The organism is Mycoplasma sp. HU2014 (assembly GCF_001199495.1).
Taxonomy (GTDB): domain Bacteria; phylum Bacillota_I; class Bacilli_A; order Mycoplasmatales; family Mycoplasmataceae; genus Mycoplasma.
The window spans coordinates 1-40,956 of sequence record NZ_LFYS01000064.1 but is presented as its reverse complement, the minus strand read 5'-3'; the positions used below and the strand labels follow the sequence as shown (position 1 = coordinate 40,956).

At 27.1% G+C, this 40,956-nt stretch carries 36 protein-coding genes and 1 other annotated feature; of the genes, 33 read left to right on the top strand and 3 right to left on the bottom strand.

What is annotated here, in order from left to right:
• Positions 1 to 483: hypothetical protein (locus AB668_RS03975; protein ID WP_152908059.1), on the bottom strand; the 483-nt coding region annotated here is incomplete at its 3' end.
• Positions 484 to 650: 167 nt separating this feature from the next.
• Between AB668_RS03975 and AB668_RS03970 the strand changes: the two genes are divergently transcribed.
• From AB668_RS03970 to purB, 18 genes are all read left to right on the top strand, one after another.
• A complete protein-coding gene (locus AB668_RS03970; protein WP_050517719.1) occupies positions 651 to 1,970 on the top strand; it encodes a hypothetical protein in 1,320 nt (439 codons plus the stop codon).
• A 120-nt stretch (positions 1,971 to 2,090) separates the two neighbouring features.
• Positions 2,091 to 3,041, top strand: a complete 951-nt coding sequence (locus tag AB668_RS03965; RefSeq protein ID WP_082160333.1) for an ECF transporter S component — start codon at positions 2,091 to 2,093, stop codon at positions 3,039 to 3,041.
• Positions 3,042 to 3,064: 23 nt separating this feature from the next.
• Entirely contained in the window at positions 3,065 to 4,387 is a 1,323-nt protein-coding gene (gene cysS / locus AB668_RS03960) for a cysteine--tRNA ligase (RefSeq protein WP_050517718.1), read from the top strand.
• 3 nt (positions 4,388 to 4,390) lie between these two features.
• Entirely contained in the window at positions 4,391 to 5,128 is a 738-nt protein-coding gene (rlmB, locus tag AB668_RS03955) for a 23S rRNA (guanosine(2251)-2'-O)-methyltransferase RlmB (RefSeq protein WP_050517717.1), read from the top strand.
• 61 nt (positions 5,129 to 5,189) lie between these two features.
• Entirely contained in the window at positions 5,190 to 5,351 is a 162-nt protein-coding gene (gene rpmG / locus AB668_RS03950) for a 50S ribosomal protein L33 (RefSeq protein WP_004428362.1), read from the top strand.
• Positions 5,351 to 5,686 (top strand): preprotein translocase subunit SecE, encoded by a 336-nt coding sequence (gene secE / locus AB668_RS03945; protein ID WP_050517716.1) that lies wholly within the window; start codon positions 5,351 to 5,353, stop codon positions 5,684 to 5,686. Before rpmG ends, secE begins: the two co-directional genes overlap by 1 nt.
• 21 nt (positions 5,687 to 5,707) lie before the next feature.
• A complete protein-coding gene (gene nusG / locus AB668_RS03940; RefSeq protein WP_050517715.1) occupies positions 5,708 to 6,334 on the top strand; it encodes a transcription termination/antitermination protein NusG in 627 nt (208 codons plus the stop codon).
• A gap of 645 nt (positions 6,335 to 6,979) precedes the next feature.
• Positions 6,980 to 7,408, top strand: coding sequence for a 50S ribosomal protein L11 (gene rplK, locus AB668_RS03935; RefSeq protein WP_050517714.1), 429 nt, complete (start codon positions 6,980 to 6,982; stop codon positions 7,406 to 7,408).
• Positions 7,408 to 8,088: a 50S ribosomal protein L1 gene (rplA, locus tag AB668_RS03930; RefSeq protein WP_050517713.1), complete on the top strand. Its 681-nt coding sequence runs from the start codon at positions 7,408 to 7,410 to the stop codon at positions 8,086 to 8,088. The genes rplK and rplA overlap by 1 nt, the downstream gene beginning before the upstream one ends.
• A gap of 103 nt (positions 8,089 to 8,191) precedes the next feature.
• Complete coding sequence (locus AB668_RS03925; RefSeq protein WP_235443346.1) at positions 8,192 to 8,989, top strand: folate family ECF transporter S component; 798 nt, start codon at positions 8,192 to 8,194, stop codon at positions 8,987 to 8,989.
• 27 nt (positions 8,990 to 9,016) lie between these two features.
• The gene (locus tag AB668_RS03920) at positions 9,017 to 9,799 is read left to right on the top strand and encodes a hypothetical protein (protein WP_050517712.1); all 783 of its coding nucleotides are present in this window, start codon (positions 9,017 to 9,019) and stop codon (positions 9,797 to 9,799) included.
• Positions 9,800 to 9,878: 79 nt separating this feature from the next.
• Positions 9,879 to 10,017, top strand: a sequence feature (ribosomal protein L10 leader region).
• Positions 10,018 to 10,042: 25 nt separating this feature from the next.
• On the top strand, positions 10,043 to 10,543 hold the full coding sequence (rplJ, locus tag AB668_RS03915) for a 50S ribosomal protein L10 (RefSeq protein ID WP_004428127.1): 501 nt from the start codon (positions 10,043 to 10,045) through the stop codon (positions 10,541 to 10,543).
• Between the two features lie 67 nt (positions 10,544 to 10,610).
• On the top strand, positions 10,611 to 10,979 hold the full coding sequence (gene rplL, locus AB668_RS03910; protein WP_050517711.1) for a 50S ribosomal protein L7/L12: 369 nt from the start codon (positions 10,611 to 10,613) through the stop codon (positions 10,977 to 10,979).
• A 210-nt stretch (positions 10,980 to 11,189) separates the two neighbouring features.
• Positions 11,190 to 12,344 carry a hypothetical protein gene (locus AB668_RS03905; protein ID WP_050517710.1) on the top strand — a complete coding sequence of 385 codons (1,155 nt, stop codon included), beginning with the start codon at positions 11,190 to 11,192 and terminating at the stop codon, positions 12,342 to 12,344.
• A gap of 21 nt (positions 12,345 to 12,365) precedes the next feature.
• Positions 12,366 to 16,229: a DNA-directed RNA polymerase subunit beta gene (gene rpoB, locus AB668_RS03900; protein WP_050517709.1), complete on the top strand. Its 3,864-nt coding sequence runs from the start codon at positions 12,366 to 12,368 to the stop codon at positions 16,227 to 16,229.
• An 11-nt stretch (positions 16,230 to 16,240) separates the two neighbouring features.
• Positions 16,241 to 20,008: a DNA-directed RNA polymerase subunit beta' gene (rpoC, locus tag AB668_RS03895; RefSeq protein WP_050517708.1), complete on the top strand. Its 3,768-nt coding sequence runs from the start codon at positions 16,241 to 16,243 to the stop codon at positions 20,006 to 20,008.
• 103 nt (positions 20,009 to 20,111) lie between these two features.
• Complete coding sequence (locus AB668_RS03890; RefSeq protein ID WP_050517707.1) at positions 20,112 to 21,410, top strand: adenylosuccinate synthase; 1,299 nt, start codon at positions 20,112 to 20,114, stop codon at positions 21,408 to 21,410.
• Positions 21,403 to 22,698, top strand: coding sequence for an adenylosuccinate lyase (gene purB, locus AB668_RS03885; protein ID WP_050517706.1), 1,296 nt, complete (start codon positions 21,403 to 21,405; stop codon positions 22,696 to 22,698). The genes AB668_RS03890 and purB overlap by 8 nt, the downstream gene beginning before the upstream one ends.
• Positions 22,699 to 22,733: 35 nt before the next feature.
• Here purB and AB668_RS03880 read toward each other — a convergent pair whose 3' ends face one another.
• The gene (locus AB668_RS03880; protein ID WP_050517720.1) at positions 22,734 to 23,030 is read right to left on the bottom strand and encodes a rhodanese-like domain-containing protein; all 297 of its coding nucleotides are present in this window, start codon (positions 23,028 to 23,030) and stop codon (positions 22,734 to 22,736) included.
• A 109-nt stretch (positions 23,031 to 23,139) separates the two neighbouring features.
• Here AB668_RS03880 and rpiB point away from each other — a divergent pair, with 109 nt between their 5' ends.
• The 13 genes from rpiB (at position 23,140) to pepF (ending at position 39,025) form a co-directional block, all read left to right on the top strand.
• Positions 23,140 to 23,580, top strand: a complete 441-nt coding sequence (gene rpiB, locus AB668_RS03875; RefSeq protein WP_050517705.1) for a ribose 5-phosphate isomerase B — start codon at positions 23,140 to 23,142, stop codon at positions 23,578 to 23,580.
• Entirely contained in the window at positions 23,564 to 24,805 is a 1,242-nt protein-coding gene (glyA, locus tag AB668_RS03870) for a serine hydroxymethyltransferase (protein ID WP_050517704.1), read from the top strand. The genes rpiB and glyA overlap by 17 nt, the downstream gene beginning before the upstream one ends.
• 254 nt (positions 24,806 to 25,059) lie before the next feature.
• A complete protein-coding gene (locus AB668_RS03865; protein WP_050517703.1) occupies positions 25,060 to 26,967 on the top strand; it encodes a sulfatase-like hydrolase/transferase in 1,908 nt (635 codons plus the stop codon).
• 102 nt (positions 26,968 to 27,069) lie between these two features.
• Entirely contained in the window at positions 27,070 to 27,693 is a 624-nt protein-coding gene (gene upp / locus AB668_RS03860) for a uracil phosphoribosyltransferase (RefSeq protein ID WP_050517702.1), read from the top strand.
• 282 nt (positions 27,694 to 27,975) lie between these two features.
• Positions 27,976 to 29,505: a methionine--tRNA ligase gene (gene metG / locus AB668_RS03855; protein WP_050517701.1), complete on the top strand. Its 1,530-nt coding sequence runs from the start codon at positions 27,976 to 27,978 to the stop codon at positions 29,503 to 29,505.
• Positions 29,506 to 29,667: 162 nt separating this feature from the next.
• Entirely contained in the window at positions 29,668 to 30,714 is a 1,047-nt protein-coding gene (locus AB668_RS03850; protein ID WP_050517700.1) for an ATP-binding protein, read from the top strand.
• Complete coding sequence (locus tag AB668_RS03845) at positions 30,707 to 32,953, top strand: S8 family peptidase (protein ID WP_050517699.1); 2,247 nt, start codon at positions 30,707 to 30,709, stop codon at positions 32,951 to 32,953. Before AB668_RS03850 ends, AB668_RS03845 begins: the two co-directional genes overlap by 8 nt.
• Before the next feature lie 50 nt (positions 32,954 to 33,003).
• Positions 33,004 to 33,441, top strand: a complete 438-nt coding sequence (locus AB668_RS03840) for a peroxiredoxin (protein ID WP_050517698.1) — start codon at positions 33,004 to 33,006, stop codon at positions 33,439 to 33,441.
• Positions 33,442 to 33,597: 156 nt separating this feature from the next.
• Complete coding sequence (locus AB668_RS03835) at positions 33,598 to 33,855, top strand: DUF1904 family protein (RefSeq protein ID WP_050517697.1); 258 nt, start codon at positions 33,598 to 33,600, stop codon at positions 33,853 to 33,855.
• Positions 33,856 to 33,915: 60 nt separating this feature from the next.
• Positions 33,916 to 34,890, top strand: a complete 975-nt coding sequence (dusB, locus tag AB668_RS03830) for a tRNA dihydrouridine synthase DusB (protein ID WP_050517696.1) — start codon at positions 33,916 to 33,918, stop codon at positions 34,888 to 34,890.
• 2 nt (positions 34,891 to 34,892) lie between these two features.
• The gene (gene lysS / locus AB668_RS03825) at positions 34,893 to 36,395 is read left to right on the top strand and encodes a lysine--tRNA ligase (protein WP_050517695.1); all 1,503 of its coding nucleotides are present in this window, start codon (positions 34,893 to 34,895) and stop codon (positions 36,393 to 36,395) included.
• Between the two features lie 141 nt (positions 36,396 to 36,536).
• A complete protein-coding gene (locus tag AB668_RS03820; RefSeq protein ID WP_050517694.1) occupies positions 36,537 to 37,232 on the top strand; it encodes a hypothetical protein in 696 nt (231 codons plus the stop codon).
• Positions 37,232 to 39,025 carry an oligoendopeptidase F gene (gene pepF / locus AB668_RS03815; protein WP_050517693.1) on the top strand — a complete coding sequence of 598 codons (1,794 nt, stop codon included), beginning with the start codon at positions 37,232 to 37,234 and terminating at the stop codon, positions 39,023 to 39,025. Before AB668_RS03820 ends, pepF begins: the two co-directional genes overlap by 1 nt.
• A 30-nt stretch (positions 39,026 to 39,055) precedes the next feature.
• On the opposite strand, the gene AB668_RS03810 is transcribed toward pepF, so the two are convergent.
• A complete protein-coding gene (locus AB668_RS03810; protein WP_235443345.1) occupies positions 39,056 to 40,111 on the bottom strand; it encodes an ATP-binding protein in 1,056 nt (351 codons plus the stop codon).
• Here AB668_RS03810 and AB668_RS05945 point away from each other — a divergent pair.
• Positions 40,068 to 40,514, top strand: coding sequence for a hypothetical protein (locus AB668_RS05945; protein ID WP_235443344.1), 447 nt, complete (start codon positions 40,068 to 40,070; stop codon positions 40,512 to 40,514). The two genes, AB668_RS03810 and AB668_RS05945, sit on opposite strands and share 44 nt — an antisense overlap.
• A gap of 1 nt (position 40,515) precedes the next feature.
• Positions 40,516 to 40,956, top strand: a 441-nt coding sequence (locus AB668_RS03805; RefSeq protein WP_152908057.1) for a hypothetical protein, incomplete at its 3' end; no start/stop codon positions are given.

Here is a 40,956-nt window from a genome sequence, read left to right as displayed (position 1 = left end):
TTGCTTTCTTCATTTTGTTTTCTTATTTTTTTTTATTTCTTTTCTAGTTTTTCTCTTACAGTATGCACTAGCAAAACCCTGTTTTATTAATCTTTTATCTAAATTAGAATATGAAATCTTATAACCAAATTTTTCTTTTAAACAACTATGATAATTTTTCAACGTCAAAAATGAACAACTACTGTTATTGTTCTCTCCTCCTGTTATTTTCATTTCTCCTTGATAAACTTCACCCAAGTTGTATATTGTTTCATCACTATATTTTTGCGCATTCTTGTTATTTACATTTTTATGAGAAAGTATTATCTCCTTTCCGGTATTTATAAAATCAAGATATTCTTTCTTATATCTTTTTATAGTAGAAACAGATTTATTAAATTGCTTTGCTATTGATAAACATGATCTTTTAGGATCCTTTGCAAAGATATCTAATATACATTTTTTAATTTCTGCATATGACTTATTGTCTAAAATAGTAAACATTCTAACCTCCTTTACCAATTATATGTTTTGGATCCAAAACATATAATTGGTAAGGTATCATTTTGTTTGATATTCCAGACGTGGGTTTTTAAACAAAATGATTTGAATAATACTTTGATAATTTGTTATAATTAGATAGTATTTATACGTTTGGGAGATGAAGAAAAGTGAAAAAAATATTAACACTTATGATGTCAACAACATTAGCAATAATACCTGGTCTAACTGTTGTTTCGTGTGGTAAAAATGAAGTAGAAGTTAAAAGAACATATAATGAAGACATAACTATTAATAAAATGATTTGAAATAAAGATCAAAAGAAATATGTTCCAAAAGAAGTTAAATTTTCAGATAACAAAGAAGAATGACAAAAAGATCTTCAACTTTCTTTAGATGCTACTGGTTATGCAAATTTAGTTACAAGAGTTTTAAACTTACTAAACGCTAATATTATTCAAAAAAGAGATGCAGATGATGCATACAAAATTTTTAGAGGTAAAGATGAAAAGACTAATATTTTAGGTCAATGATCAAATGCAAATAATGAAACTAAAACTCAAGAAGAATTCTATAAACTAATGGATGAAACTAAAACTCATATTTCTTCAATTAAGGGTTTATTAGAACTTAAAAAATTTGGACAAGCAAATCAAGATAAAGTTAAAAATTGATCTGAATCAATTAAAAAAGACTGAGAAAAAGTTGAAAAATGAGATGAAGAATTTGTTTCAAACTTAAATCAAATTGTTAATTCTTCAAATGATAATATGTATTCATCTATTAAATTAGTTTCAGACATAAAATCATCAAGTTCAAATTTTTCAACATTTGAAATTGATAAAAGTAAACAACCAACTGAACAGGGTGAAGAAGTAAAATTAACAGAAGTGAAAGATAAAATTTTAGGAGATCTTACATATAACTCAGAAAACAAAAATGAAGTAAATGAATTTGTTTTTGGAACTAACCGTTCAAAAGATCCATATGGTTCATCTATTATTGGAAATAAAGGTATGGTTACTGAAAGTTTAACTCCAAAATTAGAATATTCATCAAAAGATTTAACTCCAAAAAAAGCTAAAGAAAAAATTAATCTTGCTGTAGAAAATCAAAAAGATAAATTTAAATATAACTGAAACTTATCTGAAGATAAAAAATCTTTAAAACATACTTCAGAATATGATTTTTACTATTTAAATAGCGAAGAATCAGATAGTTTAAAACTTCAATTAACATACAACTATTTAGATAGTAAAAACGAGAAAAAAGATTTTGTATTTAATGTAGATTTCAAAAACTTATACAAAATGTTTATTCCAACTTTTAATAATGCTAATGCAGCAGATAATAAATCAACTATTGATACAAATAGTTTTGGATGAAGTTTTGTTGGTTATAGATTTTCAGATGCTAAAGATTATTCTGAAAATTTTGCATCATTTAAAGATATTGAACTAGAAATTTCAAAGTCAGAATCAAAAAAATAGTACAACATTATTTTATTTAATATAATAAAGGTATGAATTAAACGTTAAAGTGTGGTAATTTATATATTCCACACTTTTAAGATATAAATATAATAGATATATAGTAAGGTGGTGATGAGAATGGAAGCATTAAATGGTTTTAGAGAACTTTTGCTTAAATCACATAATTTAGCATATTTTTCACTAATTGTTACAGTGTCTGCTATTTTCATCTACTTTATTTTTCAATTTTCCAAAAGATTTATAAGAAACTATAAAAATGGTTTTGTATACAATGAAAAGATAAAATTTAATACTAAAAAAATAACATATATATCTATGATGGTTGCTGTTTCAGTTTCTATAACAACTGTTATTTCATTAACGATCCCTATTACAGTTCTTCCTCCAATAAGGATTGCTTTTGAAGGGGTTATGATCAAAATCACGGGTATGATATTTGGTCCGATTATTGGATTAATAGTAGGTATAGTTACCGAAGCTTTAACAGTAATGTTTGTACCTTCATATATACATATCGGTTATTTAATTGTAGCTTTCTCGTTTGGTTTCTGAGCAGGAATGACAGCATATTCATTTAGATTAAAAAATAAATGATTTACTTTAAGTTTAATTACTATGTTTATAGTTTTATCAGCTGGATTTATGTTTTGAATCATGAAGGGAATGCAAAATTTAAATCCAGATAATACTAGAATTTTTGGTATTAAAGTAAATCCTGCTGTATTTCCAAACTTATTCTTAGGTATGATGGGTGGAACATTAACTCTAATCTATTTAGTAACATTTATCTTAGAAATTAAAAAGAAAAATCGATGATTAAATATTATTTTACCTATTATACTTCTATGTATAATCACTGAGATTCTAGTAACTGTTTTATCTGCTGCTTGAGCAGATTATCAAATATTAACTCCTGGTCAAATACATGATGGAAGTAATGGAGCTGAAAATACTTATATCACAATGGTTGTTCTGAGAATGATTCAAGCACCTGTAAAATTATTATTTAACACAACTATTTTAACTACTGTATATGTAGTTTTAAGACCGTTAATTAAAGTAAGATAGAAATAATAGAGAGTAGGTATTTTATGAAAATTTATGATTCATTATCAAAACAAGTAAAAGAATTAGATAAAAAAGAAATTACTCTTTATTGTTGTGGACCTACAGTTTACAATTTAATTCATATAGGAAACGCAAGACCATCTATATTAATGGATATTTTTGTGCGTTTTTTAAAGAGTTTAAATTATAAAGTTAACTTTTTACAAAATGTAACTGATGTAGATGACAAAATAATTGCTAAAGCTTTAGAAGAGAGCACAACAGAAAAAGAATTATCAGAAAGATACACTAAAGCATATTTAGATGATTTAACTTCTTTAAATGTTAATCATCCAGATACTTTAATTCCTATTAGTTTAAAAATGAATGGAATGATTGATTTTATTAAACAATTAGTTGACAACAGTTCAGCTTATGTTGTTGATGGTGATGTTTATTTTGATATTAGTAAATATGAACAACAATACTCTAAACTTTCAGGATTCAAACTTAATGAATTGATCGCTGGTGAGAGAGTAGAAATTGATTCTAAAAAGAAAAACCCATTAGATTTTACTTTATGAAAAAAAACTGATGTTGGTGTTAGATGAGAATCACCATTTGGATTAGGTCGTCCTGGTTGACATACTGAGTGTGTTTTATTAATTGATGAGTTTTTTGATAATCAAACAATTGATATACACGCTGGTGGAATTGATTTAAAATTCCCTCATCATGAAAATGAAAGAATACAATTTATAGCATCAAGAAATAAAGAACTTGCAAATATTTGAATGCATAACGGACATTTACAAATTGAAGATGAAAAAATGTCTAAATCATTACGAAATGTTATTCTAGTTAAAGACTTTGTAAAAGAACATAACCCTAATACTTTAAGATGAATCTTTTTATCTTCACACTATCGTTTACCGTTAAATATAAATAAAGATATAATTCATCAAGCTAATAAATTCTTAGATAAATTAAAAAATCTTTCTAAAAAAATTATTGATTGATCAGTTGTTATGGATAAAGAAGTTGATGTTGTAAATCAATCAGAGTATGTTGATAAATTTAACCAATATATGCAAGACGATTTAAATACAGCTATGGTATTATCTTTAATTGAATCAATCATAAAAGATATAAATAAAAATATTAGTTCAAATCAAGAAATTGAAATTTTAGTTGGTTCACTAATTCATATTTTAAATACCCTAGGATTTACAAAAGATATATTTAATTATCAAATTAGTGATGACGATAAACAATTATATGTAAAATGAAAAGAAAAAGTTAAACAAAAAGATTTCACTAGTGCAGATCAATTAAGAGAACAGCTAGTTAAAAAAGGAACCCTTTAATCAATGGAAAAGAAAAATTTAATATACGGTAGACATGTAGTTTTAGAGTTTTTAAAAAAACACGAAAGCATGGTTAAAACTATTTGAACAAAAGATTTAGCTTATTTAAAGTCTTTTGATTTAAATAAAAGTAAAATTCAAATAATTAAATCAACTGATCAAAAATTAGAAAAAATGTTTAATGAGCATGTTAATCATCAAGGTATTGTAGCAGAAATTAAAGAGTTTAATTATACTCCTTTTTCTGAGTTATTAGATTTTGTAAATCAACAAGAAAAATCATTTATTTTAATGTTAGATCAAATTCATGATTCATATAACTTTGGTGCAATTATTAGAAGTGCGGTTTTACTTGGAGTTGACGGAATTGTTATTTTAGATAGAAAACAAGTTCAAGTTAATCCAACAGTTGTAAAAACAAGTAGCGGAACAGCTTATGATATTAAAATTTCTAAAGTTAACAATTTAAGTAATGCTATTAGTCAATTAAAAGATAATAATTTCTGAGTCTATTCAACAAACTTAAATAGTGATTCAGTTGATATGAGAAAAGTAAATTTTGCTAATAAAACAGTTTTAGTAATTGGTAATGAACAAAAAGGTGTAAGTAATTTAGTTACTAAGAATAGTGATGTAAATATTTATATACCTTCTAATAAAACAATTGATTCATTTAACGCTAGTGTTGCTAGTTCTATTATCTGTTATGAGATAGCAAATAAGCTAGAAAAATTATCTTAAGTTGTTTAATTAACATTATTATATATAATATATATGAATGAAAAAGTAGGGAGAAGTAATTATGTCTAAACAAGTTAAAAGAAAAATAACATTAGTTTGTGAAGAATGTTTAAATAGAAATTATCAAGTTAATAAGTCTACATTAACTCAAAAAGAAAGATTACAACTTAAAAAATATTGTGCAAATTGCACTAGACATACACTACATAAGGAAACAAGATAATGGAAAAAGATTTAAATAAAACCGATCTTCAGACTAACGTAGTTGAAACTGATAAACCAACTTCTACTATTTCAAATTCTAAAATTAAAATTTCAAAAAAAACTAAAAAGAAATTAAAAGTTAAAAAAGAAAAAGAACCTAGAAACATTAAATTAATGTTTAAAGAGTTTCCAATAAAAATGGTTAAAGAAATTTCTAAAATTAGATGATCAGGATCTGATAGTTTAAGTAAAAAGTTTATAATTGTTATTTTATTTATGCTTATTTTTGCGGTTATATTTTATAACTTAGATTTAGGTATTCAACAATTATTTCAATTGATTAAAGTATTTTAATAAGGGTAAGGATAATAGATTATGACAAATGAAGAAATAAGAAAATTAGAAGATGAAATATTAACTGCTAAAGGCCAATGATTTGTAATTAGTTGTCAAACAGGTCATGAAGAAAAAGTTTCAGCTGATTTGTTACAAAAAATTAAATCTGCAAATATTGAAGATGAAATATTTCACATTAAAATCTCAAAAAGATTAGTAACAACAAAATCTGGAAAAGAAACTGAAAAAAATAAATTCCCTGGTTATATTTTTATAAATATGATTATGAGCGAAAGAGCTTGATTCTTAATTAGAAATACTCCAGGAGTAACTGGATTTATCGGTTCAAGTGGACGTGGAGCTAAACCTTCTCCTTTAACAACTGAAGAAACTTTAAAAATGTTATTACCAGATACAGTTGTTGAAAAAGAAGAAGCAACTAATGTAGTAAAAAATGAAGCAGTTGCTAAAAAACCTTTATTTACAGCTGACTTTAAAATTGGAGATGTTGTTAGAATTAAAACCGGTCTTCATGAAGGTGAAGAAGGAAAAGTCAAAGATATGGACTATTCAAAAGGTGTTGCATTTGTTACTATCGAAATGTTTGGTAGATGAACAGTTTTAGAAATTTCATTTAAAAATGTTGAACCAATTAAAGAATATTAATAATTTTAAAAGCATTTAAAAATGCTTTTTATTTTCTATATTTCCCACTTAAGCATAAAAATAACTAAGTGTCACCTAAACCTTTCCCACTTAAGCATAAAAACAAAAATGCTTTTTATTTTTAATATATAGATAACTAAATTTGCAATAGAGTAAAATAACTTCTTTTATTTATAAAAATTTGTTATATAACCCGAGTTTTACAGTTGTTGTGCTAAATTAAAAAGTGCAACAACTTTTTAATTGTTATTTAAATCTTATAGAGTTCAAAATTTTATCAAATTCAACATCTATCATTAGTGATTTTATTGTGTTTGTTCTTTCGTTTTGATCTCGTTAGTCTTCTAGATAGCTAAAACTTTTAACAATTTCCTGTTTAACTTGTCAATTTTTGTCTTAATACCCTCTAACGACTCTAAAAATGTCTTAACAGTTGAATCTTTACAATTTATCTTATCTCCTTTATCGTAATGTATTCTATAAATATTCCAGAATAGAGTAAAATAACTTCTTTTATTTATAAAAATTTGTTATATAATAATGTGTAGGCGATTTTTATTGTGGGAGAGTTTGCTTATTTTAAAATAACTCATACGGACCACAGCGAGTAAAAAACGACCTTAAATATATAAGGAGGAAAAACCCGTGGCTAAAAAAATCACACGTATAGCTAAATTAGAATTCATGGCTATGCAAGCAAAACCAGGAGCAGAATTAGCTTCATTAGGTATCAACATGCCTGAATTTACAAGACAATTTAACGATGCTACTAAAGATAGAGCAGGAGATGTTGTTCCTGTTGTTATTACAGCTTATGATGATAAATCATTTAACTTTGTTTTAAAAACTACACCAGCTGCAGCTATGTTAAAAAAAGCGGCTAAAATCGATAAAGGCGCAAGCAACGCAAGAACTCAAACAGTTGCAACAATTTCAGCAGAAGATGTTAGAAAAATTGCTGAATACAAAATGCCTGATTTAAATGCAAACACTATTGAAGCAGCTATGAAACAAATCGCAGGAACAGCTAAAAACATGGGAATCAAAGTTACAGGCATGGAGGATATTAAATAATGGCTAAAATAAGTAAAAGATTCAAAGAAGCTTTAGCTAAAGTTGAAAAACACAAATTATATCCTGTACAAGACGCTTTACAATTAGCTAAAGATACTTCAACAACTAAATTTGATTCAACTGTTGAAGTTTCATTTAACTTAAACATTGACCCAAGAAAAGCTGATCAACAAATTCGTGGTGCCATAGTTTTACCTGCAGGAACAGGAAAAAGCCAAAGAATTTTAGTTTTAACAAATACTAAAGTTAAAGAAGCAGAACAAGCTGGAGCAGATATCGTTGGTGGAGAAGACTTAATTAACAAAATTAAAAACGAAAACTGATTTGATTTTGATGTTATTGTTGCTACTCCAGAAATGATGGCAAAATTAGGAGTAATCGGAAAAATTTTAGGTCCAAAAGGATTAATGCCAAACCCAAAAACTGGAACAGTTACTATGGATGTTGCAAAAGCAATTGATGAAATTAAAAAAGGTAAAGTTGAATACCGTGCTGACAAAGAAGGAAATGTTCATTTAATTATCGGAAAATCATCATTCAATGTTAATAAATTAGAAGAAAACTTCAAAACTGTTGTTGATGAAATCAGAAGAGTTAAACCTCAAACTGTTAAAGGTGATTACATTATTAACGTAAGTGTTTCAACAACAATGGGGCCAGGAATTAAAATTCAATTATAATTGCAAATATTAGATCTCTTTTAAAGAGATCTTTTTTTATTAAAAAATATCATTATAATAATTTTTGAGTGATTTATTCTCAAAAAAATTATAGAAGGGTAGATTGATTAATTTCATTTCATTAGCATTATTAGCAGGACAAGATCCTAAAATAGCAGACAAACTTACGTTCTTTTCTGCAAACGCAGTAGCGATTTTATTTATTATTTCATTTTTTGTTATTGGATATCTTTTAGATCGTCATTTTTGACGTAAAATAACAATTCAAGTTATATCTTTACTAGGAGTATTAATTGCGCTTTGTATTATTGCAACTAACGTGATTGGATACTCAAAAGTATTTGGTTTTAAAATCCAATTAGGTAATTTCTTATTATTTTTATGTGGAATGCTTTTAGGACCATTAGCTGGACCTTTGGCAGGTTTATTAAGTGATCTTACTGGATTATTAACTTCAGGAGGAGTTCCACACTTTGGATTTACATTAATTAAGGTTACGTATGGATTTTTAGGTGCATTAGTATTTTTACCAAAACAACATAAAAAACTATACTTTATTTTAAGTATTGCTGCATTTATGTTAACTTCAGTTGCATTACATTTGCTAGTTATTACCCCATTATCATTTGCTTCATATGGAGGAGCAACAGGAACTAAACAAGGTTTAATTGTTGCTAAGATGATTCAAAGAGCTATACTTGTTCCTATTGAATGAGTATCTTATTCAGCATTAGTAATAACTTGTTTTGAAATATCTTGAATTGTTTTAAGAGACAATCCAAAAATAGAGCACCAATTATGATGCACAAGAAAAGGAGCACCAAAATTCTTATCAGATAAATGAGAAAAAAATAAAGTTGAAAATGTAGTAAAAGTTGAAAATAGACAAAAAGCATCATAACAATTATTCAGAAAGTAAAAATTAATTATGAAGAAATTTTTAAGTATTTTAACTATTTCAACTTTACTATTATCAACAACTTTAACTCCTAGTTTATTAAACAAAAACAAACAAATAAAGACACACACAAATCATATTGTTTTAAAATCAGAAAATAAAATAGAAAAAAAAGATTTAAATAATTTAGTTGCAGAAAAAAATATAGGTGACATTCTTAAATGTTCTGATCAAGATGTAGTTACAGCAATTAATAGAAAAAATAATCAAAATTTAGATATTAAACAATTAGTTGTAAAAAAAATAAACGAAACAAAAGCTGAAATTAAAGCAAAACAAGACAGCAAAGAATACACTGGATCAATTGAAGTTACTTTCAAAGTTAATCCAAAAGCTAAATTCAAATTAGATGAACTTATTAAGATAATACAAAAGGTTAGGTATGAAACATTAAAACTACCACCTACAATTACTAAAAATGATGTTTTGAACGCAATAAATATTGCAAACAATAAAACTACTACTAATTTAATTGCAGATCAAATCATAATGGATAAGTATACTGTTCAAAATAACGAAAAAGGTATAGCCAAAACACTTGTTGCAACAATAAAAGCAAAAGAAAAAGTGGACAATTATAAAGGAGAGGTTACAGTTCAATTTAATATAATAAAAGTAGAACCAAAACCAATTGAAGATAAAGGTACTGATCCAATATTCATAGTTATAATATCCCTTGCTTCAGCTTGAATATTAGGTAGTCTTACTTTACCACTTATTAGAAAATATAAACATAAAAAACAAAATAATTAGTTTTAAAGTAAAAATACTTGGTTTTTAATTTACACAAATTTTAAGTTTATATTGTAGTTTTGCATACTATGTGATACTATTAATAAGGCTATTAATACCGAAGACAGTAACGGGTATAACCTTAATAATGTTACCGAGGAATTCTTTTTAAAAAACATTTTTTTGTTTTGTCCTCGGTTTAGTTTATTAGTTACTAACCGAGGTTTTTATTAAAGTTAATTATAGAACAAAGGAGGAATTTAGATGTCAAACTCAAGACCTAATCATGCTAAAAAAGCTGAAATAGTTTCTGAAATTGTTTCAAAAATTCAAAACGCACAAGGTGTTGCTGTTGCTGAATATAAATACTTAACAGTTGCTGACATGACAGAATTAAGATTAGAAGCTTTAAAACAAAATATTGATGTTAAAGTTTATAAAGATTCTCTTGTTAGAAGAGCTGTTGAAGAATTAGGATTAACTGACTTAAGTCCATTTTTAACTCAACAAAACGTATTTATATTTTCAAACGAAGATAGCATCAGTGCTGCTAAATTAGTAGCAAAATTTGCTAAGAAAAATGAAAATCTTAAATTAAAAGCTGGTATCTACGAAGGAAAAGTTGTTGATACAGCCGGAATCAATGAAGTTGCTTCTTTACCTTCAAAAGAAGAACTATACTCAATGTTTGCTTCAAGTTTACTATACCCATTACGAAAAGTTATGGCAGCAATCAACGCAGTTGCTGAAACTAAAAGCAATTAATAGAATTTAAAAAAATTTGTGTATTGATAGCAATCAATTAAATTAGTTTATAAAGGAGAGAAAAATCATGGCTATTACTAAAGAAGATATTATTAAAGCATTAGAAGAAATGAAATTAAACGAATTAAACGATTTAGTTAAATCAATCGAAGACCACTTCGGTGTTGTTGCATCAGTAGGTGTTGCTGCAGCAGCTGCTCCTGAAGCAGGAAATGCAGCTCCAAGTGAAGTTTCAGTTCTTTTAACATCTGCAGGACAACAAAAAGTTGCAGTTATTAAAGTTGTTAAAGAATTAACTGGAGTTGGATTAATGGACGCCAAAAAAATGGTTGATGGAACAATGCCAGTTGTAATTAAAGAAAACATTAAACCAGAAGAAGCTGAAGAAATGAAAGCTAAATTAGTTGAAGCTGGAGCTTCAGTAGACATTAAATAATTTCTATTGTAATAATTAACATTTAAAAGAGTTACTTTTGTAACTCTTTTTTAAATTTCTTAAGGGTTAATTTTATTCAATCTAAATAGTAAACTCTATTGACTTTTTGATAAAAAACATTTAGAATTATTTAAATCGAGTATAGTTTAGTCGTTAAGAGCTTCTGCTATTCTCTATCTTATTATTTGGCGATTATAAGAGGATGTATAAATGCGTTTTGATTACTTTTTAAAAACAAAGTCATTAAACAACATACTAAAAAGATTAAAAAATAGCACAGTCAAAACAACAATACCAATATCAACAAGAAATAAATTATCATATGATCTAGTCAACCAAGTTGATCGAGATCGATTTTTGTATGATTACACAAAAGCGTTTTATGATGAATTTGTTGAACCGGTAGTCGAAGAAAAGTTGTTTGATTTTGAGTTTTGTCTACTTTTATTTTTAGAAAAAAAAATAAATTATTCTTTCTTTGAAGTTCTTTATACTTTTAAAAATATTAAAAAAGGAAAAAGACCTGAAACAGAAATTGAAAATCTTATTTACAACACCATTTATGCATACGAATTTATAAAAATGCCCAAAATAGTATTAGATGAAAATAACTTTGAGATGTTTGTTCACATCTTATTGCAAAATTTAGACTTCGATCTAGATATTAAAGCTAATTACTATCGTTCGCCAACTGATAAGACAATTGTAGAAAACTCATTATCTGCAAATGATATTGATAGTGAGTTTAATGCATTATTTGATTATTTAAAAGATATGGATAGCAAGATGTTATCTGGTTATACACAAGCATATATTTTATTTATTATGCTAATGCTTATATCACCTTTTAAAAGTTATAATTTAACATTTTCAACTTTATTTACACAATGATTTTCATTCCAAAGAAATGAAAGTAAAAAAATAGTTATTCCTCTATATCAAATCGCCAAAAATTGAAATAACTTTAATGATAATATAAATAATTTAATTAATGAAGAATTAAATGTTAATCAAACTTTAAATACGATTAAGCATTGCTATATTGAGAATATAAATTTTTATTATCATGCTTCACACATTTATAAATGGATATTAAAAGATAGAAAAAAGAGAATGTGAATTTTTGAAGATGATCAGACATTTATCTTACTTGTGTTAATGCTTCAAAAAACAGAAAATCTATCATTAAGTAGTATTAAAAATTTATTGACAGTAAACAAAATTAAATTGCTTAGTGATCAAGAACTAAAAAAAATATTAGACAAACTGATTAATAAAAATGTTATTCAAAAAATAGGTAATCAAACTATTAAATATAGTTTTTATGACAAAGATCTAGAAAAGGCTAGATTCTTAGTCAAATAGCAAATGAGAAAGGACTATACAATGGCTTACAAAATTCAACAAATCAACCGTGGAGTTAAAAGACGTAACTATTCTAAAGTTTCTGGTAATTTATCTCTACCAAACTTAATTGAAGTGCAAACTGAAACATTTAACTGATTTAAACAACAAGGTATTCAAGAAGTTTTAGATGAGTTTTTCCCTATTTTATCAATGGATGGAACTAGTGTTTTAACATTAGAAAATTGAGGGTTCAAAGAACCAAGAATTAGTGTAAGAAAAGCTAAAGAAGAATCAAAAATTTATGATGCACCAATTTATGCAAACTTAAAATTATCTGTTAACAGAACTGAAGAAATTGAAAAAGATTTTGAAGGTTTTGATGAAAAAGATATCAAAAAATCATTAACTATATGATTAAAAAACAGAACAGATAGCAGTCAAGTAGCATTCAAACAAAGTGCTGGAGATTCATACTTTTTCGAAGTAACTATTAAAAAAGCTGAAAAACCAGATCTAACCCAAATTGATATCATTGAAAACAAACCATCATCATTAATTGCAAACGTTTCAATCTATAAATCAGGAGAAGTATTCTTAGGTGATTTCCCATTAATGACTGAAGCAGGTACATTTATTATTAATGGTTCACAAAAAGTTATCGTTTCTCAATTAGTTAGATCTCCAGGTGCTTACTTTAACAAAGAATTAAACAGAAAAACTGGAGAAATGATTTATTCTGGAGATATTATTCCAAGCCGTGGTACTTGATTAGAATTTGAAACAGATTCTAAAAAAACTGGAGTAGATGCAATCAACCCTTTATATGTAAAAATTGATAAATCAAGAAAAACTACTGCAACTTCTCTTTTAACAGCATTAGGAATTAATTCAAAACAAATATTAGAAATTTTTGATAATGATGCTGTTATAAATGAAACTTTACATCAAGATACAAGTTTTGGAGATCAACAAGTTGATTGAGCACACCAAGTACAAGAAATTTATAAAAAAATTAGACAAGGTGAAACAGCAACTAGTGAAGGTGCTTCTAAATTTATTAATGGTATTTTATTCGATAAACGTAAATATGATTTAACAAAAGCTGGAAGATTTAAATTACAACAAAAATTAGCTATTAAAAATAGAATTTTTGGAAAAATTATAGCTGAAGATATTCTTGATGCTAACAACAACATTTTAGTTAAAAAAGATACTGAAGTTAACAAATCAAACATTAAAGAAATTTCAGATATTTTAGATGCTGATGTAATGTCATTTAATGTTAATTATTTAGATGAAATTAATGGAAGTAGAAAAGTTCAAAAACTTAAAGTTTATAAAGATAATGATCTAAAAAATGAAGTAACTACTTTAGTTGGAATAACTAAAAATAGTGTTGAAGAATTTGTTACAGTTCCAGATATTATTTCAACAATTTCATACTTATTAAACTTAAAACACAACATTGGTGAAATTGATGATATCGATAACTTAGGAAACAGACGTGTTAGAACAGTTGGAGAATTATTACAAAACCAATTTAGAATGGGATTAAACCGTATTGATAAAAACGTTAAAGAAAAATTAGCTACAAGTGATTTGTACAAAGTTAAAACTTCAACAATCATTAATGCTAAACCTTTAACATCGATCATTGGAGAGTTCTTTAACTTATCACAATTATCACAATTCATGGATCAAATTAACCCATTATCAGAATTAACTAACAAACGTAGATTAACAGCTTTAGGACCTGGTGGGTTATCAAGAGATAGAGCTGGATTAGAAGTTCGTGACGTTCACCCATCTCACTATGGAAGAATTTGTCCTATTGAAACTCCAGAAGGACCAAACATTGGATTGATTAACAACTTATCAACTTATGCAAGAGTTGACGGATACGGATTTATTACAACTCCATATAGAAAAGTTATTAACGGTGTTATTCAAAATGATCAAGTTGAATACTTAACAGCTGACAAAGAAAGAAAATTCATTATTGCTCAATCAAATGTTAAACAAGATGAAAATGGAAAAATTTTAGACGAAATTGTAGTTTCACGTTTTAATGGTGATGACTACATGGCTAGAGTTGATGAAATTGATTATATCGATGTCTCACCAAAACAAATCGTTTCTGTTGCAACTTCAGCAATTCCTTTCTTAGAAAACGACGATGCCAACCGTGCATTGATGGGAGCAAACATGCAACGTCAAGCTGTTCCGTTAATTAGACCAGAATCTCCATTTGTTGGAACTGGTATTGAATTTGAAGCAGCACGTGACTCAGGAGAAGCAGTTGTTGCTAAAGAAGACGGAATCGTTAAATACGTTGACTCAAAAATGATCTCAATCCAAGGACAATCAGGAATTAAAACTTATACATTATCTGATTTTGAAAGATCAAATAATGGTACTTCATTAACTCAAGCTCCGATTGTTAAAAAAGGAGATGTAGTTAAAAAAGGTGAAATTATTGCTGATGGTCCATCAATGGATCAAGGTGAATTAGCTATCGGTCAAAACGTTGTGGTTGCCTTTTCAACTTATAATGGATACAACTTCGAAGATGCGATCGTTATGAGTGAAAGAGTTGTAATGGATGATAGATTCACTTCAATTCATATTGATGAGTACACAATCGAAGTAAGAAATACAAAACAAGGACTAGAAGAAGTTACTCGTGAAGTTCCAAACGTAAGCGAACAAGCTAAAAAACACTTAGATAGCGAAGGAATTGTAGCTATCGGAACTGAAGTTAAAGTTGGAGATATTTTAGTTGGTAAAGTTACTCCAAAAGGTCAAGTTCAATTATCACCAGAAGATAAATTATTACATGCAATCTTTGGTGAAAAATCAAGAAACGTAAAAGACAACTCATTAAGAGTTCCAAACGGTGGAGAAGGTATTGTTCAATCAATTAAACGTTTTAAAGCTAAATCATCATCAAACCCAGATGGAATTGATTTACCAGCAGATATTGTAGAAGTAATTAAAGTTTACATCGTTCAAAAACGTAAAATCCAAGAAGGTGACAAAATGTCAGGACGTCATGGAAACAAAGGTATTATTTCAAGAATTCTACCAGTTGAAGATATGCCTCACTTAGAAGACGGAACACCAGTTGACATTATGTTAAACCCACAAGGGGTTCCTTCACGTATGAACATTGGTCAAATTCTAGAAATCCACTTAGGAATGGCTGCTAAAAAAATAAACGAAAAAATAATTACTCCAGTATTTGAAGGATTAAATGAGAAAGAATTAGATGAAATAATGGCTGAAGCTGGAATGACAAATTATGGAAAAGTTACTTTAATTGATGGTAAAACTGGTGAAGCTATTGATAAACCAATTGCAGTTGGTGTAATGTACATGCTAAAACTATCACACATGGTTGATGATAAAATTCACGCACGTAACGTAGGACCATACTCATTAATTACTCAACAACCTTTAGGTGGAAAAGCTCAAAACGGGGGACAACGTTTCGGAGAAATGGAAGTTTGAGCTCTAGAAGCTTATGGAGCAGCTCACACATTACGTGAAATTCTAACAATTAAATCAGATGATATTAAAGGTCGTTCAAAAACTTATGAAGCTATTGTTAGATCAAGACGTGTTCCTGAACCAGGAATTCCAGAATCATTCAACGTTCTTTCAAAAGAAATTATGGGGTTAGGATTCAATATGTACATGATTGATGAACAAGGTGATAAATTATCAATTAATGCATATGAAGAAGAAGAACAATTATCAAAATTATTTGATGATGAAAGTTTAGAAGTAGAAAACTTATCAATTGATAATCAAGACGTTGAAAACGAATTAGAAGATTTAACTTACATTGATGAAAAAGATATCTTAGAATCATTTGGATTTAATGAAGAAGACGAAGAATAATAGGGGGAAACATGGAAAACATAAAACAAAAAAAATCTATTAAGATTGAATTAGCAAACCCTGATACTATCCGTTCTTGATCACACGGAGAAGTTACAAAACCAGAAACTATCAACTATAAGACATTAAAAGCCGAAAAAGATGGATTATTTGATGAAAGAATTTTTGGTCCAACTAAAAACTATGAATGTTCATGTGGTAGATACAAAAAAGCAAACCCTATGAACAAAGGTAAAAAATGTGAAAAATGTGGTGTGGAATTAACTGAAGCGATCGTAAGACGCGAAAGAATGGGACACATTGAATTAGAAGAACCAGTAACTCACATTTGAATGTTAAAAGTTGCACCATACAGAATTGCTGCTTTATTAGATTTAAAAGTTAAAGAATTAGAAGAAGTAGTATACTTTGTTTCACACATCGTTTTAGAAGCTGGGGATTCAAAGCATTTTTCAGAAAAAGAAGTTTTAGATTTAGGTTCATCTAAAATTAATAAAACACGTGAAAAATTACGTGAAACAATCTTAGAAGTTATTAACATAATCAATGATCCAGAACACCGTGATACTAGAAAAGCTAATAGATTATTAGAAGAATTAAATAATACTAGCATTCCATTTTCTATTGATGAAGCAACTACTTTAATTGGTAAGTATACAGGTGCTAAATTCGGTATTGGAGCAAGAGCTGTTGAATATCTATTGAAAAAAATAGATTTAGAAAAAGAAAGTCAAGCTATTAAAGCTGAGTTATCTAATCTTAAAAAATCTCCAAACGACAGATCTAAATTAATGAAACGTTTAGAAACTCTTGATTCTTTAAGACGTTCAAATCAAAGACCTGAATGAATGGTTATGAGAGTAATTCCAGTTATTCCACCAGACATTCGCCCTATTATTCAATTAGATGGTGGTAGATTTACTACTTCTGAGATTAACGATCTATATAGAAGAATTATCATCAGAAATGAAAGATTAAAAAAAGTTAAAGAAATGGGAGCACCATCAATTATTGTTAACAACGAAAAACGTATGTTACAAGAAGCTGTTGATGCCTTATTAGATAACGAACGTAAACCAAAACCAGTTCAAGGTAAAAATAAACGTCCTTTAAAATCATTAACAAGTGTTTTAAAAGGAAAACAAGGTCGTTTCAGACAAAACCTATTAGGAAAACGTGTTGATTACTCTGCTCGTTCAGTTATTGCGATTGGACCAGATCTAAAAATGTATCAAGCAGGATTACCACGTGAAATGGCTATTACATTATTCAAGCCATTTGTAATTCAATGATTACAAGAACATGAATATGCAGAAAACGTTAAAGCTGCTGAAAAAATGGTATTACAAAACGATCCTAAAGTTTGAGAAGCTTTGGAACAAGTTATTAAAGAAAGACCAGTTCTTTTAAACCGTGCTCCTACTTTACACCGTTTAGGAATTCAAGCTTTCGAACCTAAATTAGTTAAAGGAAAAGCGATTCGTCTACACCCATTAGTTACAACTGCATTTAACGCCGACTTCGATGGGGATCAAATGGCTGTCCACGTTCCTATTACAAAAGAAGCGATTGCTGAGTCAAGAGCTTTAATGTTAGGATCAAATGCAATTTTAGGTCCTAAAGATGGAAAAGCGATTGTTACTCCAGGTCAAGATATCATTTTAGGAAACTATTATGTTACAACTGAAGAAAAAGATGCAAAAGGTCAAGGTATGATGTTTGCATCAATTCAAGAAGCATTCACAGCTTATAAAAATGAACAAGTTTCATTAAATGCATTAATTGGTATGCTATTATCAGCACTTCCTGAAGAAAAATTCAGCAATAAAGAACAAAGACAAAATTCATACTTATTAACAACAGTTGGTAAATTATACTTTAATGAAATCTTTGATAAAACTTTCCCATGAATTAACTCAAACAGTATTTGAAATGCTGAAGAAGTGTTACCTGAGTTTATCTACAACTTTAATCAAAATATTAATGATGTAATTAACAATGTTGAAATTCAACAACCAATTAAGAAAAAAGAATTATCAATCATTATTGAAAGATACTTCCAAACTTATGGAGCAAGAAAAACAGCTGAAATGCTAGATAAAATGAAAGATCTAGGATTCCATTTCTCAACAAAATCAGGAACTACTATTTCAGCTGGAGACGTTGTTGCTTTTACTCACAAATACGATGAATTCAAAGAAGCTGATGCTAAAGTTGAACAAATTACTGAATATTACAACATGGGTATGTTAACTGCTAGTGAGAAAAAACGTAGAATTATCGAAGTTTGATCATCTATTAAAGATAATATCCAAAACGAATTATCAACAGTGTTACGTAAAGATGTAAAAAACCCAATCTTTGTAATGGTGGATTCAGGAGCTCGTGGTAACGTTTCTAACTTTACTCAGTTAGTAGGAATGCGTGGATTGATGAATGATACTAAAGGAGATATTAAAGAAATTCCTATTAAATCATCATTCCGTGAAGGATTAACTGTGTCAGAATACTTCGTTTCAACGCACGGAGCTAGAAAAGGTATGGCCGATATTGCCTTAAAAACTGCCGATTCAGGATATCTAACAAGAAGATTAGTTGACGTTTCACAAGAAATTGTTGTTGTAAATGAAGACTGTGAACCAACAAAAGGATTCGAAGTATCAGCAATTATTGATACAAAACACGATAATGTTATCGTTCCTTTAAAAGATAGATTAGATGGTCGTTTTGCATTTGCTGATATTTATGACAACAACAATAATTTAATTGTTGCTGCTAATACAATGATTGATAAAAACATTGCTGAAAAAATTGTTAAAGCAGGAATTACAAATGTATTAATTCGTTCAGTATTAACTTGTGATAATACACGTGGTGTATGTCAAAGATGTTATGGACGTAACTTAGCTACTGCTTCATTAGTAAAAGTTGGAGAACCAGTTGGAGTTGTTGCTGCTCAATCAATCGGAGAACCAGGAACTCAGCTTACTATGCGTAACTTCCATACCGGAGGGGTTGCTGGTAATGCTGATATTACTCAAGGGTTACCTCGTATTAAAGAATTACTTGACGTTACAACACCAAAAGGATCAGTTGCAATTATTTCAGAAATTGATGGAGTAGTATCAAACATTGAAGATCACAATGGAATTTATGTTATAAATATCGTTGGTGAAAATGAAACAATTAGAAAATACAAAACTGATTTCAACTCAATTCTTCGTGTTGAAAATGGTGAACATGTTCAAGTAGGTCAAAAATTAACTGAAGGAGCTATTGATTTACATCAATTATTAGAAGTTGGTGGAATTCAAGACGTTCAAAACTACATTCTAAAAGAAGTTCAAAAAGTTTACCGTTTACAAGGTATTGAAATTTCAGATAAATACATCGAAATCATTATTAAACAAATGTTAAACAAAGTAAAAATTACTGACAGCGGTGAATCAGATTTATTACCAGGTGAAATTGTTACAATTCAAAATTGAAAACAAGCTGTGCAAAAATGTATTATGAATGGTCAAAGACCTCCATTATCAGTTGCTCAAATATTTGGTATTAAAAAAGCACCATTAGAATCAGAATCATGATTATCTTCTGCATCATTCCAAGATACAGCTAGAGTATTAACAAAAGCTATTATTAAAGGAAAAGAAGATAAACTACAAGGATTGAAAGAAAACATTATGTTAGGAAACTTAATCCCTGCAGGTACTGGTTTAACAGGAACAAGTGAAGTTGAAAGATTAGCTGAAGAATACCACAACAACGAATACTAATAATAACTAGAAAATCTTATGCTAAAAACATAAGATTTTTTATTATAGAATTAAAATATTTTTATATTGTAAAATAAATTTATGTACTTTAAGGAGAAAATTTATGAAGAAAAAATACAAGTCGCTTGTTGTTGTTGGTAGCCAATGAGGTGATGAAGGAAAAGGTAAGATAACAGACTATTTTGCCCAAAAAGCAGATGTTGTAGTTAGATTTGCTGGTGGTGATAATGCTGGTCATATGATTGAATTTAATAATAAAAGACATAAAGTAACTATTGTACCATCAGGAGTGTTTAATGCTGATGTTAAAAATATTATAGGTAATGGTACAGTTGTTAATTTAAAAAACTTAGTTTCTGAAATGAAAAAATTAAACGAAGCAGGAATAGATACTAAAAATGTTTATATTTCAGATAGAGCACATTTAATTTTTGAATGACATACCCTATTAGATGAACTTCAAGAAGAAGCTAGAAAAGAAAATAAAATAGGAACAACTAAACGTGGTATTGGTCCTACTTATTCAGATAAAGCTGCTCGTTATGGTATTAGAATTTGTGATATTTCTCAACCAAATTTCAAAGCTGTATTAGAAAAAAACATAGAATATCATAATGAAATTATTACCAAAGTTTATAATCACGAACCATTAAAATTAGAACCAATTTATAATGAATTAATGAGTAATTTTGAAGTTATTAAAAATAATATTATAGATTCAGGATATGAAGTTGCTAATTTAATTGAAGATGATAAATTCGTTTTATTTGAAGGAGCACAAGGAGTTTTACTAGATATAGATCATGGTACTTATCCTTTTGTAACTTCATCAAATTGTTCAGCAAATAATGCTTCAATTGGAGTTGGAGTTCATGCAAAACACATTAACAAAGTTGTTGGAATTGTTAAAGCTTATAATACTAGAGTTGGATCGGGTGGTATGCCAACTGAAATAATAGGTGATTTAGCTAATAAATTAAGAGAACGTGGTAGAGAGTATGGATCAAATACAGGTAAACCACGTAGAATCGGTTGACTAGATTTAGTTGCACTAAAATATGCAATTAGAGTTGGTGGAATTGATGAATTATTCTTAACATTATTTGATGTTCTAGATACCGAAGAAAAAATTAAAATTTGTACAGCTTATGAATTAGATGGAAAAATTATTCATTCAATGCCAGCAAATGATTTAGATCTAAAAAGATGCAAACCAATTTATGAAGAAGTTGATGGATGAAACGAAGATATTACTAAAGTGACTTCATTTGATGAACTTCCAGTTAATGCACAAAAATATATCAAAAAAATTAAAGAAATTGTAAAAACTCCATTCTTAGGATTTTCAGTTGGACCAGATCGTAAACAAACAATTTTAATTAAAGGTGAATTTGATGATTAAAAGATACGAAGTTAAAGAAATTGCAAAAATCTGAAGTGATGAAAATAAGTATAATGTTTGATTAAAAGTTGAACAACTAGTTTGTGAAGCTTGAGCTGAGTTAGGATATATCGATAAAACTGACATTGATAAAATTAACAAAAATTTAAAAGTAGATTTAAATAGAATGTTAGAAATTGAAGCTGAAACAAAACATGATGTTGTTGCTTTTACAAGAATGTTATCTGAACAACTAGATAAAGAAAGTAAATGAATACACTTAGGAATTACTTCAACTGATATTGTAGATACCGCTCAAAACTATTTAATTAAATCATCTAATATAGTTATTGAAAACGAATTAGAAAATATCTGTAAAACTCTTAAAAAATTAGCACTAGAAAACAAAAAAACATTAATCATGGGAAGAACTCATGGAATGTATGGAGAACCAACTAGTCTAGGATTAAAGTTTGCTTTATGATTTGATGAAATTAAAAGACAAATTAATCGTTTCAAATTAGCTCAACAAGATATAGAGGTTGTAAAAATTTCTGGATCTATGGGAAACTATGCTAATTTAGAACCTGAAATAGAACAATTTGTAGCAGATAAACTAGATATGAAAATTGATAATTTATCAACTCAAGTATCACAAAGAGATAGACACATATTCTTAGTTGAAGTATTTGCAAATATTGCAACAACTTTAGAAAAAATTTCAACTGAAATTAGATTGCTACAAAGAAGTGACGTTAATGAAATGGCTGAAGGATTTAGTAAAAATCAAAAAGGTAGCTCATCGATGCCACATAAGAAAAATCCAATATCAAGTGAAAACATCGCTGGATTAAGTCGTTATATCAAATCTCAAGTTTTAACAGTTTTAGAAAATAATAATTTATGACACGAACGAGATATTTCTCATTCATCAAATGAAAGAATCTATCTACCTGAAATTTTTAACTTATTAGTTTATATAATTAGAAGAACAAATGATACATTAGAAAATATCGTTATTAATGATCAACAAATGCTAAATCACATTAATGAAGCTAAAAATATTTATTTCTCTCAAAGAGTGTTAACATACATTTTAATAAATTGTAAAGATGTTACTAGAGAAGAAATTTATGACAAAGTTCAATCTATCACATTAAAATGTCTAAAAGACAAATTAGATTTTAAAGATGAAGTTTTACAAAGTTCATTAATTGAATATGTATCAAAAGAACAACTAGAATCTTTATTTGATAACAATTTCTTTTTAAGACATGTTGATCGTATTTTTAATAGAGTTTTTAAATAGTAAAAAATCACGCCTAAGCATGATTTTTATTTATATTATTCTAATGAGTAAATTCCACGATCTAAAACATAGACATTTTCATAACCCATTTTTTGTAAAAATCTAGCAGTAAGAGATGATCTATTTCCATGATTACACACCATAATTAGTTTTTCATTAATATTAGGTCATCTAAATTGAGGATTATTTAAAACTTCAAGATATGAAATATTTTCACTTGGTTCAAATCTTTTGAAATTTTTATATTCATAGTCATCTCTAACATCAATAACTTTTCAACCCTGATCTAGAAGTTGAAAAAATTCTTCTTTTGAAATACTAATTTTATCCATACCAATTCACCTACTAATTTTATCCATACCAATTCACCTACTAATATTTTACTTAACTATAAATGTTATCTAATAATGTTGTAAAATATTTTTAAACTGGGAGGTAAAAATGGATAAAATTTATATTGGAAACGACCATACGGCTGTTGAAATGAAAAATGCTATTAAAAAACACTTAATCGAAAAAGGTTATGAAGTTGTTGATTTAGGAAATAATAACGGACAATCATGTAATTATGCATCTATAGGATATGATGTTGCTAAACATGTTGTAGATGATAAAAATAGTAAAGGTATTGTAATTTGTGGTTCTGGAATCGGGATTAGTATTGCTGCTAATAAAGTTCAAGGAGCAAGAGCTGCTTTAGTTTATGAAACTCAAGCTGCTAAACTTTCACGTTTACATAATGATGCTAATATTTTAGCAACTGGAGCGAGATTCATTGCTGTAGCAAAATCATTAGAATTAGTAGACACATTTTTAAATACAGATTTTGAAGCTGGTCGACACACAGAAAGGGTTTGTACATTAAATGAATTCAAAAATTAATGAAAAAATATTAATTCCATTAAGAAAGGAATTAGAAAGACAACAAAATCATATAGAATTAATTGCATCTGAAAATTTTGTTTCAGAAGCAGTTTTAAAATTAAATGGATCAATTTTAACAAATAAATACGCTGAAGGATATCCAGGTAAAAGATATTACGGGGGTTGTGAATTTATTGATGAAATTGAAAGTTTAGGAATTGAAACTATTAAAAAATTATTCAATGCAGATCACGCAAATATTCAACCACACTCTGGAAGTTCAGCAAATGAAGCTGCATATAGAGCTATTTTAAGTCATGGTGATAAAGTTGTTGCTATGAGTTTAGATGCTGGAGGGCATTTAACACATGGTTATCCAATTAACTTTTCAGGATCAAGTTATGACTTTAGATTTTATGGAGTAAGTAGAGAAACTGAACAATTAGATTATGATGAAATTGAAAAAATTGTTTTAGGGCACCAACCAAAATTAGTTGTAGCAGGAGCAAGTGCTTATTCAAGAATTATTGACTTTAAAAGATTCCGTGAAATAGCTGATAAAGTAGGAGCAATGTTAATGGTTGATATGGCTCACATCGCAGGATTAGTTGCTGCTGGAGTTCATCCTAACCCAATGGAATATGCTGATATTGTAACAACTACAACTCACAAAACTTTAAGAGGAGCTCGTGGTGGAGTTATTTTATGTAAACAAGAATATGCTAAAAAAGTTGATTCAGCAGTTTTTCCTGGTTCACAAGGTGGTCCATTAGAAAATCAAATTGCAGGAAAAACTCAAGCTTTCTTAGAAGCATCAACTCCTGAATTTGTTGAGTATGCAAAACAAATTGTTGCTAATACAAAAGCATTTGCTAGTGAATTACAAAATCAAGGATTTAGATTAGTTGCTGGTGGATCAGATAACCATTTAATAACTATTGATGTTAAATCAACTATTGGAATTACAGGAAAAGTAGCAGAAAAAACTCTTGAAAAAATTGGTATTGTTGCAAATAAAAACATGATACCATTCGATCAAGAAAAACCTTTCTACACTTCAGGAGTTAGATTTGGAACACCTGCAATGACAACAAGAGGATTTAAAGAAGATACATTTAAACAAGTTGCACAAATTATAGGTAGTGCTTTAAAAGATAGATCAGAAGAAAACTTAGAAAAATTATCTAAACAAGTAACAGAAATTTGTAAACAATTCCCTATATATCAAAACATAGAATATTAATAACATAATTAATGTTGCAAAAATTTAAAAAAATATTAGACAAGGTTTTACATATATTTATATATGTAATCTTTTTATGTTTATTTTTCACATTTCTTTACACAAGATTAAATAGTAATTATTTACAAACTGTAACATTTTTTGTTATACCTTTAAAGCACAGAGCATTAGCTATTATAGGAGATATTTCCATACTTTTAGTATTATTCAGCTTTATATTATTATTTAGAAATAAATTAATAAGAATTATATTAATGAATTTAATTTTAATCTTATTAATTGTTTATTTATTCTTGAATTTTGGTGTATCAAAATATGCAACCACAATCTTCCCTTTTTATGATCATAAGATAGAAAATGCTAGCGATTTTTATATAAACGCAGGAAAACATGCAGGGGGGGGTTACTTTTTAGAGTATAAATTCCATCTTCTTATAATTTATATAATTCTTTTTAATCTATATTCAATAACTTATCTTGTTTTAAAAAAGAAATTCTTTAAAGAAGTTAAAACAAATAAAAATAAAAGCAATTTTAGTATCAAATTTTTCAAAAGATTTTTAATTAGTTTATCTTTATTCACTGGTGGCTTAACTGGCTCTTTTCTAACTTTTTGAAATTATAATACTTACTTAAAACAAACAGTACAAGTTGAATCATCTAACCAGACATTAATGATGCAAATGACAGGTAAACTAAACTATATACTTTATACTAGTTATGATCCTTTTATAAAAAATAACCAGAAACTGGATGTTTTAAAAGATAAACAATTTATTAGTAAATATTCTAGATTAGGTAATAATTCTAAAAATATATTAGGTAATGATAAAAAGAATTTAGATGCCAATTCAGAAATTTATAAAATCAAAGATTCAATAAAAAATATAATTTATGTTCAATTTGAATCAACTAATCATTTATTTAGCAGTAAAGATAATATTTTCACTAACACTGATTATCTACCATACCTAAGAAGTTTATTAAAAGAATCATATGTACTAGATAACTTCTATTCAAATGCAGGAGTAGGTAATTCAGCTGATGGAACGTTAACAGTATCAACTGGATTAATTCCAACAGGAAATAGAGTAAGTTCTAAAGAATTAAAAAGAACAAAAAGTGAAATTCAATTTTCTTTACCTAGACTATTAACTGATTTTAATAACTATATTTTTGAACCAAATAATTTAGAATTTTATCATTATAATCATTTCTTTGAAAACTCTTTAGGTTATCAAAACCGATATTATTTTACAGATAATAAAAAATATAAAGATGATAATAAATTTAATGTTTTTAACTTTAAAGAAATTAAAAATTTAGATGGTACAAATATCATAAAACCTACTTTAAATTTATTTAATACTGATGTTATTAACGATCAAATACTACCTAGTTTAATTTATAACATTATTACTAATAATAAAGATGTAAACAAAAAAGAGAAAAACTTTTTCCATTTAAACTTATGCTTACCTCACGCTCCTTTTAATTATTACAAAAACAAAGTAGAAATTAAAAATAACAATATTAATAAACTATCTACTGAAGGAAGAAATTATTTAAATGCAGCAATTGATTTTGATAATGTTATTAAAGAATTTATAAAATTAGGTAATAAGTTAAAAGATACTATGTTTGTGTTTTACAGCGATCACCCACATACCGGATTAAATAAAAATGATCTAGAAATTTATTACAATAAAAAACTAACTTGATTAGAATATGTAAAACTAAGACAAAAAATACTTGCATTTATTTATATTCCAGATAAAAATAACAACACAAACAGTGATATACCTAAAGGTATATTAAAAGGTGTGAACAATAACATTAGAAGTCATATTGATATTTATGCTACTATGTTAGAATTATTTGCTAAAAATAAACCTTATCATTATTTTGGAACAAATATTTTTACAGATGAAAAAACATATAATCTTGACCCTAGAAATATGTTGTTAATTACTGATGATTTTTCTATTTTAGGAAATAGTGTTTATTCATCTAAAGATGAAATAATGTATCAAATTAATAATGAAAATATAGATTTAAATTATGTTTTAGATAAATACAATTCGATTAAACAAGACAAAATTATTAAAGATAAATATTTTATGCAAAATAAATTAAATGAGTTATTTTCTTTTAATAATTAGTAGAATTTAAACTGCTAACAAGCACTTTTTAATTTTTTGCAACTAATAAAAATATTTACATATTCTTTAAATTACAATAAAATAGATAAAAAGGAGAATATTATGGCATTTACTGAATTAAAACACCCATTAATTATTGATAAATTAACAAGAATGAGAAGAAAAGAAACTTCATCCAAAGATTTTAGAGAGAATCTAAATGAAATTGCTCAATTAATGGTTTATGAAATTTTTAGAGATTTACAATTACAAGAAATTGAAATTGAAACACCAATTCAAAAAACTAAAGGTTATACAATTGATCAACCTATTGTCTTAGTTCCAATTCTAAGAGCAGGAATAGGTATGTTAGATGGTATTCAAGCATTAATTCCAACAGCAAGAATTGCTCATGTCGGATTATATAGAGATGAAGAAACATTAGAAATTCATCAATATTTTGCAAAAACAACTAAAGATATCGATAAAAGTTATGTTATTGTTGTTGATCCAATGTTAGCAACCGGAGGAAGCGCATGTAAAGCTATTGATATTGTTAAAGAATGAGGAGCTAAAAACATTAAATTTGTTTGTTTAGTAGCAGTTGAAAACGGAATTAAAAAATTACAAGAAAAACACCCTGATGTTGAAATTTATGCTGCATCAAAAGATGAATATTTAAATGAAAAAGGTTACATTGTTCCAGGATTAGGAGATGCTGGAGATAGAATTTTTGGTACAAAATAATAATAATAAGATAATGAAAACAATTCTTAAGCAGAATCTTTCTACTTAAGAGTTGTTTTGCTATCATAATTAAAAATAAATTCACAAATAGAATAAATATACTAATTAATTAACTATTGTTATAAACGTTAATCATTTTGTTTGATATTCCAGATTTTTTTCCTAATACATTATTGAGATAAAATACTATACAATAAAATAGACTAGTTAATATAAATAAATTAGTGTTATAAATTTTAAATAATATTATTAATATATATGTCTAAAAAGAGAGGTATAAAGATGAGTAAGAAATTTTATGTAACTACACCAATTTATTATCCTAGTGGAAATCTTCACTTAGGTCATGCATATACAACAACACTAGCAGATATTTTAAATAGATATAAAAAAGAACAAGGTTATGAAACTTTCTTTTTAACTGGAAGTGATGAACACGGACAAAAAATAGAAGCAAAAGCTAAAGAAGAAAATATTAGTCCAATAGAGTACTTAAATCCAAAAGTTGAAAGTTTTAAGAAACTATGAGAAAAATTAAATATTAAATATGATAAATTTATTAGAACAACTGATGATTATCATGAACAAGCTGTTAAAAAAATCTTTACTAAATTATATGAAAAAGGATTAATTTATAAAGGAGAATATCAAGGTATTTATTGTGTTAGTTGTGAAGAATTTTTAAATGCTGATCAACTTGATAAAGATGGAATGTGTAAAATTTCAAATACAAAACCTCAAATAGTTAATGAAGATACCTACTTTTTAAAAGTTAGTGAATTTCAAGATTTTATCGAAGATCTATTAAAAAGTGAATTTTTAATCCCAGATTATAGAAGAAATGAAATGTTAAAAAACTTCGTTGAACCAGGATTAAAAGATTTATCAGTAACTAGAGTAAGTTTTAAATGAGGTATTCCAATCGATCAAAACCCTGAACACATAATTTATGTTTGATTAGATGCTTTAAGTAACTATATTACTGTTTTAGGTTATATGCAAGATGATGATCATTTATTTGAAAAATTCTGAAATGATAAAGATACAGAAATTCTACAATTAGCAGGAAAAGAGATTATCAGATTCCACTCAATTTATTGACCTGTAATGTTAAAAGCTTTAGATCTACGTCAACCTACACATTTACTAGGTCACGGTTGAATATTAAATAAAAATACTAAAATGAGTAAATCGCTTGGAAATGTAATTGATCCTATTAAGATAATAGATACTTATTCATCTGATGCTTTAAGATTTTATATAGCAAATGATCTTCCAACAGAAAAAGATGGTAACTTTAGTTTAGAATTATTTATTGAATCATTTAACGCTCATCTAGCTAATAATGTAGGTAATTTAATAAGCCGAACTCACAATATGATTACAAAATATTTCAATGGATATATTGATTTAAATAATGTTGAATATGACCAAGAATTGATTGATTTATCTATTAAAACAATTGATGAATATGTTAAAAATATGGATCAATATAAAATAAGTGCTGCAATTAGAAATGTACTAGATTTATCTGCATCATGTAACAAATATATTGAAGATACTGCTCCATGAAATTTAGCAAAAGAAAATCATATCAATAAACTAAAAACTGTTTTAGCTACACTACAAAGATGTATGTCAGTTATTAGTTATTTATTAAAACCTATTTTAGTTGGAAAATACAATGATATGATTGAACAATGTGGATTAGAAAACGCAGAAATTAACTTTGAGAACTTAAAAACATTTAAAGATATCAAATTTAATAAATTAAATGATAAAAAAGTATTATTCATAAGAGTTAGAGAATAATAAAAATTCATTACAATTGTTTTACAAGTGTAATGAATTTATTGTTTTTATATGATCAAATTTAATAAAGACAAGTCTCTCAATTAAAATATTTTTATTATTTTTGTCCCTAATATAGTTTTATTTGTCCCTAAGTGTTAAACTATGATTAAGGTGATTATAATGAAAAAAGCTAATGTTATTAATTTGATAAAATACCATGTAGAAAACAATGATCGTGCTTTTAGAGATGAGGCATATTTGATAGCAAATGATTTTTATTTAAATGGAGATTCTAAGCTTACTGAGTATATAGCATCTCTTCTTTCTAATGCAAATACATTTGTTCCTCAATTTAATGAAAATCAAACAGAATGAATAAGAAGAGTTGAAATAGAAAACAAACCACTACCTATTCCTGAAGAAATAAATAACGACATTATCGGAATAATAAATTCGTCAAATAACCAATTAGGAGTTAATAAATTTTTATTTATAGGTCCACCTGGAACCGGAAAAACTGAAACAACAAAACAAATCGCGAGAATTCTTAAAAGAGATCTTTTTGTTGTTGATTTTTCATCACTTATAAATAGTAAGTTAGGTCAAACCCAAAAAAATATTACTATGCTTTTTGATGAGATAAATAATTTATTAGTACCAGAAAATGCAATTATTCTATTCGATGAAATTGATGCCTTAGCTTTAGATAGAAATAATAATAATGATGTTAGAGAAATGGGTAGAGCAACATCAACTGTTTTAAAAGGCTTAGATAATTTAAATAAAAAAGTTATTGTTATTGCAACAACAAATCTATATGAACTGTTAGATAAGGCACTTAGTCGTCGATTTGATTCAATTGTTGATTTTGATAGATATTCACAGCATGATTTATTAGATATATCAGAAATTATATTTAGTGATTATTCAAAAAAACTTAAATACATAGCAAAAAATTCAAGAATGTTTAGAAAAATTATTTCATTATATGATCAAATCCCACATCCCGGAATTTTAGAAAATGTTATAAAAACTTCACTTGCTTTTAGCGATCCTGATAGTGAGTTTGACTATCTAAAAAGACTTTATAAAAAAGTAACTAACGGAAAAGAATATAATTTAGAAGAGCTTAAAGAAAAGGGTTTTACACTAAGAGAAATAGAAATTTTAACTGGTGTATCTAAAAGCCAGGTAGGTAGAGAATTGAAAGGAAGAGTACATGTCTAATAAGGTTATAGAGTTAAGAAATGAATTTAAGTCTGAATACTACACAAAAAAAATAAGTTCTAATCAATTACCTAATAACGCAAAACTTAATATTAAAGAACTAATTAATTTAAAAGAACAATTAATCACAATAAAACAATTCTGAAATTCTCAAAAATTAAAGATTAATCCTCTTGTTAGTGTTCACTACAAAAGAATCATTTCAAAAAGCAATAGAATAAAAGCTATATTTGAAAATGATGCTCTAAAAAATAATAAAAATGTAGTTGGTGCTAAGTTCTCTAAAACATTACCAAGTTATCATATAATCACATATTGTATAACTAATGAAATATTAGAAAACTCTATTTTAAATTTAAAAGAATGTATAAATTATCTAAATAAATATCAATACAAAGAACTTTCACAAGATGATATTTTATATATTAACAAAAATTTTGATAATTCTTTCTCTAAAAACTTAACAAAAACAAGATTAATAAATACAATAATTGACACATATTACATAAAAAGTTTTGAAGTTGATCAATTTGATGAATTCATAGAAGGTGGGTCAATTATAACTATTTATGATATAAAAATCAAAACTTCAGAAATCCTTAAACAACTAGACATAAATCCATTAACTGTACCAAAATTAAATGAAACAACTTTTTACTTAAATACTGAACAGCTTAAGCAGTTTATTCAAAAAGCACCGTATTTAATTGCTATGGGAATTAATGATATTTCAAAAATGGATCCTTTAAATTCAAAAGAAGCACAACAAACTATAACAGAAATAAAAAAACCATCAAATGAACCAATAATAGGTGTAATAGATACATTATTCGATAAACAAAATACTTATTTTTCAGAGTGAGTAGAATACGAAGATAGATTAGATGAGAATATAAATAGAAGTGTTGAAGATTATATACACGGCACTCAAGTTAGTTCAATTATAGTTGATGGACATAGGTTAAATCCTGAATTAGATGATGGGTGTGGTTATTTTAGAGTTAAACATTTTGGTGTTGCAAAACAAACAAGATTTAGTTCATTTACGTTACTAAAAGAAATTGAATCAATTATTAGAACTAATAAAAATATAAAAGTTTGAAATTTATCTTTAGGTTCAACAAAAGAAATAAATGAAAATTTTATTTCAATAGAAGCTGAATTTTTAGACAGAATTCAAGCTGAAAATAATGTTATTTTTGTTATATCAGGAACAAATAAAACATCAAATGAAATTATTAAGATAGGTGCTCCTGCTGATTCAATAAACTCTATTGTTGTAAATTCGGTTGATTATAAAAATAATCCTACAGATTATTCTAGATCAGGTCCTGTGCTGTCTCTTTTTAATAAACCTGATATCTCTTATTATGGTGGAAGTCATGAAAAAGGAATAAGAGTTTGTTCGGGATTTGAACAACAATATGCTATTGGTACTTCATTTGCAGCACCTTGGATAGCTAGAAAATTATGTTATTTAATTGAAGTTATTGGAATGTCAAAAGAAGTCGCAAAAGCATTATTAATACATTCTTCAACGAACTGAACAGATGATAATAAAAATATTAATACAATCGGACATGGAGTTGTTCCTATTCATATAAAAGATATATTAGAAACACCAAAAGATGAGATAAGATTTATTATTCAAGGAACAGCTACAAAATATGAAACATTTAACTATACTTTACCTGTTCCATTAAATAAAGATTATAAACACCCATTTGTATCTAAGCTTACAATGTGTTATTTTCCAAAAGTTTCAAAAACTCAAGGTGTAGATTATACTGATACAGAAATGGATATAAAATTTGGAAAAATTATTCAAAAAAATAGGAAAATAATGATTGACCCAATAAATAAAAATAAACAATCTTATGATGAACCTGTCTCTATTTTTGAACAAGAAGCAAGACAAAAATTTAAAAAATGAAATAACACAAAACACATCCAACAAAATCTATTTACTAACACTGGACGGATTGTAAAACCTACAAAATCAAAACAAGAACAAGGTTATTGAGGAATTAATATTCTAACAAAAGAAAGATTAGAAACAGTAAAAGATAAAAATCTTAAATATGGACTTGTTGTAACACTTAAGTCTGTTGATAAAAATAATTATTATGCTGATTTTATTAAAAGTTGTCAATTTAGAGGATGAATTGTAACTCAAATTGACATAGAAAACAAAGTTGAGGTTTATAATAAAAGTAATGAGACTATCAAGTTTGATTAGCAAATTGTTGAATATCAAGTTTGATTAGCAAATAGATAAGGAGATTTATTATGAAAAATTATCAATTAAAAGATTGTAAAAACAATTTAGTAAATTTATCAGATCTAGTTGGAGAAAAAGGATTAGTAATATTTTTCTATCCTAAAGCAAAAACTGGACTATGTACATTAGAAGCTTTAGAATATCAAAAACACTTAAGCGAATTTAAAAACAAAGGATACAATGTTGTTGGTGTAAGCCAAGATACTCCAGAATATAACAATGAATTTTGTTGTGAACAAAACTTAGAATTTACATTAATTTGTGACTTAGATAAAGAATTAACTAATGAGTTTAAATTAACATTTACTGAAATTGAATTCGAAGGTAAACCTTGAAATAAATATGAAAGATCAACATTTGTTTTGGATAAAGAATTAAATATAGTAAAAGAAATGAGAGATGTTGATCATATCGAACACGTTGGTGAATTACTAAGTCAATTATAATAATTATTACAACTTCAATTGAAGTTGTTTTTCTTGAGAAAATTTAAGTATGATTTCTAATGTTTTGTTTATTCCAGACCTTTAAATTTCTAATATTTTATTTATTGGTGAATTGTAATAAAATTAATGTTAGAAAATAAGAGAGGTACATAAAATATGCCAATTATCAAATTTAGTGGAGTTTGTGAAGAAAAAGTTAAAGAATTTAGTAATAAAGTTAATGAAATAGCAGAATTAGTTACAGCTAATCCTGAAAATATTATGTTTATTTGTGAAGATTCAAAAGTGTTCCAATTAAAACAAGAACAAAAACCAATTTATGTAACTGTTGAATGATTATCAAGACCTGATAAAGAACAAATCTTTGCAAATTATATGGTTGATTTTTTCAAAGAAGATTCATCAAAAGTATAAATATTTTTCACAGATGTTAATGGCAAATTATATGCACACACTAAAAAAGTAGGTTAATAAATGAAAATAGGTAATATTGAAATAAAAGGTAAAATTGTTCAAGGCCCAATGGCGGGGGTTAGCAACGAACCATTTAGAGTTATTTCTAAACAACATGGAGCAAGCTTAGTTTATGCTGAAATGGTTTCAGTTGCAGGGATGACTCATGAAAATAAAAAAACATTTAGTATGCTACAAGTAAGTAAAGAAGAACATCCGATGAGTATGCAAATATTTGGAAATGATGTAGAAGATTTTATTAATGCCACTAAATGAATAGATGAGAACGTTTATTGTGACATTATAGATTTAAACTTAGGTTGTCCTGCACCAAAAGTTGCAGTTAGATCAGCAAGTGGATCAGCTTTATTAAAAACACCTGAACTAATTTATGAAATTGTAAAAGCTGTAGTTGAACATACAAAAAAACCAGTTACTGCAAAAATTAGATTAGGTTGAGATAAAGATAGTGTAAATGCTGTTGAAGTTGCTAAGTTAATTGAAAAAGCAGGAGCTAGTGCTATTGCAGTTCACGGAAGAACAAGAAGTGATTTTTATTCAGGTCATGCTGATTGAGAAAAAATTAAAGAAGTTAAAGATGCAGTTAAAATTCCTGTTATAGGAAATGGAGATGTTGTTGACGGACCTTCTGCTAAAAAAATGTTAGATCTAACATGTTGTGATGCTGTTATGATTTCTAGAGCATGTCAGGGAAATCCTTGAATATTTGAACAAATTAATTATTATTTAGAAACAGGAAAAGAATTAGAAAAACCAAGTTTTGAAGAATGAGAAAAAACTGTTTTAAATCACGCTGATTTACTTATAAAATTAAGAGATGAACAATCAGCTATGCGTGAATTTAGAAAACATTTAACTTGATATTTAGATGTATTAGATAAAAAACCTATTTTAAAATTGTTAAAAGAAAAAGCAAACAAAATAGAAACTTTAAAAGATGTAGTAGATATCATTAAAGAATATGGGAGTGAATAAAAATGATAAATGATAGAAAATTTACTGAGCAAGAATTGATAAGAAGAGAAAAACACCAAGAATTAGTTAAAAAAAATAAAGATCCATATAAAATAACTAAATTCCAAAGAACTAACTCACTAAAAGAATTAAATGAAAAATTTGAAAAATTTTCTAAAGAAGAGTTAGCTAAAATGAATCAAGATATCGTTAGTGTTGCTGGAAGAATTAAATTATATAGAGAAGCTGGTAAAAAAGCTGCTTTTGTTAATATAGATGATCAAGATTCTGGTATTCAACTATACGTTAGATTAGATGAAATCGGAGCTGAAGCTTTTGAAGATTTTAGAGATTTCGATCTAGGTGATATTATCGGGGTTAAAGGCATCATGATGAAAACAGATCATGGTCAATTAACAGTTAGATGTAAAGAAGTTATTTTACTATCAAAAGCACTAAGACCACTACCAGACAAACATGCTGGAATTCAAGATATCGAAGAAAAATACAGAAGAAGATATGTTGATCTAATAATGAATCATGATGTTAGAAAAACATTCCAAGCTAGAACTAAAATAATTAGAACACTTCAAAAATTCTTAGATGAAAAAGGATATATGGAAGTTGAAACTCCTATCTTACACTCTTTAAGAGGAGGAGCTGCCGCTAAACCATTTATTACTCACTATAAAGCATTAGATACTGATGTGTATTTAAGAATCGCTACAGAATTACACTTAAAACGTTTAATTGTTGGTGGATTTGAAGGTGTTTATGAAATAGGTCGTATCTTTAGAAATGAAGGAATGAGTACACGTCATAATCCTGAATTTACAAGTATTGAGTTATATGTTGCTTATGAAGATATGTTCTTTTTAATGGATTTAACAGAAGAAATTTTCAGAGTATGTAATGCTAGTGTTAATGAGTCATCAATTATTAAATATGGAGATGTTACATTAGATTTATCTAAACCATTTAAAAAATTACACATGGTAGATGGAATTAAACAAGTAACTGGAATTGATTTCTGACAAGAAATGACAGTTGAACAAGCTATGCAATTAGCAAAAGATCACAATATTCATGTTGAAAAACACCAAGAAACAGTTGGACATATTATTAACTTATTCTATGAAGAATTTGTTGAATCAACAATTGTTGAACCTACATTCGTTTATGGTCATCCAAAAGAAATTTCTCCATTAGCTAAATCAAATCCTGAAGATCCAAGATTTACTGATAGATTTGAATTATTCATCATCGGAAGAGAATATGCAAATGCTTTTAGTGAGTTAAATGATCCAATTGATCAATATGAAAGATTTAAAGCTCAAATCGAAGAAGAAAATAAAGGAAATGATGAAGCTACAGATATGGATATCGATTTCATTGAAGCATTAGAGCACGCAATGCCTCCAACCGCTGGAATCGGTATTGGAATTGATAGATTAGTTATGTTATTAACAAACAGTGAATCAATTAAAGATGTTTTATTATTCCCACAAATGAAACCAAGAGATTAGACAATTAAAACACAAAATATTTCTATTCTAAAACAAACTTGCAAATAGCAAGTTTTTTTAATATTTTCCTAATACTAATAATGTTGAGTATATTTAACTTTTAATTGTTAAAATATATATAAATGACAAAAGGAGAAGATTATGAAATTAACAACATGAACATTTTATAAAGCAAGTAGCTTTCAAACTTTAACTGGTGATAATCAAAAAATAGGATCAATTCCCGTTCTGGTTTTACGTCCAGATTTTGTAAAAGAAAGAACTGTTTTATGTTTAGCATTAACTCAAAAAGTGGTAAATTCAATAATTATTGATTTACAAAACAAAGCCATTCAGGGACAAGAATTACTGAATATTTTTAAAGATAATATTGGATTTGCTTCTACAGATAATTTAGAAAAAATAGATGCAAAAGGATTAGATCTTTCAACACCAATTCTTGATGAAAATATTAAAAACTTAATTGAAACTTATAATTTATTTTTAAATAGTGAACCTATTACATTTGATAGTACCGATTATGAAACAACAGAAAAAGCACAACAACAAAAAGACGTATTTACAAACGTTGAAGTAGATAAAATGAAATTGCCTGTGTTACTTGAAACATTAAACGTAGGTATGGAAAATTATAAACAAAGAATAGAAGAATTTTCTAAATTAAAAGAATCAGAAATACCATCAAAAAAAGACGAACTATTTAATTTACAAGGTAATTTAATTGTATTTTTCGATCAAGCTTTAAGAGAAATGGATGGTTTAATTGCTAAATTAAGTGAAAGAAATAATGAATTGTATAAAGAATTACAAGAACTTAAAGGAGAAAATAAAAAATAATGAAAAGAAGTCAAGCAACAAATGATTATAAATGAGATTTTTCACACCTTTATAAAAATCAAGATGAATGAAAAAGTGATTTAGATAAACTAATGAGTTTAGCTAGAGAATATGAAAAATTTAAAGGTAATTTACACATTAAAGAAGAATTTTTCAAATCTATCAAATTAGATGAAGAAATTGAATTACTTGTTACTAAATTATCAATTTATACAAGAATGGGTGATACCGATCAAACTAATGAAGTTTATAGAACTTTAGAAGGTTTATTGATGAACGCATTACAAGAAATTTATCAATTAACTGCATTCGCAAGCCCTGAACTAAAAGAAGTTGGTCAAGATGTAATCTTTTCATGACTAAAAGAAAATAAAGAGTATGAAAAATACGAATATGGATATAGAAAATTCTTTGAACAAGCCAAACATATTTTAGATAAACACGATGAAGAATTGCTTTCTAAAGTTTCAAGAAGTAGAAGTGCAATTTCTATGATGTATGATACTTTAGCTTATGCAGATCGTCAAGATCAAGAAATTGAATACAAAGGACAAAAACAAGTTTTAACCAACTCTTTACTTGCTGAAATTAGTCAAGATTCGGATCCTATAAAAGATCAAGATTTAAGAATACAAGCAGGAGTTTTATTTGCTAAAAACTTTAGTGATAAAAAACATAGCTTTGCACAAATTTATGAAGGAATTTTACAATCAAGTTTAGAAAGTGTAAAACTAAGAAATTATCAATCAAGTCTACAATCAAGTTTAAGCAATGATTCAATAGATACATCAATCTATTTGAAATTATTAGAAGTTGGTAAAAAATACATTAAACCACTAGAAGATTATCTTTTATTAATTAAAGATACATTTAAATTAGAGAAATTCTATCCTTCAGATAGACAGTTAAAACTAGTTAAAGACTATAACCGTACTTTTACAGTTGATCAAGGTAAAGAAATAATTAGAAAAGCATTATCTGTTTTAGGTAAAGAGTATCTAGATAAATTAGAAATTGCTTGAGGTCCTAATAGAATTGATTATTATGAAGATACTAATAAAAGAGATGGGGCATATTCAACTGGTGGACATGGTGTTGAACCAATCATTTTAATGAATTGAGATGATAAATTAAACTCAGTTAATACATTAGCTCATGAATGTGGTCATTCTGTTCATACTTTATTTTCTGATGAAAACCAACCATATCCATTAAGTGAATATCCAATTATTTTAGCTGAAGTTGCATCAACAATTAATGAACATTTATTATTTGATTTTATGTATAGCAATGCTCAAACTAAAGAAGAAAAAATCTATCTGTTACAACAAAGAATTTTTGATTTAACTTCAACATTCTACAGACAAATTCAATTTGCTGATTTTGAATATAGAGCAAGTCAATTAGCAGAAAAACAAGTTCCATTTACAGCAGAACTATTAAATAACCTTTTTGTTGAAGTTCAAAACGATTATGGTTATACAGTATTTGATAAACTTGAAGATAAAGAGAAAAAACACGGATTTGGTTGACCTAGAATTAGTCATTTCTTCCATTCTCCATTCTATGTTTATAAATACGCAATCGATGTGACTGCAAGTTATAAATTGTACGATGATATCAAAAGGGGAAATATTGAATCAACAATCAATTTCTTAAAAGCTGGTGGACACAAAGAACCGTTAAAAATAATGTTAGACGCAGGTATTGATTTTACAAAAGAAGAAACTTATCAACCATTAATTAATGGAATTGTAGAATATACTAATCAATTAAAAGACTTATTAAAATAAATATAAAAAGAGTAGTCTTTATGTTTTTATCTAATCTTTTAAAGCATTAATAGGCACAACTAAAACACCGTCTTCTCTTTTATAAATTACATTCCCAAAACCAACAATAACACATTTTAATATTGGAGGTTTGTTGTTATTTTTGATGATATTTGAAATTGTTTTATTTAGTGTTTCGGCAGCTTCATCAACTTTATTAGAACCCAATTTAATTTCAAATGCACATCAATCACCATCTTTAAGTTCAATAACAACATCAATTTCATTATCCAAATAATCTTGATAGTGATAAATCTTGGCGTCCATCGCTCTTGAATACACCTTCAAATCTCTAACAACTAATGATTCAAATAATAACCCATATAAATTTAAATCTCTTTGAATTTTTGCTGGACTTAGATCTAATAGTGCACAAGCTAAAGATGGATCACAAAAATATCTTTTATCTTTTTGTTTAACTCTTAATGATGATCTTACATCTAATGAAAATGGTTTTAAATTGTCAAATAAAAACATAGAGGTAAGAAAGTCTAAATACTTAGTTAATGTAGGTCTAGATATTAGATTATCATTTTCATTTTGAGAAATATCTTTTAATATAGAGCGTTCAGAAACTGTAGTTGATGTATTTCTTGCTAGAGATTTTAATATCAATTCAATTTTTTCAGGACTATATTTATTATCGTTTTCGTCAACTAATTCTTGTTTTAAAATCGTTTCAATATAAGACTTAACAATTACGTCACAATCGTCTATGCTGGAATCTATATTATTAGGTCATCCTCCTCTAACTATTAAATATGACAATCGTTCATAATCTAATTCTTTTACATATGTAGGTCTTGGATCAAAATCTTTTGAACAAATTTCTTTAAGAGACACAGTACCAACAGAATCTCCAGACTCATACAAAGTCATAGGACTCATTCTTAAGCTAATTATTCTTCCTGCTCCACTATGTAAAATACCTTTATATTTAGGTGTAGCAGATCCTGTCAGTATAAAAAGACCTTTTTCACCAATCTCATCTACTTTAGCTCTGGTGGCATCTCATAAAGCAGGGGCTTCCTGTCACTCATCAATCATTTTAGGATATTCACCATCAAGAACGAATTCAGGATTAAAATTAGCTAGTTTTCTGTTAGCAAAATTTTTATATGGACTACCAACTAAAAATTCACTCTTTGAATTATGTCTTGAAGTTCATGTTTTACCGCACCACTTAGGTCCTTCAACACAAATTGCTCCAGCTATTGATAAATATCGTTGAATTACTTCTAGGTTTATAATTATCGTTTCTCATATTTATCTCCTTTTTGATATTTTTACCAAATTCAGGATAAAAATTTTACCAAATTTGTTAAATTTATTTTACCAAATTCAGGATAAAAATTTTACCAAATTAGATGAATCTGGAATATCAAACAAAATGATACCTTACCAATTATATGTTTTGGATCCAAAACATATAATTGGTAAAGGAGGTTAGAATGTTTACTATTTTAGACAATAAGTCATATGCAGAAATTAAAAAATGTATATTAGATATCTTTGCAAAGGATCCTAAAAGATCATGTTTATCAATAGCAAAGCAATTTAATAAATCTGTTTCTACTATAAAAAGATATAAGAAAGAATATCTTGATTTTATAAATACCGGAAAGGAGATAATACTTTCTCATAAAAATGTAAATAACAAGAATGCGCAAAAATATAGTGATGAAACAATATACAACTTGGGTGAAGTTTATCAAGGAGAAATGAAAATAACAGGAGGAGAGAACAATAACAGTAGTTGTTCATTTTTGACGTTGAAAAATTATCATAGTTGTTTAAAAGAAAAATTTGGTTATAAGATTTCATATTCTAATTTAGATAAAAGATTAATAAAACAGGGTTTTGCTAGTGCATACTGTAAGAGAAAAACTAGA